Genomic DNA, 57,671 nt, shown 5'->3' on the forward strand with positions numbered 1-57,671 from the left:
TGGTTAATCCCGTTCCCATTTCACTGGCAAAAGCGATGGGCGCTGACTTTGTCATTGCAGTTGATTTGGGGCGAGAGCATCAAATGGCCAAAATTGACATGCTTTCGGCATATCCCATAGAGCTGACTCAAACAGAAGATGAGAGCTGGCAGGCAAAATTACGGCATAAAATTGAGAAAATATTGCCGCAAAAACGCAACAATAACGTGCCGTCGGCGTTGGATGTGATGACATCATCTATGCAAATACTGGAGAGCCGCCTGAAAAAAAGCCGGATGGCGGGTGATCCGCCTGATGTGCTTATTCAGCCTAATGTGATCCAGATCTCAACACTCGATTTTCACCATGCGGCGGCGGCGATAGATGCCGGTTATCGTGCGGTAGAAAGAGTAGCTGAACAATTAGAACCCATTGTCGCCTTTTTGCAATTACGCGATGAAAAATAGGATCTCTTTACAAAAATAACGTCAAACAGGCCATGATTTCGCGCATTAATTGGCTTTTTGGCACACACTTTACTCGTAGGGCATGCGGAGGTGTGAATATGGAAGCGGAGAATCAGCGTCAGGGAAAAGTAAATTTTAGCGGATACCACTTCATGCTGGTTGATGATGACCCGATCTTTCGGCAGCAACTTATTCATTTTATTGAGCGGTTCGGCGGCACGGTCATTGAAGCTCAGAACGGGCAGTATGCACTTGATAAACTCGCCCACTATAAACCTGATGTTATTTTGTGCGATCTAAGCATGGAAGTGATGGGCGGCATTGAGCTGGTCAAGATCTTACGGGCGCATGGGAATAAAACACCGGTTATTGTGATCTCAGGTTCAGAGAAGTTTTCTGATGTTGCAGATGCTCTGCGTGCGGGTGCTTCAGATTATCTGACTAAACCATTGGACGATTTATATATTTTACACTCCACCATTATGGATGTGCTGCAAACCCGAAAAAATCATGATCTGGAGTTGGAGGAACTCAATGAGTATTTCCAGCAGTTACATGAGAATCCAGCTGGTTCTGTGCAGCTGATTCGCCAGTTAATGCCACCAGTACAGTCGAGCATCAGCCACTCATCAGTGCGTTACCGACAGATAAATCAGGCTGATCAAATGGGGTTGGTGTTTGATTTAGCACCGTTAAGCGCAGATAAGTTTGGTTTTTATGTTTTTGATATGTCAGCCGCCGGCCGTGATGGCCCGGTAGCCGCACTGTTACTGCGCACTCTTTTCAATGGTTTTTTGAGCCACCCTGATACTCTCAATTTTGTGCTAACCCATGAAGATATTTTGCGTAAAATCTACCAGACGTTTCGTCAGGCGGGGCTGACAATAAACCCTCGGTTATTAATTGGCTCTTATCAGTCTGATAACGGAAGTCTGCAACTCTCTGTGGCCGGTATTAGTGTTGATATCACTACGGCAGAAGATGAAGAGTACCGCTTATCCTCTGTTCAGCCATTGGGTCTTAAAGGCAGCTTACAGGCCGAAACGGTTAAATTGCAGACAGTGCAGTGGCGTGCCAGCGTTTCATCACTTCACCACGGGTACTTAGATTTGCATGTGCGAAGCGAAAAAAAAGCAGGCCAAAATGCTCGACCTGCTGTTAAACACATTGATGATTTGAGTAAAAATGATATTTGTGGCCATGATATTCGCGCTAATGATACTTGTGATAGCGCTGATGTTATTTTGTTTACTCGGCAGTAGCACACGTAGTATCTGATTAGGTGTATCTTACCTATTTATGTGCCACCGCCAAATAATCGCAGCATAAGAAGCCTGCGATTAAAGATTCTTACGGTTGTTCAACAGTATTGATATCTACTTTTTGCAGTGAAGGTCGGCGGCCTTCAGCACCGTGCATCCATGAAATTAGCTTTCCAGATGCCATCAGAAGGATCAGGCCGGCAATGGTTGCTGCAATCGCGATGCCACCAAAAATTGCCAGTGGGCCTGATTCGCCAACAAACGAGCCGATAATCCCTGCGGTGTAGTTCGCCAATGCGTTAAAGCCAAACCATGCACCCATCATTAAAGAGGCTAAGCGCAGTGGTGCAAGCTTTGTGACCATTGAAAGACCGATAGGGGATAAACACAACTCACCAAGAGTGTGGAAGAAATAAGCACCAACCAGCCAAATCATACTGGCTTTGCCTGATACTTTGGCATCAAACACCGCACCAATCATGCAGAGGAAGCCTAGTGCCAGCATAAACATCGCCATGGCAAATTTGATCGGTGAACTTGGTTCACGCTGACCTAGCTTAACCCAAATAGCCGCAATCAGCGGGGCAAGAGTGATGATAAAGAAGGGGTTCAGTGACTGGAACCACGCAGTCGGGACTTCAAAGTTACCGATCATCCGATTGGTATATTCAGCGGCATAGATATTCATCAAGCCACCGGCCTGCTCAAAGCCTGCCCAGAAAACGATGGTAAACAGACCAAGAACCAGAATCACTTTTAGACGATCAACTTCTTGTTTGGTCAGAGGGCCTTTGCGATCAGCATTGAGTGCTTTATCACGCTTTGCTGCCGGAACAACACCAATATTACCCAGTAACTTACGGGCAAACATAAGCTGCACGGCAAGTGCAATCAGCATGCCGATACCGGCACAAAAAAAGCCTGACTTCCAACCCATTGCTGTTGATACAGAACCTGCAACTAAGCCGGCAATTAATGCACCTAAATTAATCCCCATATAGAAGATAGTAAATGCACCATCACGACGGTTGTCACCGTCTTGGTATAGATCACCAACCATAGTGGAAATATTCGGTTTAAACAGACCGTTACCACAGATTAGCAAGCCTAAACCAGCATAAAATGCAGTGATATCAGCACCATTTAAAACACCGTGTGGCAATGCCAGCGTAAATTGACCCAGCGCCATCAAGGTGCCGCCAATCAAAATCGACTTACGTTGACCCAGCACATTATCTGCTAACCAGCCGCCAATAAGTGGAGTAATGTAAACCAAACCGGTATAAATACCGTAAAGCTTGAGTGCTTCTTCTGTTGACCAGCCTAATCCGCCATTCACTGTTTTATCAGTGAGATAGAGAACCAAAATTGCCCGCATTGCGTAATAAGAGAATCTTTCCCACAATTCGGTACTAAATAGTAAAAATAGACCCTTTGGGTGGCCTAAAAAGTTGGAATGTTGTGTGTTGTTCATCACTTTCCTTTTTTGTTTTTTTAAAACTCTATTTTTATATACACCGTAGAGGTTTAATCTGCAATCTAAAACATTTTTGAAACAAATCATTGTTTCGGTAACTCTTTGTATGTTTTGGGAACAGAGTATAGGGAAGATGTGAGCTTCTCGCTTTCCTGAGTGGTTTTACTGGTATAAAGTATCGAATTACTCACATTTAATGGTTTAAATACCTAATTCACTTTGTATAGTAGGTGTATTGTGCCCTATATTGGATTGTGAATGCATTTAACATTGATAACAAAAAAGAAACCGTTGTGATTATCCAGATTCGCCATATGCGTGAAGCTGAATCGGTTAATCGCACAATTAGTTGATATACTCACGGTATAATCAGCCATACTGTTATGAGTTTGTTCAAAACATGATGAGTGTGCGGTAAAAGAGCCGGTTATGACAGATGATATGCAGAGTAGTATTTTCTCTTTATCTTTATCTTTATCTTTATCTTTATCTTTATCTTTATGTAGTTTGCCTTTTTTATATAGAGAGATAGAGATAGAGAGATAGACATGGTGTCTTCACGATATGAGTGATATCCCATGAGTGTGCATTTTCTTTTTCTGCATACCCTGTTAAGTGTACATTTTACCGATTACGTTTAAAAATTTGTTTTATTGCGAGGATGGCAAATGTCTAATTATCAGGTTCACAAGGCTGTAATTCCTGTGGCAGGTCTGGGTACACGTATGTTACCGGCGACCAAGGCAATTCCAAAAGAGATGTTGCCTATTGTGGATAAACCTTTGATTCAATATGTTGTCAGCGAGTGCATCGCAGCAGGGATCACAGAGATTGTTCTGGTTACACATTCGTCAAAAAACTCGATTGAAAACCATTTTGATACCAGTTTTGAGTTAGAAGCCACACTTGAAAAGCGTGTTAAACGCCAGCTTCTAGAAGATATTCAGGCGATTTGCCCGAAACATGTCACCATCATGCATGTTCGTCAGGGGCATGCCAAAGGTTTAGGGCATGCCGTATTGTGTGCCAAACCGTTAATTGGTGATGAGCCTTTTGCCGTAGTATTGCCAGATGTCATTATTGATGACTTTGATGCTAACCCGAAGACAGACAATCTGGCCGAAATGTTAACGCGTTTTGCTGATACCGGTATCAGTCAGGTTATGGTTGAACCTGTTCCGGAAGATGATGTATCAAACTACGGTGTTGCCGATTGTGGCGGTGCAAAATTGCAACCGGGTGAATCACATATCATGACTGCTGTGGTTGAAAAGCCGGCACAAGATGAAGCGCCATCAAACTTAGCGGTGGTTGGGCGTTATGTCTTACCACAAGAGATCTGGTCTTTACTTGAAAAAACCCCGATGGGCGCAGGCGATGAAATTCAGCTTACTGATGCGATTGCTATGTTGATGGAGACTCAGCAGGTTGAGGCTTATCACATTCGTGGTCGTAGCCATGATTGCGGCAGTAAATTAGGGTACATGAAAGCATTTGTTGAATACGGAATGCGCCATAATGAGTTCGGCGAAGAGTTTTCCGATTATCTGTTACAACTGGCGGCTAAACAGCCTCTGAATTCCCAAAAATAAGGATTTTTATGGCTATTTTAGTCACCGGTGGCACTGGATATATTGGTAGCCACACTGTACTTGAGCTGCTGAACAGCGGTGAAGAAGTGGTTATTATTGATAACCTGTGTAACTCCAGCCGTGAATCACTCCGTCGTGTTGAAAAACTGACCGGTAAAACAGCGCAGTTTTATCAGGCCGATATTAGTGATCGCAGTGCACTGCGAGCTATTTTTGCTACACATAATATTGAGTCTGTTATTCATTTTGCCGGATTAAAAGCTGTCGGAGAATCTTCACAGATCCCACTGGCATACTATCAAAATAATATCTCCGGTACGTTGGTGTTATGTGATGAAATGGCGCAAGCTGGGGTATTTCGCTTAGTGTTCAGTTCATCTGCAACTGTGTACGGTGATCCTCATACAGTGCCGATTCAAGAGCATTTTCCGACTAGCGCAACCAACCCATATGGCCGCTCAAAATTGATGGTTGAAGAGATGCTGCGTGATATCGTTGCGGCAGACCCACGCTGGTCAGTGGTGTTATTACGCTATTTTAATCCGGTAGGTGCACATATCAGCGGTGAGATTGGTGAAGATCCAAACGGTATTCCCAATAATTTATTGCCGTATATTTCACAAGTAGCGGTAGGGCGTTTACAACAATTATCTGTTTTTGGCGATGATTACTCAACTGCCGATGGCACAGGTGTACGTGATTATATTCACGTGGTGGATTTAGCTTTAGGCCATTTAAAAGCCCTAAATTACATTGCTGATCGCGATGGTATTTTTACCTTTAATCTGGGTACCGGTCAGGGGTATTCAGTTCTGGATATGGTGCGTGCTTTTGAGCAGGTATCGGGTAAACCCGTGCCATACCGAGTGGTGGCTCGTCGTGCTGGTGATATTGCTGTTTGTTATGCAGAACCGGCATTGGCCGATCAGGAGTTGGGTTGGCATGCACAGCGCGGGCTTTCTGAGATGATGGAAGATACCTGGCGCTGGCAAAGCCGGAATCCTAATGGATATACAACGTCAGAATAACCTCAATATTGCTGTTATATCAAAATATAAAAATCGAGTGATGTAACAGCAATTTATGGGATGGTGTGAGATATGTTAAATTATAAATAATATGTAATAAAAGTGACAGCAGAGCACCGTCAATTTTAAAAATGCCAATAGTAATACCATTACTGGCTAACGGCAAAACAACAAAAAGCCCACATCTATTGTGGGCTTTTTGTTGTTTATTAACTCACTCATGTATCATGAGTTAAATAGATTATGCCGTGATAGCAAAACTCTCTAAATCTTGCCCTGCTTCAAGTGCTTGCTTGATAATTGCAGGTGTACGGCCTTGGCCAGTCCAGGTTTTGAGCTCGCCATTTTCATCTGTATATTCATACTTAGCAGGGCGGGAACTGCGTTTTGCTTTTTTCGGTGCAGCAGTTTTGCTGTTTGCTAGCATATCGAACAGTTCATTAGGATCAATGCCATCATTAATCAGCATTTCACGGTATTGTTGAAGTTTACGCTGACGCTCTTCGTTTTCAGCTTGGTTTAACTCAGCCTCTTCTCGGCGCTCTTCAACTACAGTAGTCAGTTTACTCAGCATGTCTTCAAGTTGTTCGAATTGTACTTCACGTGCAAAAACGCGCAGGCTTCGGATGTTACTTAATACTTTAATTACTTCGCTCATCATCGTTATCTCAAAAAATGAATTAATTATTATCTTTTTAATGCTAACAGCAAAAATATTCAAGCTGTAGTATAAAAATAATTAAATTAACTGAAAAAGTATAGAAGCAATTGTCTGAAAACAGTCTTCGTTACAAAGATAAATACATTTTAGTATAGAGTTTAATCATACCCAACAGTTCGCTCTGTGTAGTGTATCAATTAATGGATAAATCACTGTGTAGCGTTGAGGCTGTATCAATAAATGACAGTTGTTAACCTATCCTTATACTGTGTGTCACTTTTCTTTTTTATTGCTGTGGTCAAGCGCATTTTGATGCATAATCTTATTTGTATGATATAGAGTGAAATAATTCTTATAAAAAGTGATATTTATGCATTGCATCACTGAAATCAATTGTTACAATGGATTCAACAACCTGATTTAAGATGAGTTTCATTTTTCAGTTTTAATCACTTAGTCAGTTTTAACTACCGAGCGTTAACAACATTGTTATTCCTTTATTTACTGTGTTGTGGTTATGTAAAAAAGTAAGTGATTTACTGTTTATTGGGTTGTTTATTGGGTTGTTTATTGGGTTTTGAAGTAGAGGTGCGCTGTTTATCAGTAATTGTCAGTAGGGTGATTCTGTTGATCGACAATGAAAGGAACCAGCGCCGAAGTTAGAGTGGCTATCACGCCCTCTGGCTGGTGGAGTTCTCAAATAGGGGCTGCACTGCCATAGTCATAAGATTGTTAATACACTATGGAGCGCTACTGGTTGGTTTTGGTTCACAGATTCGTTGTTCCGTACCTTTAGTCATTTGACTGTCAGTAGATCTTCGCCGAACTTTTAAGGTAAAGATCATGAATATTGTTGATTATTCAAACTCATTTCTTGCGGTACTTCCCCCGCTTACTGCATTAGTGCTCGCTGTATTGACTCGCCGTGTCCTATTTTCATTGGGTATGGGCATTTTGGTCGGTGCTTTATTATTAAACAGCTTCTCTCCTCTGGGCTCTTTAGGATATTTACAGCAAAAGATCACCGCGTTGGCGTGGGATGATGGAGCCTTGAATCTGTGGAATATCTATATTCTGCTGTTCTTATTCTTACTCGGTGGAATGACAGCCATGCTGACGCTTTCAGGTGGTAGCCGAGCGTTTGCACTCTGGGCACGTCAGCGAGTGAAAACCCCACGCGGAGCAAAGTTACTGACCGTATTTTTGGGGGCGTTCATCTTTATTGATGACTATTTCAATAGTCTGGCTGTTGGCTCGATTGCCCGCCCAGTGACTGATCGTGCAAATATCTCGCGTGCAAAATTAGCCTATATTCTTGATTCAACTGCAGCTCCGGTATGTGTGATGATGCCAGCCTCTAGCTGGGGTGCTTATATCATTACGATTATTGGTGGTATTTTAGCCACGCACAGTGTGACAGAGTACACGCCACTGGGTGCGTTTGTTGCAATGATTCCGATGAACCTGTATGCGATTTTTGCACTGCTGATGGTGCTGGCGGTGTCATGGTTCTCTATCAATATCGGCCCGATGCGTCGTCATGAGCGTATGGCGCAAGAGGGCATTTCATTGACCGGCCGCCCGATGGATGAGCAAGATAACGGGCACTCTGGTTTCTCTGTGCGTGAGCTGGAATCTGGCCGTGTTGCTGATCTGCTGATTCCGATTATTGCGCTGGTTATTGTCACTGTTTCTGCCATGGTCTTTACCGGTTATCAGGTTCTGGCAGCCGAAGGAAGTGCATTCTCGATTATTGGTGCATTTGAAAATACCGATGTTGGTATCTCTCTGGTCAGTGGTGGTGTTGTCGGTTTAGCTCTGTCTATTATCAGCACTCTGCGTCAGCGCGTTGCAATGGGCGAAATGGTACAAGCGTTACTCAGCGGTATGCGTTCTATGCTGCCGGCGGTTTACATTTTAGTCTTTGCATGGACAATCGGTGCGGTGATCAAAGATATGTCGACTGGCAAGTATCTCTCATCACTGGTACAGGGCAATATGCCAATCAGCATGCTGCCGGTTCTGCTGTTTATGGTTGCAGGTATTATGGCGTTTTCAACCGGTACAAGCTGGGGTACATTCGGTATTATGCTGCCGATTGCCGCAGATATGGCCGCTGCCGCTGATATGGCTATGCTGTTACCATCAATGGCTGCAGTTATGGCGGGTGCGGTGTTTGGTGATCACTGCTCACCAATTTCCGATACCACTATTTTGTCGTCTACCGGCGCACACTGTAATCACCTTGATCATGTAACAACCCAACTGCCGTATACACTGATTGTTGCGGGTATTTCTGCCGCCGGTTTTGTTGCTCTTGGTGTTACACAATCGCCAATGACTGCGCTGGCAGTTTCTGCACTGTTGTTTAGTTTTGTTATCGGTCTGTTTTATTTTTTACAGCCACGACCTGTTGCAATAAAAGCAGTGTCATAACACAGAATACAGTATGATTAAGAGGGCGGATTTCCGCCCTTTTTTACGCTTAAAATAGGAGCATTCACGCGCATGGCGCAGTTATATTTTTATTATTCGGCTATGAATGCAGGTAAATCGACCTCATTATTACAATCCTCTTATAATTATCAAGAACGCGGATTGCGCACGTTGGTCTTTACGGCTGAAATTGATAACCGTTTTGGTGTTGGGAAAGTCAGCTCACGGATTGGGCTATCTTCTGATGCTCTGCTCTTTTCACCTGAAACAGATTTACATGTCTGTATTAAAAATGAGCATCAAAAACAAAAAATTGATTGTGTACTGATTGATGAGTGTCAGTTTTTGAGCCGCAGCCAAGTTGAGCAGCTCTCTGATGTGGTTGATGGTCTTGATATTCCGGTGCTGTGTTATGGTTTACGCACTGATTTTCAAGGCGAACTGTTTGTTGGAAGCCTGTATCTACTGGCATGGGCCGATAAACTGGTCGAGCTGAAAACCATTTGTCACTGTGGCCGGAAAGCCAATATGGTGTTGCGCTTGAATGCCGATGGCGTTGCTATCCGTGATGGTGAGCAGGTACAAATTGGCGGTAATGAGCGTTATGAGTCAGTGTGCCGGAAACACTATAAAGCGGCGTTTACCCATCACTAAATTCAGTCTGAATATGGCAAAAAATTCCCCCGCAAAATGACGGGGGAAATGATTAATTATTCACTACGATAGTAGATCGGCTGACTGATTAAATCCAATTGAACTATCGCGATTTTTATCCAGCCACCTCTATTTTTGGTAACTCTATTTTTGGTAACAATGCAGCGAGTGAGTGGGCCTTCAACAGTGCATTTTGTGGCGCAGACAGCACGGTTAAATGTACGTTTTCTTGTGTAGCAACTTCCGGCTGGCTAAGCGCCCAACGGCGAGCATCAATATAAGCAAAGTCATCAGGAAAAGGCCACTCACTGTCGGTTCTGGCACAATCTGCACTCAGCAATACGGCATCACCTTTTCCCCAGCTGATCCAACCTTGAGCCTGTTGGCCATTAACCCATGTAGTTAATTCACTGATTACATATGGAAAGGGCTGGGCTGCATCAATTTGTTGTTGTGTTATGCCTGTCTCCTGCTGGCAAAATTCGGTCAGTTCTGGTTCAAAACAGGGTTTGACTATGGCATGAAACTGGCTGGTGATTGTGCCATTTGGCTCTACCGCTACGGCACCAATTTCGATAATTTCATTTTCTATTTCACAAGAGAGATCATCTTGCTGACAAGAAACCTGCAAACTAATGGCGATGTAGGAAGTGAGCGCTGAGGTCATTTTTTTATATCCGACGTTTTTGTGTAAATCTAAAGTTGTGTAGCATGTATAACGCGACATGCAGAGCAAGTGATTAGGCTATCACGAATTGGGTATAAATCGGGTAGATTAGCCGCAGAATGTCTACATTTTTCAAATGGTAATGAAAGTTATTATCATTTGATTGGGCGTTACTGTAATATTCACTGTTTTAGATACTCATTTGCCGTTTTGGGCATTCACTTATTGTTTTAGACACTATGCTAAGTAACATATTGTGCTAAGTAATACATTGATTTTTGATACGAAAATAATCGGGGTTTTCTGTGGGATTATTTAGGCAGCTGAGCTGGTTTTTCCGTCAGCAATGGAAACGCTATATCGGTGCTATTGGATTACTGATTACTATCGCGTTTTTAGAACTTTTGCCGCCGATGCTAGTTGGGCATGTGGTTGATGGCATTGATCGGCAACAAATGAGTAAGCAGAGCCTGTTTGGGTTTATTGCCATTTTATTGAGCTGTGCACTGGCTGTATATCTGCTGCGGGTTGTGTGGCGGGTATTGCTGTTTGGTGCATCGTATCGCCTTGCCGTGATATTACGGCAAGATATTTACCGGCAACTCAGCCGTCAGCATGGGCGATTTTACCTCAAACATCGAACTGGCGATCTGATGGCTCGCGCAACCAATGATATTGATCGGGTGGTATTTGCTGCCGGTGAAGGTGTACTGACGCTGGTTGACTCCATGGTTATGGGGCTGGCCGTTCTGTTTATTATGAGTACTCAGCTGAGCTGGCAATTGACGTTACTTGCATTGTTGCCGATGCCGATTATGGCAGCGGTGATCAAGCGTTACGGTGATCAGCTGCATCACCGTTTTCGGGCTGCACAGGCCGCATTTTCATCATTAAACAATAATGTGCAAGAGACGCTGACCAGTATTCGGATGATTAAGGCATTTGGGCTGGAAACTCGCCAGATGCAGCATTTCACGCAGACTGCGCAGCAGGCCAGTGAGCGGAATATGCATGTGGCACGCGTTGATGCAAAGTTTAACCCGACCATTTATGTGGCGATAGCCTCTGCGAACTTACTGGCCGTGGGCGGTGGCAGTTGGATGGTGGTTAATGGCCTGCTAACTCTGGGGCAACTGACCAGTTTTGTGATGTATCTAGGCTTGATGATCTGGCCAATGTTGGCGTTGGCATGGATGTTTAATATTGTCGAGCGCGGCAGTGCTGCGTACCTTCGTGTGCAATCTTTGTTGGAAGAAGATGTTGATATTGAGGCCGGCCATTTGCCGATACCGGCTGAGCGTGGTGTTTTATCCCTCAATATTAAGCAGTTTTTGTACCCTGAAAACCCGCATCCAGTGCTGCAACAGATTGGTATTCAGGTAACTCCGGGCATGGTGTTAGGTTTATGCGGTGCAACTGGCTCAGGCAAAAGTACTTTGCTGGCTTTGGTGCAGCGGCAATTTGATGTGGCACATAATGAGATCACCTTTCATGCTCTGCCGTTGACCGAAATAGCACTGGATGCATGGCGTGCGCGGTTGGCAGTGGTAAGCCAAACGCCATTTTTGTTTTCAGCAACGATTGCTGAAAATATTGCGTTTGGTCGCCCTGAAGCGACATCCGAACAGATTCAGCGTGTCGCAGAGCTTGCCTGTGTTGCCGACGATATTAGCCATTTACCGCAAGGCTATGCAACGCAGGTTGGGGAGCGCGGTGTGATGCTGTCGGGCGGGCAAAAACAGCGTATCGCCATTGCACGTGCTCTGCTGTTGGATGCGGAGATTTTAATTCTGGATGATGCTCTTTCTGCAGTAGATGGGCAGACTGAGCACCGTATCTTGCATAATCTGAAACAGTGGCGACAAGGCCGCACCATGTTGGTGGCGGCGCACCGGTTATCCGCGCTGGCAGAGGCTGATGAAATTGTGGTGCTGCAACAGGGTCGTATTATTCAGCGCGGCAAACATGATGCGCTTCGCCACCAATCGGGGTGGTATCAGGATATGTATCAGTATCAACAGCTAGAACAAGCATTAGAGCAGGATGATGGAGTGAACAATGCTGAACCTGCGTGAACAGTGGCCAACGTTGAAGCGTTTATTGCGCTACGGTAAGGCACATAAGAAAGATATTATGGTTGCCACCTTAATGTTGTGGTTAGCTTCGGTAGCCGAAGTCGGTGGCCCATTGTTGGTTAGCTTTTTTATCGACCATTTTCTCTCTCAGCGCTATCTTCCGCTATGGCCTGTTGTCGGGCTGGTGGCTGGATTTTTGTGTTTACAATTTGGTGCCGGAACACTGCACTATTTTCAGGCGCTGCGTTTCAACCATGTTGCGTTGAATGTGGTTCAACAGGTGCGCTGTGAGGTATTTCAGGCGGCCATTCGCCAGCCGTTAAGTGCTTTTGATACTCAGCCGGTAGGGCAGTTGATCTCAAAAGTCACCAACGATACCGAGGTTGTGAAAGACCTGTATGTGACAGTGTTAGTGACGGCGTTGCGTAATATCGCCTTAATCAGCACCATGCTGGTGGCGATGTTTGCTTTGAACTGGAAGATGACACTGGTGGCGATGGTCATGTTTCCTGCTGTGTTAACAGTGATGAGCCTGTATCAAAAACGCAGCATTCCGATAGTACGTCAAGTGCGCAGTTTGCTGGCTGGAATTAATGATGGTTTTAATGAAACGATCAGCGGTATCAGTGTGATCCAGCAAATGCGGCAAGAGGCGCGGATGGGCGAAAAACTCTCGGCAGAGAGTCAGGCGCACTACCGTGCTAGGATGCAGGCTTTGCGGCTAGATGCTTTTTTACTGCGGCCATTACTGAGCCTGATTTCAGCTTCAGTATTGAGCGGATTGCTGCTGGTGTTTGGTTTTTCAGCCACCGGGAGTATTGGTGTCGGCGTGTTGTACGCGTTTATCAGCTATCTTGGCCGCTTAAATGAGCCACTGATCGAGCTGACTTCACAGCAATCTATGTTGCAACAAGCCATTGTTGCCGGAGAGCGTATTTTTACGCTGATGGATGCGCCGGCGCAGCATTATGGTGACAGCACACAACCACTGGCAGATGGCCGTGTGGAAGTGCGTAATCTCAGTTTTGCTTATCACTTTGCTGAGCCGGTTTTGCAGCAGATTTCGCTGAATGTGCCTGACCGGGGTTTTCTGGCATTAGTCGGCCATACCGGTAGTGGAAAGAGTACGTTAGCCAGCCTGTTGATGGGCTACTATCCTGTACAAGAGGGGCAAATTTTACTGGGTGGGCAACCTTTATCAACGCTATCGCATGATGTTTTGCGCCATGATATTGCGATGGTGCAGCAAGACCCCGTAGTACTGGCGGCGACCGTGTATGACAACATTGCGCTGGGGCGTGAAGTGAGTGAAGAGGCTGTTTGGGCAGTCTTAAAGCAAGTTGAACTGGCTGAACTGGTCAGTGCGCTGCCTCAGGGGTTACATACCCTGTTTGGTGAGCAGGGCAATAACTTGTCTGTTGGCCAAAAACAGCTGCTTGCACTTGCTCGGGTACTAGTACAGCAGCCAAAAGTGCTAATTTTAGATGAAGCTACCGCAAACATCGACTCTGGTACAGAGAAATCAATTCAAACGGCGCTGGCACGGGTACGCCGCTCTACAACACTGATTGTGATTGCGCATCGTTTATCTACTATTGTGGATGCCGATCAAATTGTGGTGCTGCACCGAGGTAATATTGCCGAACAGGGTAAGCACTCTGCATTGTTACAGCAGCAGGGGCGATATTCACAGATGTGGCAACTTCAGCAAGTCACCGATCAGCTATTGCAGCAAAAAGTAGGTTAGTGTTTTATACCGATACTTTACCCATTTTATAGAGTTTTCACCTCTGGGTAGAGTATCGGTAAATATTCAGTATTACCTACATGAGTGACAACTCAAAAGGCTAAAAAATATCGATTATCCTTTGTTGATATTATGCTTTTAAGCTATTTGCAGCTTTGTCACCCAGCCATAACCCGATGACCAACGCGGCAAAAAACAGTATTGCGGGTAACGTAGGAGCGGCAAGTAAGGTAATGGCCGGTCCTGGGCAGATCCCCGCTAACCCCCAACCAACACCAAAAATAGCGGCACCGCTGACCAAACGGAGTGTAATCGTTTTACTGGGTGTAGTAGGAAGTGGATCACCGCATACTGCGGTTGAGCAAGGCTTTACCCAGCGAAAATAGCCGATGGAAAAGACAGCAAGTGCACCAAACATGACAAATGCCAGTGTTGGATCCCAGTTGCCGGTAATATCCAAAAAACCTTGTACTTTGGCCGGATTATTCATCCCCGAAACGGTTAATCCACTGCCAAACAACACGCCACATATCAGGCTAAACAGATAACGCATTCTCTCTCTCCCTGTGTTTTGCTGGGAATTTTAGTACATATAACTCACTGATTTGCGATGGAACTTTATCGGATATTTATTCGGTGTTCATTGGGCTGTTAGCCCGCGAAGAGATGCCGCAGCAAATAAACAGTGATAAATCCGGTGGTCATAAACGTGCAAGTTGCAATAATAGAACGCACTGATAAACGGCCCATCCCACAAATACCGTGCCCGCTAGTACAGCCATTTCCCAGTTTCGCACCAAACCCGACCAACAACCCCGCGACTACAATCAGGGGGAATGGCGCGTTAACCGTTGAGCCTAATGTGATATTCATCAGGTTAGCGGTATACAGCGCGCCTACCACCATACCCAGTACAAAAAGCACACGCCAAAACCACTCTTTATTGGGATGAAGCAATCCGGTGAGAATACCGCTAATACCCGCAATACGGCCTGTACCTTTGAGCAGTAACAGAGCCGATAACCCGATCATTGCGCCTCCGGCTAAACCCAATAGCGCACTGCTGAGTGAAAACATGTTGTTCCCTCCTTTAATACTGGCGTATTGCCGCTGCATACTGAATATACCCACCACTGAGGTTTGCGCAGCGGAAACCATAGTGTTGTAATAATCGGCACGCTACAGTTCCGCGTAACCCACTTTGGCAAATAACTAAAATCTCTTTCTCTTTGGGGAGTGTAGAGAGATTTTCGCGTAAGTTATCAACCGGAATATTCAGGGCATTCGGTATTTTACCGATGTTTTCCAGCTCGGCAGGGTTACGGATATCAAGCAAAAACTGATCATCTCGGGGTTGTTGTACATCAGCAACATGGCAGACTGGAACATCTCCTTTTAGCTGGTTCGTCGCAACAAAAGCGGCTTGGTTAACGGCATCTTTTGCTGATCCAAAAGGTGGGGCGTAGGTGAGCTCAAGGTGTTGCAAATCAACTACACTCATCCTTGCACGTAGCGCAACGGCTAAAACATCAATCCGTTTATCAATACCATCACGCCCTACCGCTTGAGCGCCAAGTAAGCGGCCAGTGGGCACTTCATAGACCAGTTTTAAGCTGACCGGATGTGCTCCCGGATAATAACCTGCATGGCTACCGGTATGAACATGAATGCATTGTGCGTTAAACCCTGCCTGTTGCGCTGTTCGCATATTTAACCCTGTGCTGGCAGCGGCCAAGGTGAAGACTTTGCAGATGGCAGTGCCTTGGGTGTGGCGGTAGTGTTCGGTATTGCCCAGCATATTGTCAGCAGCCATACGGCCTTGACGATTTGCAGGCCCTGCTAATGGAATAACACCTGTGTTTCCGGTGACAAGATGTGTGGTTTCGATAGCATCGCCGACGGCATAAATATCGGGGTCAGAAGTCTGTAATTGTGGATTAACCTTAATCCCACCACGTGTACCAATCTCTAAGCCGGCACTGCGAGCAAGCTGGGTATCGGGCGTAACGCCAATTGCTGCAATGACTAAGCCGGTTTCCAATTGTGTGGTATCGGAAAGTTGCAATAGCAGATTATCCTGCTGAGCTTCAACTGCGGTGAGACCGGTTTTTAAACGCAGGTCTACTGCCTGACAGACTAATTCCTGATGTAAAAAAGCAGCCATATCTGCATCAAGGCTGGTCATCACCTGCGGGGCGAGTTCGAGTAATGTCACCGGAATTTGGCGTTCACGCAGCGCTTCGACAACCTCTAGGCCGATAAAACCGCCACCGACCACAGTTACATGCTGTTTAGATAAGTTGCTGAGTGCGGCAATAATCTGATCCATATCGGGGATATTGCGCAAAGTCAGCACTTTTGGGTGATCAAAGCCGGGAATTGGTGGGCGGATGGGGGATGCGCCAGGGCTGAGCAGCAGCTTGTCATAGCTTTCAACATACTGCTCACCGGTCAGTTTATTGTGTACTGTGATTTGCTTGGTATCTCGGTTAATACTCAGCACATTATGCTGCACTCTGACATCAACATTAAATCGTCGCTTAAAGCTTTCTGGTGTTTGTAAAAGCAGTGATTGGCGTTCGGGAATATTGCCTCCAATATGATAAGGCAAGCCACAGTTGGCAAATGAGATGTATGCACCGCGTTCAAAAACGATAATTTCAGCGTGCTCATTAACGCGCCGAGCCCGTGCTGCAGCAGATGCACCGCCAGCTACACCGCCAACAATCAGGATCTTAGGTCTGTTTTGTGTATCCATGGTAGACATAAAACGCCTCTTAGTTAAGATTTATTTAATTTAGTATTATCTAAAATAATAAGGTAAGCAAGCGAACAGCACTGAGCGTACCGATTTAATCAATGTTCATCAGCATACGGTGTGGATTATAAAAAAACCGGATACAAGATCCGGTTTTGCGGTTTTGATGTGCAGTGATTGAACAGTGGTAAAATAAAAAATCACTTACGCTGGCGGATTAACCCCTCTTGCACGGTTGTTGCAACCAATAGCCCATCACGCGTAAACACGCTGCCGCGTACAAGACCACGTGCACCTGATGCCGATGGGCTTTCAACAGCATATAAAAGCCAGTCATCCATACGGAAAGGGCGGTGAAACCACATGGAGTGATCAATGGTTGCAACTTGCATATCGGCTTCCAAAAAGCCTTTACCGTGCGGTTGTAACGCGGTCGGCAGGAAATTAAAGTCAGACGCGTAGGCCAGCAAATATTGGTGTACCCGCTGGTCGTCAGGCATGCTGCCGTTTGCTTTAAACCAGACATAGCGCGTTGGTAGATCAACTTCCCCTTTTAGCGGGTTGCTGAACTTAACCGGGCGCATCTCAATCGGGCGTTCGCATAAAAATTTCTCTTTTACCGATGGTGGCAGAAGGTGTGCCATTTTGCGTGCAATGTCTAATTCAGACTCTAGCGTTTCAGGCTGTGGAACAACCGGCATAGTATCTTGATGTTCAAACCCCTCTTCATGAAGCTGGAAAGAGGCGGTGAGATAAAAAATAGGGCGGCCATTTTGAATCGCGCTGACACGGCGGGTACTGAAACTGCGGCCTTCACGCAAGATTTCAACATCATACACAATCGGCTTATGGCTATCGCCGGGTAGTAAAAAGTAGCTATGAAAAGAGTGTACCGCCCGCTCAGGAGAGATAGTCTGCTTGGCCGCATGCAGTGCTTGACCAATCACTTGCCCGCCAAAGACTTGGCGAAGGCCTAAATCTTGGCTTTGACCACGAAAAATACCCTCTTCAATTTTTTCCAAATGCAGGAGTTGCAGTAATCCTGCCAATACATCGCTCATTAATAACCTCGGAATACATTATTCGATGCTCTGTGGCATCGATTAATTGCGTTTCTGTTTTGTGTGATACACAGTGGAATATCAGAAGCATAGCATTAACTGTGCGTTGGGCTAAAACCTCAGTATGAATCTGTCATCGTGTTATGACGGTGGTGTGATCAGGTTTAACCTTGAAGGAACATCTGATTGCACCACCGAGACAATAAATCTTGTCTATAAATTGACATAAATAAGGGAATTGGCAGGGCAGGGCGAGTGTAGGGGGAATTTTTATAGCAGTGATTTATCTGTGGTTGAAACTCGGTGTTACTCCCGAGTTTGATCTTATCAGTAGCAGAACCGCCTATACTAAAAGTAGTGTTTTGCAGGGCGGTGTTTTGATGTAGTGATAACTGGCAAAGCACAGATATATAACATGCCCATATCAAAATAATAGAGATGTAAAAAGTATCTATACACAACAGATGCAACGCAGATAACACATACAACACATACAATAAGGAGGTGTGTATGAGAGAGGGAATTTTCACATTGGCCGCAGTGCTGTTTACACTACTGGCTACGGTGGCAATGGCACACTCCGTAACAGATCTGAATCTAGTATTGTCACTGCTGCTTGTGGTGTGGCTGCTTCCACAATCAGGGGGGCGCGGTGCTGTTCTGGTGGCTGTGATTATGCTGTTTATGGCAATATTACCGTTGCAACCGCTCTGTCTGAGTATGGCTACCTTAATGGCATATCCGATGCTGTCTATTTTATTTTCCCCATCAGCTTCCAGTAATCTGAGATTTGCTCTGTTTATTCCGTGGATTGCGATGCCTAGTGCGGTCATGGTGCTGCAAAGTGAAGGTGCTATTGACGGATCGGCATGGTTAACTTTTTGTCAGTTTCTTGCCGTGAGTGTTATAGCCCTGTTGTGCCAAGGCTGGAAAGGCTTGCAAGGGAATACCACTGCGCTGTTGGCCGTGGCTATTCCTCTGAGTGTGTGGTTGCCGATACAAACACTGGCCGTGATGTCGGTTATTGCGGTTATTTCAGCGATTCAGATGCTGCAACAGCAGCAGAATAGGCAGATGTTATACCGTTTAACCTGGTTACTGCCGACATTACCGTTTGCGGCACTGACGCTGTATCAAGTAGAGCATGTTTCAATGCCAATTTTAATGATGTGGTTAATTTTGCTACTCATTGAATTGATGGGGGAATCTTTATTGGCCGATTCTGAGCAAGAAAACATCACCTGAACCGTTTGGCTATTGCATTCTATGGCGGTATCCCTGATAATTGCTGCGCTTTCACGGGATTACAGGTGAAAGTTTGTCAATGGAGGCTCTATTGGTCCTCCCGCATTGATACTATGTCGACCTGGTCAGATCCGGAAGGAAGCAGCCAAGGCGTAGGACTCGAGTGCCGGGATGTGGCTGGTAGGGCCTCCACCCGTTTCTGGGGGTTGGTGTTTTATCCCTTTATTATTCGTTTTCTTTATCTTCTGCTCCTTGCTTTGTTTTAGCTTATATCCCACATCCAACAAAATGTATTGAGTCTGCCGGCTGTATTACCCATGAGTCATAACGTTATAAAAAAGGGCACAGACTTCGCTGTACCCCGATAATGTACTATTCAATAAGATCAACGAGCATTTCAATAAGATCAACGAGCATTTCAATAAGATCAACACACATTAATAGATACTGTGTATACAGCTATTCTGGTTATTCATCAAAACCATTTTTTGCGGCAACCTCGGCGTACCAGTAGGCTGATTTTTTCTTGTAACGCTGCTGCGTTTTTCGATCAATATACAAAAAACCATAACGCTTTTTAAAGCCGTTGATCCATGAAAAGTTATCCATTAACGACCACATATAGTAACCGCGCACATTGATGCCATCACTTACTGCCTGATGGATAACCTTGAGGTGCTCGCGGACAAAATCAATACGGCCATCATCATCAACCGAACCGTCAGCATTGAGCTGATCTTGCATACCGATACCGTTTTCGGTGACATAAACTGGAATGCCGGGTGCATATTCGTGTGCTCGTTGCAGTAAGTCATACATTGCTTGCGGGGCAATTTCCCAGCCCCAGTCAGTGTATTTTCCGTTTGGATTTTTGACAAAACGAACCACTCCGGCAATAGAAAACTTGCAGTCATCACTGTTATTGCCTGAGTTGTTAATGTGAAACTCTGTATCGGTTGCATCGGCAGTAGCATAGTGCGGGTAGTAGTAATTAACGCCGATAAAATCAATTTTTGTTTCGGCAATATCACGTAACTGCTGTTCATCCCACTGTGGTAGCAGATTATGCTGTTGATAAAACTCCACTACATCTTGCGGGTAGCATCCCAGCAGGGCCGGATCAATAAACCAACGGTTTAACATGCCGTCAGCCAAATGCGCCGCAGCGATATCTTCTGGTTTGTCGGTTGCTGGATACACGGTTGACATATTCAGTACTAAACCAATTTCACCACCGGTATTGAGCGAGCGAAACAATTTTACTGCACGCGCATGGGCTAGCACAAAATGGTGGGCAACCTGAATAGCGGCACGATAGTCGTGTTTGCAAGGCGGATGCAGTGCGGTGACATAGCCATTGAGTGTGGTCCAAGCTGGTTCATTAAAGGTTGCCCAGCGTTTAACGCGATCACCAAACAGGGTAAAGCAGGTTTTGGCAAAATGCAGGTAGGCATCAAGTGTTTTAGGGTTTTCCCAGCCACCGTTATCGGCCAACCATACCGGAAGATCCCAGTGGTAGAGGGTAACATTCGGCTCGATACCCTCTGCCAGCAAAGCATCAAACAGGTTGTTATAAAATTCAACGCCCTGTGGGTTAATCTGCCCATCTTCTGCCGGGATCAGGCGCGGCCAGCTGATGGATAAACGGTAACCATTGTGGCCAATCTCTTTCATCAGGCGTACATCATCGCGGTAGCGGTGATAGTGATCACAAGCAACATCAGGGTTGGCTTGCTGATAGATACGTTCAGGGTGCTCGTGGCAGAAAACATCCCACTGTGATAATCCGCGCCCCTCTTCACGGGCTGCGCCTTCAATTTGTAGCGCAGCGGTTGCCGAGCCCCAGATAAAGCCTTCAGGAAAGGTATAGGTTGTCATAGCGTTGTCCGGTTATCCGTTAAATTCGGTAAGGAAGCCATCATTTCAGCAGTGATATTTCGATAGCATGTGCAGAAGGTATTTCTGCGATGTTTACCCGCATTATTTTGCGAAATACTACTGAAGATTATTAGCTATCTCTTGCCTTTTTTCCTTTCATTATGATCGGTATCACATCCTGAACGGGAAGATTTTTTTGCGGTGTGAAGAAAAGAGAATGTGATTATTTATCAGACAAAAACAATAGCGCAATATGTTGTGAAACTAGTGATTGCAAGTTTTTACCGGCTGTTTATTATACGCTGAAAATCGGCCGCTCATTAATGTTTACCTGCTCAGAACTTAGGGAAACCCTACGTCTGGGTGATGTATACCCATTGCTGCGCTGACGTAGTGTTGATCATTGTAAGTGACTTAAATAAGAGTGGATCATGCGCCAGTTGTTTGTAGTACCAAAATCATGGTTGTTGGTATGTAGTATTGCGTTTTCAGGGGCTTTTTTTGCACCGTTTGCTTCGGCCAGTTTTGTGCAAGAGCCGCTCAAAGCGGATTTAGTGGTGGTGAAAAAATCACAGTACCGTTTGTCTCTTTTACGTAATGGGAAGGAGATAAAAAGTTTTTGGATTGCACTGGGGGCAAATCCAGTTGGGCATAAAGTGATGCGCGGCGATAACCGTACGCCCGAAGGGCGGTATTTGCTCGATTATAAAAAAGATGATTCCCAGTACTACAAGGCGATTCATATCTCTTATCCCAATATCAATGATATTGAGCGTGCGCAAGCAAGCGGGGTGAATCCGGGTAATATGTTGATGATCCACGGTCAGCCGAATGCAGTACAGAGCAGCAGTGTGCAGCGATCTAACTGGACTAACGGCTGTATTGCGCTGCTTAACCATGACATGGATGAGATCTGGCGCTCAATTGAGCCGGGTACGCCGATTGAGATTTATCCATAACAACATGTTTTTTTCTGCTATCGATAGCAACTTTTGTTGGTTTTGAAACGCGGTAATTCCGATTAAAACAGTGTCAACAGCCATTCTGACTGACATTGGCATTAATCGATTACAGGAGTTACCGCATGACATTACGTGCATATTCATGGATTACCACCGCAGCGGCAGCAACATTACTGACGCTGAGTGTGCAGGCGGCAGAAATTACACTGCTGAATGCCTCGTATGACCCTACCCGTGAACTGTTTGCCGAATATAACACGCTCTTTTCTGCGCACTGGAAAAAGCTGCACGGTGATGATGTGGTGGTAAAGCAGTCTCACGGGGGGTCGGGCAAGCAAGCACGCGCGGTGATTGATGGGCTTGAAGCTGATGTGGTTACACTGGCTTTGGCATATGATATTGATACTATTGCGAAAAAGGGCCGTGTTAATCCGACATGGGCAGAGGCTTATGCACACCATGCAACACCGTTTAACTCAACGATTGTATTTCTTGTGCGAAAAGGCAACCCAAAACAGATAAAAGACTGGAATGATCTTATTCGTCAAGATGTTGAGGTTATCACGCCAAACCCGAAAACCTCAGGTGGCGCACGCTGGAACTATCTGGCGGCATGGGGCTATGCGTTAAAACAAAATCAGAATTCGGCGGCGGCTGCGCAAGAGTTTGTCGGCAAGTTGTACCGTAATGTGAAGGTGCTCGATTCTGGTGCGCGTGGGGCAACCACTACATTTGTTGAGCGTGATATCGGTGATGTGCTGATTACATGGGAAAATGAAGCTCATTTGGTGCTTAAAGAGCTGGGTGCAGATAAGTTTGATATTGTTACACCTTCAGTCTCTATTTTGGCAGAGCCACCGGTGGCGGTGGTTGATAAAGTGGCCAATAAACGCGGTACGCAGGCAGTAGCTAAAGAGTATCTGGCCTACTTGTATTCACCGGAGGCACAAACTATTGCAGCAAAAAACTTCTATCGTCCGACAGATCCTGTTGTTGCGGCGCAATATGCTAATCAGTTTGACCAGTTAACCCTGTTTACTGTTCGAGATCTATTTGGTGATTGGGCGCAGGCACAGCAAACACATTTTGCACAAGGTGGGGTGTTTGACCAGATTTATCAGCCGGGGCAATAACGTCTGATTTACTTTACCGTGCTCTGTATGGGGCACGGTGTTAAAACTTACCGGTTGTGCAAGAGGGTTATTGCAAGCACAGTTGTAAGTAGTCTGACGGTAGCATGGGTTTATAAAAATGATAACCTTGTGCAACAGGGCACTGCATCTCTTGTAAGGCAAGATGCTGGCTGTTCGACTCAACGCCTTCAGCAACCACTGAAATATTGAGTTTTTGGCATAAATCAACAGTATGTTTGACGATGTGGTAACAGACCGGGCTTTCAGTAATATTGGCAATAAAGGCTTTATCTAATTTTAATTCAGTAAACGGGATCTCAGAGAGCATTTTAAGTGATGAGATGCCGATACCGTAATCATCGAGTGAAATACCAAACCCTTCATTATGCAGTAAGTTCATGGCTGCAATCAGCTCAATTTTACTGCTAATCCGGCTGTTTTCGGTTAGCTCTATCGTCAGTAATTTTGCCGGTAGTTTTGCATCAAACCAACGCTGCGAGATCTCTTTAACCAATTCGATTGATGCAACCGTTTTTGCTGAGACATTAATCGAGATCGGGTTGCCGATTCCTTTTTTGACCAGTGAACGTTGCAGCGCAATAACCTTATCGAGCATGGTCATAAATAGCAGATTATCAAGATTGTGTGCCTCTATATCAGCAAGAATAGCAATATGATCATAAGTGAGTGGATTGGTGCTCTCAGTAAAGCGAGCGAGTGCTTCTGCGCCGATAATGTGTTGTGTATTTAGTGCAATTTTGGGTTGTAATACCAGATTAACACTGCGGATCATCAGTAATAAACGGTGGATACCTTTACTGGAGATCGGCTTTGTGTAGGTGGTATTGTTCTTAGGTGTATTGTGAGACAAGGTTTTTTGCTGCTGGGTGATTGCACGGATAATACTTTGATAGTGCTGGGCTTGCAGCGGTTTACTGATAGCAAGCGGGCAGTGAAAGCCTGATTCAATGGCAAGACGCTGGTGGGAGTATAATACACGGTCACTTGTTGAACTAAACCAAATAATAGTAGGGCGGAGCAACGCTGGTTTATCAGCATATAATGCGTTAAGACTCAGTAAAAATTCTGCTCCGGCCTGATCTGGCATATGAATATCGCAAAGGATTGCGTCAACTGAGTAATCGGGCAGTTCATACAAGGCACTGTCTATATCTGAAAATGAAATGACATTCACATCATACAGTGACTGTAACTTTTTCTGCACAACTTCACACTCAATAATATTGTCATCAACGACCGCAATCGTAGGTTTATTCATAAATATAGGCTTATCCGTATTCGTATATCTATATGTACCACAATGATCGTTAGGATAACTAAGGACATGAAGTATTGATATCAGAGTGGTCTTAAAAGATAGAGCTGTTGTGATTTTTGGAACATTGCGGGTATTTTTTATTGGATATTATGAGTCTATTATTAGCCGATGTACTGTTCCTTTTTTTGTCTGATTTTTTAAGAATGGTCTCATATAATTGATCGGATTTGATGGCTATAGTGAATTCCGTCACTTGCGTAAAGACTTGCAATTACGCAAAGCCTAAATAATTCAGAAAAGGAACTTGAGTATGAAAAAGCACCTGATCGCTGGCGCTATGATGAGCGTTATTCTGTCTGGTAATGTAATGGCCGCTGATGCTGGTACAGCACAAGACAGTGCGACTTGGGTTGTGACTGCAGAAAAAAACAGCCATGCTCGTCTGATTGTTAGCCCTGTAGGTTCTATCAACTTTAAATATCTGCCAAGTAGCAAAACCTTTGCACCAACTGAAGCCCCATTTATTATTAACATCCAGAATGATAGTAAAGCAGGCCCTGATGCTACAGATTTTAAACTTGAAGCAATTCAAAGCGAAGGTTATGCCGCGCATATTGCTCAGGCCGATCAAAAATTTAAGGTTGTATTAAGTGTAGGTGATACGCCTTTATCTGAAGATGAAGGGCAACCAACTATGCTTAATAAGAGTGGTAGTCTGAACTCCTTCTTGTCATCATTAGATGGTTTGGCTGCCGAGTCTGAATCTGCTGACCGTTTTGTTGCAACAGCAGTAGCACCTGCGGGGAAAACATTTGAGTCATTAACTGATGGTATGTATGAAGGCCAAGCGCAAGTGACTTTCCTTGCAACTTGGAGCTAATTGCACAAGCAGAGCTGCACCTGAATTGCTGAGGCAGTCAAGAGGCTGCCTTATTCGTTATTTGTTAGAGATATTCTATGAAGCATCGTTATTTTTATGCACTACTTCCACTATTAATTAGCAGTTATTCGTATGCTTTTTATATGGATGATGTGACAGTTGAAATACCCTCTAAATCTGAACGAACAACACAAAAAATAAGCAATATTGATGAGCATGCTGCACACCTTATGGCCGTTAAGGTTGAGCCAATTAAGAGCCCGTTTACGATGGAACCGTTAATATCGGGCAATTCAAGCATGAGTGATATTACCTTTAGTCCTGCTCGGGCAATTGTTGCGCCGAAAAAAGATGTTGTTGTGAAGTTTTTTTATCACGGGCCAAAAGATAATCAAGAGCGTTATTACCGTATTATCTGGAATGATGAAGTATTAGTGCCGGGTGAGCACCATTCAGCAGGAATGGAGGCACAAGTTGCAACCAGCACTATTTTGTCTACGATATTGGTGGTAAATCCGCGTCAGGAAATATTAGATTACTCTTTAGGCAATAATGTCATGGTTAATAAAGGTAATACTGCTTTTCGCTATGTCGCATTTGGTGCCTGCCAAAAAGGGATTGTTCCCCCTAAAGATGGAGTGTGTCGTGAAGATCGTCGTATTATGCCACATACAGAAAGACCTCTGAAATCGGTTGATATCAGTGCACCAAGTAGCCATGTAGGAATATGGCATGCAGGTACATACGACTCGGCAAAATAATATCATTGTGCAAGAGGCATGAGATGTTTTTCCCCTTTACCGCGACAAGAAATATTTTTTTTATTGTAGGTATTAGTGTTGGTGTAACCCTCTATTTAGCTCCTCTGTACGTATTTGGGCAGACGACTGATTCTGATCTCAGTAATGAAAAATTGCTGATATCAGACAGTATTAAAACCATTCTCGAGGCTGGGATCGCCTTACCAATTACGATCATAAATAAAGATACAGCCACGGATGATGAAAATGAAATCGTTATTGGTTATGTTGATACTCGCTTACAAAATGATCGGTTGATCATTGATCATTTTTCAAAAAATGAAGAATTATCCTCTTTTCAATTATCCGATGCCGTTATGGCTGGGCTGTATGCGCTGAAATCTGCTGAATTTACACAATCAGGCACACTAACTGTTGCTGATCAGGCAACCTTAACATTTGATTTATTGCGCATGAGTGTGGCTATCACCCTTGATAAGCATGGATTTGCTGTTGATCATATTGCTAAATCTTCCGTATTGCCTACCGCGAGCAGCCATGATATTTCGGGGTTAGTTAATTACACATTAAATACTACACACTCGAGCGGCGATGGAAGATCCAGTAACTACGGCTATTTGGGGCTGAATTCAACGCAAGCCTGGGAAGAAAATCATCTGTTTGTTGATGGGTCAAGTACCTATAACGATGATAGTGGCGGGGATTTTAGCCTTGATCGGGCGGTGTTTGAGCGTGACATTGGCGGCCATTATGCTTCATTTGGGATGATGAATGGCTGGCAATCACAAGATTTAGGCTTAGTATCTACACTCAATAGTGATCGCATGTATGCCTTTGCCTATGGCAATAATGGCCGTTCACAGCAGCGCGATACCTCACAATCTCTCTCTCCAATTACTCTTTATTTTCCCTCTGCAGGTGAAGCTCGTATTTACCGTGATGATCGCCTGCTAAAAGTTGTGCAGATGCCGATGGGTATCCATGAAGTGGATACTGCTGCACTGCCTTCCGGCCTATATCAGGTAAAAATTGAGGTAGTGGTCGCCGGTAAAATTATCAGTACAACCAGCCAACAAGTTGAGAAAACTCAGTCTGCATTTGCAGATGGGAGTAAACCAATATGGCAACTCTGGGGCGGTATCAGCCAGCGTGATGAACGTACATCATTCAACGAAAATGGTTTTTTAGTCTCACCTGATACACCGTTAATCGAAGGTGGCAATAAACCGGTTGGGGGTGTTTCGTTATCGGGGCGCGCTTTTGGCAGTAATTTAGCAGCTTCAGTTTATCTGAACCGTGATACCTGGGTTGAAGAGGCCTCTGTCAGCAAACAATTTTTGGGCGGATTTGACGTTAATATCGGCAACATGAAAGCCTCTGACGGCAGTCATAATGTGACCGCTACTGTGGGTGCACCTTTGCCATTTGGGTTAGGTTCAATCCGGTTGGCTAAGGAGAAGGGCCATCAGGGGGAAAGGCTCGATTACTGGTTTGATAATCGTACATCAGTGAATACCTATATCAATATGGGAAAATTGATTGACGGAGCCGGTCAGTTGAATGTGACTTACAGCAAATCGGGTGATTATCAAGATGAAGAGCAGCAACTGTCGTGGGATTACTCACAGCACTTATACAGCGGCCATTACGGTGCAGCGTGGCTGAATGTCGGTTTGAATAAACAGACTTCACACTCTTATGGTGTGAGCGGTCATCAAAAAGACAGTTTTATTAGCCTCTCTTTCTCTATGCCACTGGTTGCTGATATCCAAATGGGGTATTCGCGCAACTCTGATGCCGATAGCCTCGACCTTTCCGTTGGTAAAAGCCTGGAAAACAGCTCGATTACTTATGTCGGCGGTACATTCAATCACAGCATGAGTGATTCAGGAAACAGTAACTATTACAACGCTTATGCCAACTTCAATGCTCGCTATGCTACCGGTACGGTGAGTGCCTCCGGTGGGCAGGGCAACATGAATACCAGTGTCAGCTTAAATGGTTCAGCAGGGTGGGATTTAGGTAAGGGCATGGCATTTGGCCATAACTCCGGGGAAGCGGGGGTTTTAATTGATCTGCCCAAAGGTAGTGGCCATGCGCTGAGCGCAGTGGTTAACCAGCAACAATATCCGCTGGTTGAGGGGCACAATTTCCTCTCGCTACCGGCTTATCAGGAGTACACCGTTGAAGTGAGTGATAACGAAAGCGGTGAGGTGACATTTGATACTGCCGAAGCGACCAAACAGGTGATCTTGTATCCCGGAAATGTCACCTATTTTAAACCGCATTTTAAGCAATTGATTACCGTATTTGGCCGCCTGAGCAATGCCAATGGTGAGCCTATGGCTGGCATCAATTTACGTAATCACATTGGTACGGCACGCACTAATGCAGATGGCAGTTTTTCAATTGATATCGATGTTGCGCATCCGGAAATACTGGCTGACAACGGTAAACAAGATTTTGAAATTGATATCAAGCTGCAAAATCCTAAAGCCACACTGCTGCTCGGTGATGTTCGCTGGAAAGGTGAATCACACATTATTTTGTCGCAGTAAAAGGGCTAGATTGTAGGAAAGATCTAGAACGCTGTCAGCACTATAACGTTCAATACTCACTATCGATAACAGGATAGCGGCAATGCAAAAACACCCTCTTGTTGGGCATGATTTATCATGCCAACATACTCTGTCAGTACCACATCGCAGTAATAAAAAACCGCCATGTGGTAAATCGTCGCTATTTGGTATCACACTGTTAGTGAGCAGCCTGTTTGCACTCCTCTCCCCGTGGCAAACCGCAAATGCATACCAAACGCCTGTTACACTCCCGGCAAAAATTCAGCCGCCAACGGGGCATTTTGAACATCCTGTCACCTTGCCGGGTGAGATTCAGCATCCGGTTACCTTACCGGGGCGTTTACCGGGGGGATTACCGCATCTTCCGGCTAAAATAACTGATTTGCATAGCCAACTAGAGCTGATCCTGATTGAGGATAAAGTCGCCAATAGCCAGTATTTATCTACCTTGGTCAGTAGTGGTGATACCCTGCAAGGGGCATTACCGCAGGCTATTTTTGGTGCACGTATACCGGGGTTGGGGGCTAAAAAACCGGCAATCTGGTATACCCATAACAGCAATAATATCAGTGATGTAAAAACCCTTTCAGCATTAACCCCTGTACAGGCTTTTCGCGGTATAGCTGATATACATGGCACTGCCGTGATGTGGGATGGTGGAACATTTACGCCACAAAACGGAAGGCAGGTCAATCCGGTACTCAGTGACACTGTGTTTAACCTGATATCGCAATCTTCACCGGGAACCTCCCGTACACTCGCTTTACAAGAAACGCTACAAAATGGGGATATTCGCCGTTTTGAAACTAATGTAACGAAAGCTGCGCATCTGACTCTGTTGCCGCCAACCGGAAAAGCGTGTCGTGATGAACGTGTCAATGGTATTGCCGGAAAACTCTGCACGCTGCGCACGATTAAGGGCAGTTCAGTCGCTCGCAGTGGTGGTGATCTGATGTTTACCATACGGGCACGGGTTGCACTGTCACAGGCACGTTTTCGTGTAGGTTCTCAATGGCATGCAATTGGCGATAGCGTACATATTGCTGAGTTTGCCAACAGCCACGCGATAGAGGTATTTTTTGTGCCTCCATCGGCCGCTGAGCGTGATCAGTGGCGGGCAGCACATCCGCAACAAAAGCTCTCTGAATTCGTCGAAAGCGGCTTTTATTCGGCATCCCGTCTGGCCAAAGGTGACAGATTTAACCTGCAACTGTTCGGATCTCAACTTAACACACGGCCTAGCGTTGTACTGTCGCGGCTTGGGTTATTGTCGATAGAAGATGCAGTGACACAACGCGGCTACGTTACCACCCTGAGCGGACGGGCTGAACAGGCCATTTATGGTGAAAGGCAACCGCAGGAGCGAAGCCGCCAGGCAGCATGGTATCTAGAGAGCGGTCATTTATCACCGCTGTTTCCACTCACCCGAATCACCAGCAGCCAACCGGTTAACCTGTTTTTTGGCATGATGGATACTCAGGGGCAGGTAAGTGCTGGCCGAGCAATGCCGCGTGATGGCCAAATAAATCCGGTATTTAGCCCGATAGCATTAACCGGGCTGGTTAAACAGCCATTGGGTACACAACAAGAGCTGGTTGCCAGTGGTCAGCGAACGGATGGTTCACGTGTCGAATACCGTACCAGTGCGGTTAAAGCGGCCGCCTTGCGTCTGGATAGGCCTTCGCGCGCTGAGTGCCGTGCGGATAAAGTGGATGGAGTCAACGGCCAGACATGTGTGCTGCGTACCATTAACGGTGAACATAAAGTCAGTAGTGGTGGCGATATTCGCTTTATGATCCGCAGTGGGTTTCCGCTTCCTTCGGCCCGTTTTCGTGTGGGTCATCAGTGGAATCATCTGGGAGACAGTGTCGGGCTTGCTGAATTTTCCCGAGCAAAAACAATTGATGTTTTTATCCCAAAACTCAGTGATCTGCATCAGCTTGCTCAGGCTCAGTGGCAGCAAATTATTACACAGGTAGAGATGCGTTTTTACTCCAGCGCCCGCCAAATTAAAGGTGATAGCTTCAGCCTTGCGATGCTGCCAAACAGTGTTAAGTTACCCGAAGAGCAGCGGCCAGATACGGGTACTTCGCTTAATACCACGTCAGTAAAAGTGTTGAGCGTGTCCGATGCTGTTGCCACTGAAGGCAAACCGCTAGAGAGTACCGTTACCTTCAGTGATGTTGTCACGGCCAAAATAATCTACCTTAAAACCACATTAGAGAACGCTTCACCTAATGATGTAAATCTTAAACGCGTTGAAATTCGTTTACGCAAAAACGGAAATGTGGTTTCAACCGTTGATTTAAGCAGTGGAAAACCGGTTGCTGTACAACTGCCGGCCAATGCAGAAAAAGAGCTGAATATCTCTATTCCTACCATGGCAGATATGGAAAGCCCTGAACCCGATGAAACCCTGATATTAGAGGCCAGTTTAGCTGCCGATATGCATGATGCAAAAAGCGGAACATTGGCGATTATTGATAAATCCTTACCGAAAGTGGCCTCGGTGAGTGACTCAAAAGCGATGGAGGGGGCGGCACTTAATAGTGAAATATTGTTAACCGATAAGGGGGCAGGGCATACTCTTTATCTTCAGACTGTATTGGGTAGTGCCAAAGAAAGTGATGTTGATTTAACGCACGTTACGGTTTCTTTCCAACATGCCCGAACTCAAATGACGGTGGATCTCAGTGGTAGCAAAATCACTGCAGTGGATTTACCCGCGGTGGTTGATCGTGAGGTTTATGTCAGTATTCCTACAATGAAAAATATAGTTCCAAATCCGGATAAAAATTTGGTATTGAAGGGCAGTTTTTCACCAAAAATGGAAAATGCACAAAGTGGTACACAAATCATTATTGATATGGCTCCGTGGAATATTGCTACGGTAACGGATGCTGAAATACCAGAAGGCACTACAGCAGTTTTACATGCAACTTTGAATTCAGAGGGGGCATTAGATGGGCAGGCACTGTATCTGCAAGCGGTATTGTCAACAGCAACATGGCAAGATGCTGATTTTTCTGATGTTGTGGTCAGCTACCCGAATACAAACGCGCCAGATGATCACGGTAGCTTAGTTGGTGGTGGTATTCATAAGGTTATTTTACCACCTAATGTGGGTAAGAAAGTTGATGTCTCTGTCTACATTAATAAAGATACTATTTCTGATGATGGCTACATGTTTCAGATAAAAATGGGTACAACTGTTGATATGGCTGGTGGCCATCAGGGAACAGTTATTATGCGTGACAGAGAAGGTGAATGGGAAGTGCGTTCAGTGTCTGATGCTACTGCAGAGGAAGGGGAAAATGCCATTTCTACCATTCGCCTGACACAAAAAGATTTAGCACATGAAAAAGTCTATCTGCGAACCAAATTTGGCACTGCCAGTGAAAGTGATGTTGATTTAAAACATGTAAAAATCAGTTACCCAGGCACATTACTTCCTGAGTCTGAAATTGATCTTTCGGGCGGGAAAATGGTGGCACACATACTGCCGGTTGGCATTATCGATCAGCTTGCTGTTAGCATCCCGGTTATTGTTGATAACGTATTGGAAAGCTCAGAGAAACTCTATTTAGAAGCCAGTAATAAGCCGGATATGCTTGTGCGTAAAAGCGGTACGATTATAATTACCGAAAGCACCGGCTGGGCTGTGACACAGGTAGAAAACGCGGAAGGTTATGAAGGTGAAGATGCCACTACCCACGTTCATTTTGTTGCGGCAGGTGGAACGGGAGGCGCGCTGCTCTACCTACAAGCCAAGCTGGGTACAGCTTCTGAAAATGATATCGATCTGGCTCATGTTTTGGTCTCTTTAGCTGGCGGGCGTAACAGCCAGCAAATTGATCTCTCTGCCAATAAAATTGCTAGTGTATTGCTACCTAATAAGACTGTTGAAGTCAGTATTCCGCTGTTGAAGGATGATATTGATGAATCTGATGAGCAGTTTACGCTGTTAGCTAGCCGTGACAGTAAAATGTCGGGCAGCAAGCAGGGTACGATAACCATTCATAACCGCGCTGCATGGAATGTTGTGTCGGTTGCTGATGTTACCGCCCGCGAGGGTGAAAATGCCGTCTCAACCGTCATGCTAACCGGTGATGGTGATTTAACCGGTAATCCGCTTTATCTTAAAGCGGTACTTGGCTCTGCATCTGCCGATGATGTGGCATTAGAGCATGTTATCGTACGTTTGCCAGGCAGCAATACCGGTACTCAGCTTGATTTATCTGGCGGTAAAACGGTGGTGTTTCCATTGCCTGCTGGCTTGAAAAAACAGCTAGAGATCGTGCTGCCGATCAATGAAGACCAACAAAATGAACCGGCTGAAACACTGACCTTAGTTGCCAGCCGAGAAATAGCAATGCAAGATCGTAAATCGGGTGTGATCACCATCATCAACAAAACCAGCTTACCCACCCTTGAGGGGATTAGCATCACACCACAAGCGAGCAATGTGGTTGAATCCCGGTTTGCTACTGATGAGCCTGACGTAGTAATCCCTTATTTGGTACGCGTTGAACTCAGTAATATGCCTGTCTCCTCAGCCACTCATTATTCAAAAAATGATGTTGCTACGTTACTGAAAAACCGTGCTGCGTCGGCTATTACCGTGGCAGCTAAAGTTGAGGGTGATCATCAAGAGGCAAATAAAAAATCTGTCTGTGCGTTTACCATTAACAGTGGTAATAAACATGCAGCAGTACCGGCTTATTTTGGTTATATCAGTGAAAGTGGTATGTGGGAATATACCCCTCAAAACTGTACTGGTGAGCCTATTTTACTAAAAGACTCACAACAGCTTGATGTCGGTGGTCACTGGGTAAAAGAGAAAGGTATTCGAACAGCCGGTATGGCCAGTTACACCTTAAAAACTCGGCTGGGTTTTAAAATGAGTGATCGGATTTCCGGCCGTGAAATCGAAACTCAGCGTGACTGGGTCGGCTCAGCAAAAGGCGAAGGTACTGTTACCGTTGAGCTTTCACTGGGTAATTAACAGAGACCAACAATGATATGTTTCGGGGTACGGTGTGAAAGCACCGACCCTGTTTTACATTTATAGGATAAAGCAGCATGTACCCGCGTATTGTTCCCCTGATCAGCTTGCTATCAGCACTGCTGACTTCCAGTGTTTTTGCCGTGCAAATGCAATCATTAAGTGAGCTAACCGGTAATAACAACACCCTGAATATCGATATTAAAAATAATGAAAAAGAAGAGATTATCTATACCTTATCGTTAAACGAAACCTCTTTCCCTGATGGTCATGAAACTCTTAAATCGACACATCCAACGCCTTTTTATGTATCACCCGCCCAGCTACGTTTAGCTGCTGGCCAGCAGGGCCACTTTACACTGCACTACAACCTAAAGCGTGATAACCAAGAGCGCTATTACCGCGCGTCAGTGCGTCAACTGGGTATTTTACCTCTTCAACCAGGGCAAGTGCCGACGGCTATTGTTACCCACTATCCAGTTAAAATTAAAAGCGTTGTTGTCGTACGTCCGATCACGCCGATAATGAAATATACATTCAAAAATGACCGTTTAACCAATAACAGCAATGGGTATATTTTGGTCATGCAAGATACACAGTGCGGTCAGCAGCAGGGCAGTACTCACTTCTTACCCGCCAATGCCAGCATGCAAACTCCTTTGCAGGATAAACAGCAAGTTATAACCATCGGTATGGTAAATAAACTCGCTACCGTGCTTGATAGCTGTAAAAAAACAGAGTAAATCGCTGGGGTTGGCAAATATAGTCAGTCGTATTGTGTTAATATCTGAAATCTCGAAGAGTTAAACTGCCAATATTGTTTTAACTATTAAAGTTTTACCTATTACACATAATGTGTTTTGAGGGATTATGTTCAGATTTCATCTACCCAAATTGCAGCAGATTGCACTATTTTTCACCTTAATATTTGGGTATAGCGTTGCCCCCGTATGGGCAACAGAGAGCCTGTTTACACCTGAGGAAACGTTATGGATAAAGAAAAATCGACAGCAAACAATCTATATTCCGGTCAATGTTTCGCATGAATTGTCCTATCACCGCTATCTTATTTCACTGTTAGAGAAAAAAACCGGCCTTAAGTTTTGGGTTAGCTCCTTGTATACAGGGCAACTTAGTACACAAAATATTGTGGAAGATAAAGATTTACCCGCAGTTATTTTTGGTGCTGACTATCGTTATTCACAGATATCTGTATTAACAAAAAAGTATCACTTTATCCACCCGTTTATGTATCTTCGGCATGAATTTGTTACGCTGGGAAAACATAAATTTGTCGGTACACTCGATCATTTGAAAACAGAGCGAGTGGCAGTGATAGAAAACTCCTATCTGTACCATAATCTTATTCAGCGAAACCAACCGCTAGCTGCGGTTTTGGTTCCTGCGCTCAATATCAATGATATCTTCGATAAATTACGTTCTGGTGAAGCAGATGTTGGTATTGTGGTAGGTGCTGAGTTTGATGCTGTGCAAGATGATAACAAAGATATGTATCTTGGCGGATATGTTAATTTGCCACCTAAGCCTTTTTCTGTAATGGTGTCTCAAAACACTACAGAGCTATATCAGATATTAAGTAAAGCGCTCAACAGTATTACCGCTAAAGAGATGGACCAGTCATTAATGACATGGAAAGAGTCAACAGAACAAACCAAACCTACACTGCACCAGCTGTGGGTGTCATATCGTTGGCAAATACTGGCTACTTTAATTATGATGTGCTCATTAAGCATTTCATTGCTGTGCTATATGTATGTTTATCGTGCTAAAAAACAGAGTGAAAGTATTAAAAGCCGTTTTTTAGCGATGATCAGTCATGAGGTGAAAACACCAATTGGTGTAATGCTGTCCGTTTTTGAACTACTGCGTGGTACGAAAGTAAACCATTCACAACGTGAAATGATTAATCAGGCTGATGATGCCGGGAAGTTGTTATTATCACTCTTGAACAATTTACTCGATATGTCGCGCCTTGGCGCGCGTAAACTTCATATTGATTTACGCTCGGTTAAACTGATTCCAATATTAGCTAAGCTTGAGCAACAATACGGAATTATTGCTGAACGTAAAAAAATAACATTAACCTTTTACGCACATAATATTGCTGATTATAACTACTTTAATATTGATGAATTGCGGGTCAAACAGATCTTACATAATTTAATCTCAAATGCTCTGAAATTTACCGCACAAGGTCAAGTGACTCTGTCGGCACGTTTTTGTAACCAGAAAGGGCAGGATAACGGTATATTGGAGTTTGATATCTCTGATACCGGTATCGGTATTGATGAGCAAGATAAAGTTAAACTGTTTTTACCCTTTTCACAAGTTGATAACTCAACTAGCCGTGTATTTGGCGGAACAGGGCTTGGGTTATCTATCTGTAAAGAGCTAGTGGAATTGATGGGTGGTTCTATCTTCGTGGAAAGTAAGAAAGGGCAAGGCTCACGCTTTATTGTCCGTATTCCAACTACCGCCAGTAAAGTAGAGGAGCCGCGCATTCAGAGCAGTAAACCGCTGGTGACTACACACGATGATCCGGTCATTTTATTGGTCGATGATCATGAGGCTAACCGGTTTGTTATTGGTCAACAGCTAAAACGGCTTGGTTATCGCTTTATCACTGCTAGTCACGGGCATGAAGCACTGGCTCTGCTTGATACAAAAACCGATATCTCACTGATTTTACTCGACTGCTATATGCCGGAGCTAGATGGTTTTGAGGTCGCTCAGCGAATTAGGCATAATGAAACCGAGCGCGGTCTGCCGATGACACCGATTATCGCCATTTCAGCCGATTCCGGCGAAGAGCACTACGCCCGTTGTCTTGATGCTGGGATGGATGGTATTTCAACCAAACCATTATCGCTCAAGCAGCTAAAAGCCCTGCTTGAATTGTGGATAGATACCGCCGAGCCTTTTGACAGCAGCCTGTCAATCGTTAGCTCAGAGAAGCCTGATGCCCCCGACAACGACCTTAGCGGTGAAGGTAAGCTGCTTGCCCGCTTTATTGAACTGAGTCAACAGGATATTGCTGATGGCCTTGTGCAGATAGATACCCAACACTATTCGGGGGCGGCGAACTCATTTCATCGAATTTTAGGTGGTGCAAATGTACTCGAACTTGATGCTGTTGCTGTGCTGGCAAAACAGCTAGAGCATGCGTTACGTGGCGAGCTGTACCTTAATGATCGCGAAGTGATCAAATTGAAAGGGGATATTGCCGAGCTGGCTTACCAGTTGGAAAAGTTAACTAGCTGAGTAGTTTATGCAAGCTATAAATAATACCAAGTATTACCTTTGTAAGCTTACCAGCAGAGTGGTTTTTATACGTATTTTCTACATTTCAATCTATTGTGGTATACTTCAGCAAATTTTCATATAAAAGATTGCACGCGTTAGCAACAAAGCTACAATATTTTCGCGTCTAAAATAATATAGGTCGGCCAGTAAAGATGCAAAAAAGTATCAGTGTGATGATTCTTGATGATCATGAAATCGTCAGAGAGGGAATGCTCTCTCTTCTTAAAAAAGAAGAGCGGATCTCTGTGATTGGAAGTTATTCCACTGTCGCAAGTCTAACCAAAGGAATTAAAGAGAATAAACCAGACTTGGTGATTGTTGACTATATTTTAGGCAAAGATGATGTTGATGGCTTAAATTTAATCAAACGTTTAACCACCCGAAACCCTGAATTGCTGATTTTAGTGGTCTCTTCAATTGATTCATCCACTGTAATATCTTTGCTGAAACGCACCAAAGTCAAAGGCTTTATCAGTAAAGGCTGTTCATTAAATACATTGGTTGATGGCATTAAAAAATTAACCCGTGGTGAAGAGTTTTGGCCTGAATCGAGCATTCTCCCGCTGACTGTATCAGCTAATACTACTGATAACAGTGGTGAAAATATGAATGATCTTTTAGATGCACTCACACCGAAAGAGCGTGAAGTATTACGCTGCTATATTAATGGGATGACTGTCTCTGAAATATCACTGAAATTTTCCCGCAGTGTAAAAACCATTAGCGCACAAAAGCAGTCAGCACGCCGCAAACTCAATATTGAGTCAGACAGAGATCTGTTTATGCTTAGTGATTATATTTAATACAAATAAAAAATAGAAATAATAGATAAACGAAAGATGCTCATTATATTGAAGTTAATGAGTTAATAAATAAGAAAAGTATCTTTTTATCTTTCCTGTTTTTATAATTTTTATTTTTATTTTTATTTTTATGCGTTATTAATCTTTTCCAATACTCAATACCTACTTCCTTCTCAGAATTCATGTGCGATTTTTGTACAGCTTGCAGTCAACCCTCTATATAACAATTCGCTATACTTAATGCTTTTTTGTTAAATCGACAAAAGTGACGAGTAAATATTGCTTTAGCAAAAAACAGGCATAAGAAAGCTCTTTTCCTTATTTCACCCCGCTCGGCGAACGCGCCATAGTATGCATTAGCAATCTATTTTAACGGTTTGGCAACAGCATTTGATGCCGTAGCAAAAAACGAGTCAGTGGGGGATACAATGGCAGTTCGCTCTTTTAGCGTAATCCCAGGGATGGGGCCTACACTTGGTTTTACCTTAGTTTATCTGGGCTTAGTGGTGTTGTTACCACTATCAGCACTGGTACTGTATAGTTTCACCCATTTATCATTAACTGATTTTTGGCACATCGTGACCCAGCCGCGGGTTATCGCATCCTATAAGTTGAGCTTTTTTGCCGCGCTAATTGCCGCTTTGATTAATACCGTATTTGGCGTGTTACTTGCGTGGATTTTAGTGCGTTATGAGTTTCCTGGGCGCCGTTGGGTTGATGCGCTAATTGACTTACCCTTTGCAATGCCCACCGCGGTGTCAGGTATTGCGTTGACTGCCGTTTTTGCCGGTAACGGAGTCATTGGCCACTGGTTAGCACCTTATGGTATCAAAATGGCGTTTAATCCAACTGGTATCGTCATAGCACTGATTTTTATCGGTCTACCTTTTGTGGTCCGGACATTGCAGCCTGTGCTCCGTGAGCATGAAAACATGCTGGAAGAAGCCGCCTCCTGTTTAGGTGCTGATCGTTGGCAGATATTCTCACGGGTGATTTTTCCCGTCTTATTACCCGCAATTATTACTGGTTTTACTTTGGCGTTTGCGCGTGCCATTGGTGAATACGGCTCGGTAATTTTTATTGCAGGCAATATCCCGATGGTGTCAGAAATTGCTCCGCTGATGATCATGAGCCATCTTGAGGAGTATGACTATGCCGGCGCAAGCGCGATAGCCGTAGTGATGCTGGGCGTATCATTCTTACTGCTGCTGCTGATTAATCAGCTACACGCATGGAGCCGTAAAGGAATTAAAGAGGACAGACTATGAGCCGGCAGCAAACAGAGCGTTCTTGGGTACGCTATAGCTTAATCGCACTGGGTTTAGGCTGGTTTACACTGATTTTAGTGATCCCCGTCATCGTTATCTTTCTTTCAGCATTCAGTAAAGGGCTGGATACTTACCTATCAGCTCTCAGTGATAGTGATGCACTCTCGGCACTCTGGTTAACGTTGACTGTCAGCCTACTGTCAGTGCCATTAAATATTGTTTTTGGCGTGTGTGCGGCATGGGCTATTGCACGGTTTAAGTTTCGTGGCCGTGAAGCATTGCTGACGTTGATTGACTTACCCTTTTCAGTATCACCGGTTGTTGCCGGATTAATGTTTGTGATGCTGTTTGGCAGCAACGGTTGGTTTGGTGAGTGGTTGGAAGCGTTTGACATCAAAATCATCTTCTCGACACCGGGTATTGTGCTGGCTACCACCTTTATTACCGTTCCGTTTGTAGCGCGCGAAGTGCTTCCGCTGCTGCAATCTCAGGGAGTAGAGGAAGAAGAAGCTTCTATTATGCTGGGTGCAAGCGGTTGGACAACCTTTTGGCGGGTCACGCTGCCGAGTATCCGGTTGAGTTTGCTGTACGGTGTGTTGCTCTGTACGGCACGCGCAGTTGGGGAGTTTGGCGCGGTTTCTGTGGTCTCTGGGCATATTCGTGGGCAAACCAACACTATGCCGCTGCACATTGAAATTTTGTACAACGAATACCAGTTTGCAGCGGCGTTTGCGGTTGCCAGCTTACTTGCCAGTTTTGGCCTGATTACCTTACTGGCCGAAACCCTGATTGATAAAATGCGTGAACGTCAGAAAAATCACATCTTGTCTCAAGGAGTTGAATCATGAGTGTTGAAGTCAAAAATATCCAAAAAGCATTTAACGGCTTTGCCACCTTGCATGATATCAACCTGACATTTCGCTCCGGTGAGCTGGCGGCGTTACTTGGGCCATCAGGCTGTGGTAAAACAACTTTGCTGCGTATTATTGCGGGATTAGAGCGCGAAGATCAGGGGCAAATCTTACTTAACGGGCAGGATGTATCGGCACTGTCAGCCCGTGATCGTAAAGTCGGTTTTGTTTTCCAGCACTATGCGCTGTTCCGGCATATGTCGGTATTTGAAAACGTTGCGTTTGGTTTGCGCGTAAAACCGCGTCATTTGCGCCCAAATGAAGCGACAATTCGGCAGAAAGTGTTAACGTTATTAGAATTAGTTCATCTTGGCCATCTGGCACAGCGTTATCCGAGTGAACTCTCTGGTGGCCAGCGTCAGCGTGTGGCGCTGGCACGTACACTGGCTGTTGAGCCGCAAGTTTTGCTGCTTGATGAGCCGTTTGGCGCATTAGATGCACAGGTTCGTAAAGAGCTGCGCCGCTGGTTGCGTGAACTGCATAATGAACTGCATGTCACCAGTCTATTTGTCACCCACGATCAGGAAGAAGCACTGGAAGTGGCTGATCGCATTGTGGTGATGAATAAAGGGCAGGTAGAGCAGATTGGCACACCAGATGATGTGTATGAGTCACCGGCTACCCCGTTTGTACACCAATTTCTGGGAACGGTGAACTTACTGCAAGGTCAGGTTAACGGTGATAGTATCCACTTTCACGGGCATATTTTACCGATATCTAACAGTGTTAGCGCATTATCAGGCAGCGATGCAACTGCCTATGTGCGTCCGCAAGATATTGAGGTCTTACCGGCTAATGTCAATGTCGGTACACCGGCCAAAGTGGTGCGCTTACTGCGTTTAGGCTCAGGGATTCGGGTTGAGTTTATTACCGAAAATACCGGGAAAAATGCCGTGGTAGAAGTGGATATGAACCGCGAACAGATTGCACAACTTGGTTTAACAGCAGGAAAACAGGTGCGTCTCTGCCCGCAGCGGGCGCATGTTTATCCATCAGTCATTACGGCTGAACAGACCAAACCCCATACAGCGAAACAAGGAGAACGCGCCGCATGAATTTCCAGCAACTCAGGATCATCCGTGAAGCTGCCAGACGTAATTACAACCTAACTGAAGTCGCAAACTCACTGTTTACGTCACAATCGGGTGTCAGTCGGCATATCAAAGATCTTGAGGAAGAGCTGGGCATTGAAATTTTCATTCGGCGCGGTAAAAGGCTGTTGGGGATGACAGATCCCGGCAAAGAGCTGTTGGTGATTGTCGAGCGAATGCTGACTGATGCCGGGAATATCCGGCGTCTGGCATCATCGTATTCGGCAACCGACAGTGGTTATCTGCGCGTTGCTACCACCCATACACAGGCGCGTTTCTCATTACCGGGCGTGATAAAAGAGTTCCGACCGCTATTTCCCAAAGTGCAGTTGGGGGTCAATCAAGCCAGCCCCGATGAGATAGTATCACTGTTGCTTAGTGGTGAAGTTGATGTCGGTATTGCCAGTGAACGGATTAATGAGCATCCGGATTTGGTCTGCTTTGAATATTACCACTGGCATCACTCAGTGGTAGTGCCTAAAAACCATCCGTTAGTACATACCCCTATTCTTACCCATGAGCTGCTCTCAGCGTATCCGCTCATTACCTATTATCCGGGGTTAACCGGCCGCTCTCGTATCGACAATGCGTTCCAAAAAGCCGGATTTACACCCGATGTGGTACTGAGCGCGCAAGATGCTGATGTGATAAAAACCTACGTAGAGCTGGATATGGGCGTGGGCATTATGGCCTCTATGGCCTTTGATGCACGCAAAGACACTGATTTGGTGCAACTCAATGCCAGCCATCTCTTTGCACCTAATACCGCATGGCTGGCGGTAAGAAGGGCGCAATATCAGCGCGCTTATGTGCTGAGTTTTTTACAAATTTGTAATCCAAGTTTAAGTATCAGCGATATCAAAGAAGCTATCTGGAAAGAGCCGCAAGAAGAGCATGTTTTACAGTTTGATATTTAATGCGCCAGATGTATAAGACATCCAGCGTGTAGAATTTAGAAGTATAAGACCTAGAAGTATAAGGCTTAGATGTGTAACAAGAGGTATTTGGCCGGTTACTGTTCGCTTTATACACCATACCACCGCGAACTTGAAAATTTGCCTGCTGTAATCGAAACAATGATTATCATCAGTGCCCGTTGCTAATACGGGCACTGATATTAGGTTAGACAGTTACAGGTTACTGATTATAAGCGTTCTCACCGTGTGTGGTGACATCCAGCCCGATACGCTCATCCTCTTCGGGAACACGTAGGCCAATAATCACATCAACCAGTTTGTAGCAGATAAGGGCAACAACCCCTGACCAGAGAATCGTGATCCCCACACCCAATGCCTGAATTTTTACCTGTTCCCACATTGAGTAGGCCGCCACACTGTTGGTGACATAATCCCATACGCCTGTTCCGCCTAGTGCAGGGTCAGCGAAAACACCGGTCAGAATTGCGCCTAGAATACCGCAAACACCGTGTACCCCGAAAACATCCAGAGCATCATCCGCACTGAGCCAGCGCTTAAGCATATGAACGCCCCAGTAGCCCGCCAGCCCTGCCAGCAGGCCAATCGCCAACCCACCACCGATACCGACAAAACCGCAAGCCGGTGTAATGGCAACCAGCCCGGAAACAGCGCCAGACACAGCACCTAGCAGCGAAGGCTTGCCTTTAATCAGCCACTCAGCAAACAGCCATGTTAGTGTGGCGGCAGACGCAGCACTCCAAGTATTAACGAATGCCAGAGCAGCCGTACCGTTGGCTTCAAGCGCTGATCCAGCATTAAAACCAAACCAACCAAACCAGAGTAGTGCAGCGCCAATCATGGTCATCGTCAGGCTGTGTGGTTTCATCGCCTCACGGCCAAATCCGACACGGCGCCCTACCATGTACGCCCCCACTAACCCCGCAACCGCGGCATTAATATGCACAACTGTACCGCCGGCAAAATCAAGTGCACCGTGGCGGAATAAGTAACCGGCTGTCTTGGTAGCAGCACTGGCGGCTTCTGCGCTGGTATAAGCATCAGGGCCGGCCCAATACCAGACCATGTGCGCCATCGGCAGATACGATAAGCTAAACCAAATAACACAAAACAGCAGCACTGCAGAAAACTTCATCCGCTCGGCAAACGCCCCGACAATCAATCCGCAGGTAATTGCTGCAAATGCGCCCTGAAATACCACATAAACGAGCTCATGCACCCCAACACCTTTTGAGAAGGTGGCGGCAATAGAATCAGGTGTCACGCCTTTAAGCAGCACTTTATCGAATGACCCGATAATGGCATTACCCTCGGTGAAGGCGATTGAATAGCCGTAGACTATCCATAAAACAGAGATCAGGGCAAAGACAGTGAACACCTGTGCAAGCACTGAGAGCATATTCTTTGAACGCACTAAGCCGCCGTAAAAGAGCGCTAACCCGGGAATTGACATCAGGATCACCAACGCACTACAGATCAGTAGCCATGTGTCATCCGCCTTATTGATTGCTGGTGCGGGTGCAACACCTTCGGCATAGGCTGATGATAGGGTAAACAGCAGGCCGAATAGGGCCGCAAAAACAACAGATAAAGAGCGTGTCATGGCAGGCCTCTCTTCAGCATAAGGGTTTTTTTTCACAATATAGCTCCTTGCATGATGTAGCTCCTTGAGCAGTGCAACTTCTGAAACGGTATAACGTTTAAATGATATAAGCGTCTTGCTGCATCATGATCATGGTGATCAGCCATGAGTCCTGTTGCCTTGTTACAGTGCCGAATCATCCGTTTCACCGGTTCTGATCCGAATAACCTGACTGAGCTCACAAACAAAAATTTTGCCGTCACCAATTTTTCCGGTGTAAGCCGCTTTTTGTATGGCATTGATGACCTCTTCAAGCTGATCATCAGAAATTGCGATCTCAATTTTTACTTTGGGCAGAAAATTAACCACATACTCAGTACCGCGATAAAGCTCGGTATGACCTTTTTGTCGGCCAAACCCTTTCACTTCTGTTAGGGTCAAACCTTGTACTCCTAGCAGTGAAAGTGCTTCCCGCACATCTTCGAGTTTGAAGGGTTTTATAATCACAGTAATGAGTTTCATAGTGTTCCTTTGATATGAACAGGATGACCTGATTACCTTAATATACGCATAATGTATGCCATAAATTAATGCCGTGTTAAAAATTCTTTAATTTATTTCTATTTTCTGGTTTATCGTGGTTTTGCCTGCGGTTATCCCTATCCCTAGAAAAAAGCTTTTTAAAAAAGGAAAGAGAACAGCGCATATTGGGTGAAAAATGCACTATTTCAGTGCATAAAAATACGCTGAGTGCACTGAAGAAGAGCAAAACTCAAAGAGAACAGAACATAAAGAGTATGAAAGATAGGGAGTAGAGCTAGAGAAGCGAATAGAACATAGCGATATAAACCGGAGTTAAACAAATCGGCATGGTGATGCAATAAAAAATGCCAGCAAACGGTATTTCCGGTTTACTGGCATCGGGTTTTATTTACGGCAGTTAAATGTGCCTACTTTTCAGATTGAGTGTAGTCTGATGCAGACTGTGCTTCAGGAAATTTCATATCTTCATAACGCACTAAACGGCTCTTAAATTTAATGCGATAACCCAACCACAGCAGAATAAACAGTGGGATACCAATATAGGTTGCCACCAGACTTTGCATATCAACATAGGTTGATGTAAATGCCTGATAATCTTGACCAAATGTTACGAAAAGGCACAGTGCCAGCGCAAATAACGGGCCAAATGGAAACCATTTTGCGCGGTAAGGTAGCTCATCAAGCGAACGGCCTTGTGCCAGAAACCCTTTACGGAAACGGTAATGACACAGCGAAATACCCAGCCATGCAATAAAACCACTCATGCCGGAAATATTTAGCAGCCACAGATAAACGGCCTGATCACCAAACAGCGAGCTTAAAAAGCACAGTGCGGCGATGACGGTTGTTGCATACAGCGCATTGCGTGGCACACCAGCTGGCGTGAGTTTGCCAAAAAACTTCGGTGCCATGCCGTTGAGTGCCATGTTATAGAGCATGCGTGTAGAGGCATACATACCCGAGTTACCAGCAGACAAAATAGCGGTTAAAATCACGGCATTCATCACGCTGGCGGCAAAGGCTAAACCGGCATTCTGGAAGACCAAGGTGAACGGGCTAACGCCGACATCCTGTACATTATTTTGCAGCAGGGCAGGGTTAGTGTAGGGGATCAGGCAGCCAATTAAGAAAATAGCCAGCACATAAAACAGTAAAATGCGCCAAAAAATCTGCTTGATAGCACGCGGAATATTCCGGCTCGGGTTATCTGATTCACCGGCAGCTACGCCGACCAGTTCAGTGCCTTGGAATGAGAATCCGGCAATCATTGCCACACCAATAATGGCAGGTATGCCGCCTGCAAACGGTGCATCACCCATGGTGAAGGTTGCCCAGCCTGCGTGGGTGTTGGCGGTGTCATTAATGATACCAAAAATCATCATCACCCCGACGATGATAAAGATAATAACGGTAATCACTTTGACCATTGAGAACCAGTATTCACCTTCCCCGAACCCTTTTACTGAAAAGAAGTTAAGGAAGAAAATAATGGCTAAAAAGATGCCACTCCAGACTGTTCCGGGTATTGCCGGAAACCAGTAAGCCATCACAATAGATGAAGCGGTTAATTCAACCGCAATAGTGACTGCCCAGTTGTACCAGTAGTTCCAACCCAGAGCAAAACCCATAGCCGGAGAGACAAATTCATCACCGTACGTCGAGAAAGAACCAGAGACCGGCATATAAGCGGCCATTTCACCTAAACTGGTCATTACAAAATAGACCATCAGGCCAATTACGGCATAAGCAACCAGCGCACCGCCGGGGCCAGCTTGGGCAACCGTAGCACCCGAGGCAACAAATAATCCGGTTCCGATAGCACCACCAATGGCTATCATCGTTAAGTGGCGTGCTTTTAATTCACGTTTTAGCCCTGGAGCCGGTTCTTCTTTGGTTTCATTGACGTCGTGCATGGCTTATGGGCACTCCTCTTAAACAGCGTTATTACAGTTGGAAAGACGCATATAAAACGGATTTGTGATGTTCAACACAAGTATTAATTATCGTAATTGATCTCAGCAGAACATGAAGCTGTTTTTTTGTATGATTTTCACTATTATCATTTTGATTTTTAACAGTATTTCTAAGATGGTAAAAACGTAACTGAATGTGTCTATGAATGGCGATTAGAGTGAATTAGCTACTTGACATATTGAATATTTATTTCATGTCTATTTCTTGGTTAAATAGCATTACTGGTTAAGTTTATATCTTATTTATGTGTTAAGTCTCTTTTCGTCCTCCTTTTTTCAACTCTTTTTTTGCTGATTTATTGACCAGAAGCCGGTGTGTTTTACTGTAGCAAAATGAGCAGTTCTGTTATTCTACTGGCCTATTAAACTGCCCTTTTTTTACTCGCTTTAGGACACTATGGCCCCGATATTGTGTGTATTTTCCCGCGTTAACAGAGCCTTGTGGCTCTCTTTACTGCTGGTTTTTTCTCTTTTCTGCGGTAGTACGGTTACTGCAGCACCTAACTTTAGCAGTGGTTCATTTGAATTACCGCAAACGGAAGAGCTGCAAACTCAGTTAGACGGGCTGGCGAAAAAAGATAAATTATCGCCGACTCAAGCCACACAAAAAACAGAGCTTGAACAAACTATTGGTTTTCTCGATTCAATTGATAAAGAGAAAAGCAAGATCCGTGAAATTCAGCAGCAATATGATAAAGCGCCTGCCCAGTTGCGCCAGCTGCAAGAGCAGCTAAGTAAATTACGAGATGGGCTAGATGAAACGCGCTTGCATAAAGAGTTTGAACGCTTGAGTTTGGCTGAATTAGAAAAAAGACTCAGCAGCACACTCACTGATACACAAAAAGCACAAGAGCAGTTATCGGCGGTGAATAGCCAGTTAATCTCAATGCAGACACTGCCTGAGCGTGCGCAAGCTGCAATGAGTAAAGCCTATGTGCGTATTCAGGATATTCGTAATATTCTCAACGGTGTATCCGCTGATCAAGATGGTTTAACCGCAGGGCGTAAGCAGCTGTTAAATACTGAAGTCGCGCTGCTTAATGTACAAATTGAGCGTCGGCAAAAAGAGCTAGACAGCAACACCACGTTGCAAGATATTGCGCAAAAACAACGTGATATTTTTACTGAACAATTGAATCAGTATGAGCAATATTCACAGTTACTGCAGCAGCAAATTAACCAAAATAATCTGACCCAGTCAGAGAAAACGGTTGCTGATGTTAGTGGTTCAGAGCAGGCCTCGACAGAAGATCTGAACCCGCTGGTGGTTAAAGAGCTGGATAAAAATCAGCAAATAAGCCAAAACCTGATCAACGCAACGCAGCAAGTAAATACCATGGTACAAGAGAATACCAAGGTAAAAAACTGGCTCGACAGCGTGACACAAACTGAGCGCAATCTGAATGAGCAAATCTCGGTATTAAAGGGGAGTTTGCTGCTATCGCGTATTTTGTATCAACAGCGTCAAATGCTGCCCGATGCCGATTTAGCCCGTAATCTGGAAGAGCGTATTGCCGATCTGCGTTTAGAGCAGTTCGAGGTGAATCGCCAGCGCGATGAGCTGTATCAGCCCAACCAATATGTTGATCAGCTAGCTGCGCAAAATGGTAATACACCATTATCAGAGCCGGTGCGTAAAGCCTTAATTCAGGTGCTTGATGCACGTAAAGAGTTGTTAGATCAGTTTAATAAACAGCTGGGTAATCAGCTGAATATGTCGATTAACTTGCAGCTAAATCAGCAGCAATTACAGCGTGTTAGCAATAGTCTGCAAAATACACTGCAACAGCAGATTTTTTGGGTAACCAGTAACAAACCACTCGACTGGGCATGGGTCTGGGCTTTGCCTGCTGCCATGTTTTATCAGGCTCAAGAGATAGTGAACGATGTTCACCTTGCCAGCTGGGCAGGGCAAGAGCTAAAACTGCTGTTCATTATTGTTCCTTTACTTATTTTGGCCGGATTAATTATTTGGCGGCGTAAAGATCTGACTAAGCATTTGCAATCAATTGAGTCAGATATCGGGCAATTACGCCGAGATTCGCAGCTACATACCCTCAGAGCATTATTGCTGACGATGCTGCAAGTACTACCGGGCACACTTTTTGTGGTCAGTTTCGGTATGCTGTTTATTTTCAGTAATTTAAGTAGCCCCACAATTATCTGGCATCTGACACTGCGTTTTGCTTTGGCTTATCAGGCCTTTGGTATGCTGGCGCGCGTGTTACAGCCGGGCGGGATTGCTGAAACGCACTTCAACCGTAAAGAGTCTGAAATTAATCACCTGCGCCGATCATTGCACTATATTGCATTGGCGGTTGTACCGCTGATTTTAGTCTCTACGGTCGGGGAGCTTGAGCCTTCAAGTCTGGCGGATGATGCTATTGGGCAAGTGATTACCATCTCGATGCTGATTGTGATGGTGTTCTTGATTTACCCAATCTCCCGTTCCCGTATTGATGAGAACGGAAACAGCCTGCTTCGCTTGTTTGTGATGTTTGCCATCATGCTTGCGCCGGTAGCCCTGATTGCCTTAGTGGTGCTGGGTTATTACTACACCTCATTGAAACTCACCGCTAAGCTGATCGATAGCTTCTATCTGGTGATGCTCTGGTGGGTGGTACATGAAACAGCTTTACGTGGTTTGGCTGTAGCCGCCCGCCGTTTAGCATACCGCCGTGCCATGGCGCGCCGTCAGCAAAAAGCACATGAAAATGCTGAGGGTGGTGAGATTATTGATGAACAACCTATGGCACTGGAACAAATTAACCAGCAGTCATTACGTTTATCTAACATGGTGCTATTCCTGATCTTCTTGGGCGCGTTTTATTGGCTCTGGTCTGATCTGGTCACCGTTATTTCATACCTTGATAGTGTGACTTTGTGGATCAACACCAATGTCACCGATGGCATTACACATGCGGTAACCCTGCGTGATCTTCTGATGGCGATTGTGTTTGCGGTGGTGGCGTATGTACTCACCCGCAACTTACCCGGCTTACTTGAAGTACTGGTGTTATCGAAGTTGCAGTTGGGGCAGGGGGCATCGTACGCGATCACAACTATGCTCTCGTATGTGATTACCGCACTGGGGATCATGTTGTCACTGTCGGCTGTGGGTATGTCATGGGATAAACTGCAGTGGATAGCTACGGGTTTATCGGTTGGTCTGGGTTTTGGTTTGCAAGAGATCTTTGCGAACTTTGTGGCCGGTCTGATTTTGCTGTTTGAGCGCCCGATCCGTATTGGCGATACTATCACCATTGGTAACTTTACGGGTACGGTGAGTAAAATTCGTATTCGTGCTACTACGGTGACTGATTTTGACCGGAAAGAGGTCATCATCCCAAATAAAAACTTTGTGGTTGAGCGATTACAAAACTGGTCATTAACCGATACTGTCACCCGTGTACTCATTCGGGTGGGTGTTGCGTATGGCTCTGATCTAGAGTTAACACGTAAACTGCTGCTGCAAGCTGCACATGAAAATGCGCGGGTAATGAAAGATCCTGAGCCGTTAGTCTTTTTCTTAACCTTTGGTCCTAGCACGCTGGATCATGAACTGCGTGTTTATGTGCGTGAGCTGCGTGATCGCAGCTTCACCGTTGATGAGCTTAACCGCCGGATTGCTCAGTTGTTCCATGAGAACAACATTGAGATTGCATTCAACCAGATGGATATTTACGTTAAAAACCTAAATACGCCAACCGAAGACGAAGTGAAAGTGCATTCAACCACGCAGGTATTACCACCTAAACTGGCTGAATAGCTGTTGAGGTAAAAAATGGGGCAAAACTGGCATTGTGCGCAGACAGGTGAGTTATCTGTGACAGTGCAATATCGGTTTTGCCCCGTTGTTATGAGTATTTATCATGCCCATCTTTCGTTATCGCTAAATCATCATTTCTGTTCTGTTATTTACTCTACTGGTATCACCGTGTCTTTTTGCATGGCGCATTTACGCTGTATATCCTGTTTTACAATATCAAGTGCTTTCAGTACCACTTCAGGTGCAATATCGTTGGTTTCCAACAGATAGATAAGGTCAACGGCCAGTTTTATTTCCGGTGGTGCTTGTTCAAGGCTCATGGTGTTTCCTGTTACGGGGTGAGTCTGCATCATACTGGCGCAGTACGTTACCGTTCAACCATTGATCACTGGCGGTTTAGCTTTTGATTTTTCGATAGATAAAAAGAACAATAAGAGAGCCGATTATCGAAAAAATAAGGCTTTTAATGTTAAAACCGGTCACAGTGGCAATGCCCATTAACTGGCTGACATAGCCGCCAATTACCGCACCCACAATACCCAAGATAACTGTGATGATAAAACCACCTTCATCTTTTCCGGGCATAATCCATTTTGCCAAAATACCGACAATCAAGCCCAGAATGACCCAAGAGAAAATGCCCATATTACTGCCTCATAAAAGAAAGAATGACCTTGCTAAGTATAGTGTGTCTGTATTGATAGCAAGTGCAATTGTGATAATAATCTTGGCGACTATTTTAGGTAGGTCATGGTTTTAACTCGCATGGCGTGAAGGCGGCTTTATCCCATTAGTGGCTGCCTTACACAACTATCACATGTTCAATTTGTTGTACAAGTTATGTTGGCATTGTATACTTGTACTGTAAATTGTACATATTGGAGGTTCTATGAGAATCGTATCCTTTACTGAAGCTCGTAACAGCTTGAAATCAGTACTTGATTCAGTTGTAAACGATGCAGATACAACCATCATTACTCGTCGTGATGCGGATGATGCAGTTGTAATGTCCCTCGATTATTATAATAGCCTGATGGAGACAGTGCACTTGTTGCGGTCTCCCGCGAACGCAGAGCATTTGAACCGTTCTATAGCTCAATTTAAAGCTGGTCGAGTCACGCCGCGAGAGTTGAAGGATGAGTGAAAGGTTATTGTGTTCGACGGATGAGTCTTGGGATGACTATGTTTATTGGCAATCTCAGGATAAGAAAACGCTAAAAAGAATCAATAAGTTAATTACTGATGTTAAACGCACTCCGTTTGAAGGCATTGGTAAGCCGGAGGCCTTGAGAGAAAATCTGTCAGGATTTTGGTCTCGCCGTATAGATGATACAAACCGTTTGGTCTATGCAGTTGATGATCTATCAATTACTATTATTTCTTGTCGTTATCACTACCAAGCGTAAACCAAAATGAGGGGTGATACCCATACAAGTATTGATAAGGTATGTGCATTCATTACGTGAATTTTATGCCCATTTCAAACCGCTACGTACGTAAGCGCGTACGGTATGTCTGGTAGCTAAATGTGCAGAAGCCAAATCTTTTGGATTTAGCGGGGAAGGCGATCATCTCGCCGCTCAATACGGTTTTCTATCTTTTGCAGCGCAGACTTACAGCGTTGTAACCGCCCTTCATACGCTGCAATTTCCTGCTGTAAGGCCTTTTGTTGAACCAGTGTTTCACAGCGGTTTAAGTTTGACTCTTTAACGCGGATCATATCGGCTAAACGGCGCTCATACTCTTGATGCTTGGCCAGTTCCGCATATACGTCAGCATAGTTTTTATGGCTGAATGCGGGTTTGGAACGTACATTTTCCTGCCGGCGCAAAGTTTGGGTAGAGAGTTCGCGCTGTAGCGCGGTAAATTGGGCGGTAATGGTATCGGCCAAAAAGGTGGCTTGTGCTGTTGTTTTGGCATGATCAAGCTGATCAAGATTAGCCGCCAGCTCTTTTACACAATCGGTTAAACGCGGGCTATAGCATTTAAACAGCGTTTGGGCAAAGCGCGGGGCATTGGGCAGCTTTTTATCGGCGGCAGTGGCTGACTCTTCAAGTTGTGCCAGTGCCTGCCTAAAACGTGCGGTAATTGACATATTTCACCCGATTAATATTCTACATGGCGGTGAAAAGGGGGCAGCGCATCAAGCAGCGCTTTTCCATAACGGCGGGTAATCACCCGTCTATCAAGCAGTACAACCCGCCCCTGATCATCTTCAGTACGGATTAACCTCCCGACAGACTGTATCAGTTTACGGCTTGCCTCCGGTACAGCAATTTGCAAAAACGGGTTACCACCTTTGTGCGTAATATATTCGGCATACGCCTGTTCTAACGGCGAAGTTGGCACGGCAAACGGTAATTTGGTAATGATTAAATTGGTTAGATAATCACCCGGTAAATCAAGCCCTTCAGAAAAACTGCCTGTTCCCAGCAGAATACTCGGTTTTTTTCCATCGCACTGCATTTTATGCAGAGTCAGCAGAGCATCACGCGAAGCCTCACCCTGAACTAGCAGGCTAAAACCCTGTGCCCGCAAGCCTTCTGCAACCCGATTCATCTGCCAGTATGAGGCAAATAAAATCAAACTCGCTTGCTGATTGGCAAGATACGTAGGCAATTCGGTAATTAATGTGTCAGTGTACTGCTCATCGGCAGGGTCTATTTTCAGATCGGGGATTAACAGCACACTGTTGTTCTTATAATCAAACGGTGATTGCAAACTCAGGTGTGCCACATCATCGGCCTTGCCAAGGCCGGCTTGGCGGCAAAAATAGTCAAATTTTCCTAATGCGCGTAAGGTTGCCGAGCAGAGTATCGCGCCCGCACAGCGGCTCCAAAGCAGGGCATCTAATTTACCGCCGCTTTCAAGTGGGGATACTGCCACAATAATATCGTGTGATTCAGTATCCGTGGCTATCCAGCGGGCAAATGGCGCATCAGCAGGGTGATCCTCTTTGCTCATGGCTGCCCAGCAGCGGTCGAGCAGTGCGGTGCGCTCAAGATACGGTGAGAATTCAGCCAGTAAAGGCTCAACTCGGGCACTTAATGAGGCATCGTTGCGCACCAGTTCGGTGGCTTGATCAAGCAAAATACCGAGCGTTTGATTGGCTTTTTTGCACTGAATTTTTAAGTCACTGAATAAAGGTTGTAACCCTTCTGGCACTTCACCCAAGGGAAAACGCCAGATACCGTCGGCATTAAACTGGCTTTCTGCCTGTTCGATAACCTGCATTAGCTGGCGTAATGCGGGAATGATCTCTGTCAGGGCAGAGCGCAGGCGGTTAACTAACTCCTGCGCGCGTGCCGTGGTCAGAATAGTCAGTAATTTACCAGCATGCTGATTGAGCTTCTCAACCCATGTTCCGCTTTGGCGCAGGGGTAGCTGTACTGCAAAAAACTCACGAGCTACATCGGGAAGATGGTGCGCTTCGTCGATAACAAACAAGGTATTTTCAGTTTCGGGTAAAATTGCGCCGCCCCCGAGATCTAAATCAGCCATCAGTAAACTGTGGTTGGTGACAATCACATCGTGGGTGAGCAAATCGGAGCGGGCACGCTGAAACGGGCATTGGCGGTGCTGTGAGAGCGAAGCATTGCAGTGATGCCGTTCAGAAACCACCTGTTGCCAGATATAGTCTGGCACCGGTTCTGGCAAACTATCACGATCTCCACTCCACGAACCATCTTGTAGTGCTGTATTCATCCGGCTGATAATTGCCAAATCTTCAGCCTGTGGTGGTTTTTCCCACAAGGCCAATTGCCCTTCATCCGCCACACTTTGCGCCACTTTATGCGCGCAGCAATAACGTCCACGACCTTTTGCTAATGTGTAATGAAACGGTAACTTACTGTAGGTAGCATAAAAGGGTAAATCCTTATGAACTAACTGTTCTTGTAGGGCTACGGTTGCTGTGGAAATGACCAGCTTTTTATTATTGGCTTGTGCGTAGGGAATGGCTGAAACCAGATAAGCCAGAGATTTACCAATGCCAGTGGCTGCTTCTGCAACTAAAATACGCGGCTTTGGTGCATGTTCACCTGCCAGTGTTTTGGCAATTTCAGCAATCAGTTTAAGCTGCCCTTGGCGTGGTTTAAAACCGGGCAGCGCATCTGAAAGTGCGCGATACACATTACGAATAGTAGCTTTGGTTTCAGGATTTAGCATTAAGAGGCTCCATAATCAGTAGCCTGATTCTACCAAAAAGTGAGATATATCACGCTGCTTAAATCAGGTTGGCTGTTGCATACAGGTAAAATTTTGGGGATGGTTCTACTTTTGAATGAATATGTGAAGCACCTCACGATTGATTCAGTGTTGCTATTAATGGGCTATTTTATAGTTTAAAAAACGAATAAGTAGCATATTAAGTTGAGTTTTGCGGTATTTTTCAGGATATAAATCTAAAGTTATTTGTTTTTGTGTTTTTTTTAGTGAAAAATATTGCATTAAGCGTTTCTGATAAAGTTCAAAAAAAATGAAGTTTTTATGATAAGGCTCGGGCGTTTAATGCAGTGTTTTGGCTCTATCCAAATGAAATATAAACGAAAAATTTGATTTCAGGTGGGGGTTTGACAGGAAAAATCCTTTCTGTCAGCATTAGCCGCGAATCAAAATCAAGTTGCTTGCTTAGCCTTAAAGCGGGCGACAGGGAACCTCCGGTGACGGTAAAAATACCGCGCTGAGATATAAAAACTAACCAAAGAAAAGGCAGTGGATTAAATACTATGAAAAAGACAATTCTGGCACTAGCAGTACCAGCTCTGCTGGCAGCTGGCGTAACTAACGCAGCAACTGTATACAAAAATGATGACACTTCTATCGACCTGAAAGGCTCTATCCGCCTGCTGGCTGAAGAAGGTGCGCGTCGTGATGCTAACCTTGGTGATGACGGCTCTCGTATTGGCTTGGGTATCAAGCACAATCTGGGCAACGGTCTGACAGGTCTGGGTTACATCGAAATGGGTTACGATACCCAGAAGCAAGAAAGCACCAGCGATAGCCCGATTAAAAACCGTCAAGCTTATGCCGGTCTGTCTTTAGACGGCGTGGGTACACTGACTGCGGGCCGTATCACTGCTCCGTTTGATGATGTTGCGCTGTCTGACTACACCTGGACTTACGGTGGTGTAATGGATTTCGGCAAAATGGCTGACAGCAAAGATGCAGGTCCATTTGGCAACAAAAACACCTTCCTGGCACGTACTTCTAACTCTGTGAAAGTAGAGTCAGCGGAGATGAACGGCTTTAAAGCTGCCGGTTCTTACACCATGCAAACGGGTGAAGCGTACAACAACGTTGATAACGCATACACCTTGGCAGCATTCTACACCTCTGATTTCGGTCTGACTTTCAACGCGGGCTACGGCCACGGTAAGTCAAACGGTGGTTTCTCAGAGAAAGACAAAGACGGCAAGTGGGTACCAAGCAGTTATAAAAACTCTGCTGATGCAGATATTTGGGGCATCGGTACTCAGTACGAAATCGCTGATTTTGCTATCGCACTGGACTACGGTCAGGCGAAGCTGGATTACAACTCTACTGGTAAAGATACAGCTAAAGTTGACTTGCTGGGTGTGGGTGTGAAATACCAAGTGATCGAGCAGTCTAAAGTTTATGCGGGTTACTATGGCCGTGATTACACCGACTTTAAAAACTGGGATCGTCATGATCTGTATGTAGTGGGTGTGGATTACGCTTACACCAAGAATGTGGTAACTTTCTTAGAATATGCGCATGATGACTACAAATATGCTGATAGCGTGAAAGTTAATTCTTCTGACATGAAGAACGATGACCGTATCGGTCTGGGCTTCCGCGTATACTTCTAATTTGAAGTTATACCCAGTATGTAAAAAAACCGGTGCTTGCACCGGTTTTTTATTGCCTGCTGAACGCGGCTTTTGGGTAATATCCCCACTGTTTGTCGGTTGTTGTATTTTGATTTTTGGCGCTAGAATGAGCCGGTAAAACAGGCGTGATTTTAGCGCGCTATTTCAGTGATCATCAGCACAGGAGCCAGCATGGAAAGCGGTTTTAAAGATCCCCTCAATATTGGGTATGTCTTGTTGTTTTTACTGGTGTTTTGTATTCCTTTGTTGCCGGTATGGTTTGGCTGGTTAAAGGTGTTGGCGTTACACCCCTGAGCGTGAATAAAACGGTGCAGGGTGTAAAAAACAGGCAGGGGATTATGCGTTGGTTTTATCGGATCAGTGGTTGTCTGGCTGTGATACTTGGGGCAATTGGCGTGGTGCTACCTCTGCTGCCGACTACCCCTTTTTTACTGCTGGCTCTGGCCTGTTTTGCCCGATCATCCCCGCGTTGCCACGATTGGTTAATGTACCGCTCTCCGTTTGCCTCTTTGCTGCAACAGTGGCAACACAATAAAACTATTCCGAAAGCTGCCAAATTACGGGCGGTGTGTTTCATTCTGTGCAGCTTTACCGTATCAATAGTGTTTGTACCGCTGATTGCGGTAAAAGTGGCTCTCGCACTGCTATGCGGGGTTATTTTGTGCCTGTTTTGGCGCATTCCCGCGAGTGTATAATTTGATTAGCCTATAACCCTGTGTATAGTCGATCAAATAATCAATCAGGTGATCTGCATAAACATAAACATAAACAGATATAACCTAGATTAAAATAAAAGCATAAAAAAAGAGACGCTGACTGTGAAGGCCGCGTCTCTTTTTTAGTTGTTTTGGTTGTTGTAGCCTGTTGCGGTTTGCTTAAATTATGCCGAGTGCTCTTGTGTCATGCGGTGCAGCAGTGGTGCAGTGGCAATCATCAGCACAGCAATAACGGCGGTAGCAATACCAATTTGCAAAAAAACATGCCCATAAATATCGAGCGAAACCAGTGGGTTTTTCACATCACCCGGTGTTGCCGTTAAACTGGCTACATAGCCTGCAATAACAGACGCTCCGGCAGAGGTTAAGAACCATGCGCCCATGATAAAACCCATCAAACGTTGTGGTACAAGTTGAGCAACCATGGCAAGGCCTAACCCTGAAATCAGCAGTTCGCCGACACTTTGCAGGAAATAACTTAAAATAAGCCAGTTAGCTGAGACTAATCCGGCTGCATTGGCATAGCGGGTGCTGAGATACAAAATCAAAAATGCACCAGAGCAGAGCACCATGCCGATGGCAAATTTATGCGGCATCGGCAGTTTATCACCCATACGGTGATAAATAACGGCCAATACAGGGCTGGCAACCATGATCCAAAACGGGTTGAGTGATTGGAACTGCTCAGGTTCTACATTAATGCCAAACAGGCTGTGTACCGTGTTGTGAATGGCAAAGAAATTGAGCGATAACGGCATTTGGCTGTACAGCACAAAGAAAATAACCGCTTCGAGCATCAGTACAAAAGCCACAATCATTTTACGGCGTGCGGTATTTTTCAGTGCAAAAGTTTCACGGATAAAGATAAATACAATACCCATAGAGACCAGTGCCAACGCAATGTGGGCAATCAGAATATGTTCCAAAACCCAGCTTGATACCAGTGAAGCTACAACAGTGCCAATAATCACCAGCAGAAGGTTACGACGATCAACCGGTTTGAAATCGGGTTTTGAACCATACTCTTTCACCCAGCCTTTCATCATTAGAAAGTTAATGATGGTAATCAGCATACCTATCACACTGAGCGAAAAGGCGATATTCCAGCCATAACGGTTGGCTAAATACGGCGTAGCCAGCATAGAGATAAATGAACCGATATTGATGGACATATAATAGAGCGTAAATGCGCCATCAAGCCGGGGATCATCCTTGTCATAGCACTTGGAAAGTAGCGAAGAGGGGTTGGCTTTAAATAGCCCGTTACCGACAGCAATGGTTCCCATACCAAGGTAAATCCACGTGATGTGGGTGGTCG

General features: G+C 45.1%; 45 protein-coding genes, 1 other RNA gene, 1 pseudogene and 1 riboswitch (2 of these 48 only partly in view). Of the genes and pseudogenes, 30 read left to right on the top strand and 17 right to left on the bottom strand.

The annotated features are described in order from the left end of the window. Together rssA and AC1HDJ_RS07770 are read left to right on the top strand one after the other, a co-directional pair. On the top strand, positions 1 to 446 hold the end of the coding sequence (gene rssA / locus AC1HDJ_RS07765) for a patatin-like phospholipase RssA (protein WP_479534797.1). It extends 472 nt beyond the left edge of the window; the window shows 446 of its 918 coding nt (coding positions 473–918); its start codon lies off the left edge, out of view; it ends in the stop codon at positions 444 to 446. A gap of 98 nt (positions 447 to 544) precedes the next feature. Next, the gene (locus AC1HDJ_RS07770) at positions 545 to 1,708 is read left to right on the top strand and encodes a response regulator (RefSeq protein ID WP_479534799.1); all 1,164 of its coding nucleotides are present in this window, start codon (positions 545 to 547) and stop codon (positions 1,706 to 1,708) included. Positions 1,709 to 1,796: 88 nt separating this feature from the next. On the opposite strand, the gene AC1HDJ_RS07775 is transcribed toward AC1HDJ_RS07770, so the two are convergent. Continuing rightward, positions 1,797 to 3,182 carry a peptide MFS transporter gene (locus AC1HDJ_RS07775; RefSeq protein ID WP_479534801.1) on the bottom strand — a complete coding sequence of 462 codons (1,386 nt, stop codon included), beginning with the start codon at positions 3,180 to 3,182 and terminating at the stop codon, positions 1,797 to 1,799. A gap of 671 nt (positions 3,183 to 3,853) precedes the next feature. Between AC1HDJ_RS07775 and galU the strand changes: the two genes are divergently transcribed. Together galU and galE are read left to right on the top strand one after the other, a co-directional pair. After that, positions 3,854 to 4,777 (top strand): UTP--glucose-1-phosphate uridylyltransferase GalU, encoded by a 924-nt coding sequence (gene galU, locus AC1HDJ_RS07780; protein WP_479534803.1) that lies wholly within the window; start codon positions 3,854 to 3,856, stop codon positions 4,775 to 4,777. Positions 4,778 to 4,785: 8 nt separating this feature from the next. Continuing rightward, complete coding sequence (gene galE / locus AC1HDJ_RS07785; protein WP_479534805.1) at positions 4,786 to 5,805, top strand: UDP-glucose 4-epimerase GalE; 1,020 nt, start codon at positions 4,786 to 4,788, stop codon at positions 5,803 to 5,805. Positions 5,806 to 6,046: 241 nt separating this feature from the next. Here the strand turns inward: galE and AC1HDJ_RS07790 are convergent, their stop codons facing one another. Continuing rightward, the gene (locus AC1HDJ_RS07790; protein WP_479537046.1) at positions 6,047 to 6,463 is read right to left on the bottom strand and encodes an H-NS family histone-like protein; all 417 of its coding nucleotides are present in this window, start codon (positions 6,461 to 6,463) and stop codon (positions 6,047 to 6,049) included. A gap of 578 nt (positions 6,464 to 7,041) precedes the next feature. Further along, positions 7,042 to 7,227: riboswitch (Lysine riboswitch) on the top strand. An 82-nt stretch (positions 7,228 to 7,309) separates the two neighbouring features. Between AC1HDJ_RS07790 and AC1HDJ_RS07795 the strand changes: the two genes are divergently transcribed. Further along, positions 7,310 to 8,902, top strand: a complete 1,593-nt coding sequence (locus tag AC1HDJ_RS07795) for a Na+/H+ antiporter NhaC family protein (RefSeq protein ID WP_479534807.1) — start codon at positions 7,310 to 7,312, stop codon at positions 8,900 to 8,902. Positions 8,903 to 8,974: 72 nt separating this feature from the next. Further along, positions 8,975 to 9,556: a thymidine kinase gene (locus AC1HDJ_RS07800; RefSeq protein ID WP_479534809.1), complete on the top strand. Its 582-nt coding sequence runs from the start codon at positions 8,975 to 8,977 to the stop codon at positions 9,554 to 9,556. A gap of 115 nt (positions 9,557 to 9,671) precedes the next feature. Here AC1HDJ_RS07800 and AC1HDJ_RS07805 read toward each other — a convergent pair whose 3' ends face one another. Further along, positions 9,672 to 10,223, bottom strand: a complete 552-nt coding sequence (locus AC1HDJ_RS07805) for an exonuclease domain-containing protein (protein ID WP_479534811.1) — start codon at positions 10,221 to 10,223, stop codon at positions 9,672 to 9,674. 305 nt (positions 10,224 to 10,528) lie between these two features. On the opposite strand from AC1HDJ_RS07805, the gene AC1HDJ_RS07810 reads away from it, so the two are divergent. Together AC1HDJ_RS07810 and AC1HDJ_RS07815 are read left to right on the top strand one after the other, a co-directional pair. Then, positions 10,529 to 12,298 carry a SmdA family multidrug ABC transporter permease/ATP-binding protein gene (locus AC1HDJ_RS07810; protein ID WP_479534813.1) on the top strand — a complete coding sequence of 590 codons (1,770 nt, stop codon included), beginning with the start codon at positions 10,529 to 10,531 and terminating at the stop codon, positions 12,296 to 12,298. Continuing rightward, a complete protein-coding gene (locus tag AC1HDJ_RS07815; protein WP_479534815.1) occupies positions 12,282 to 14,045 on the top strand; it encodes a SmdB family multidrug efflux ABC transporter permease/ATP-binding protein in 1,764 nt (587 codons plus the stop codon). The genes AC1HDJ_RS07810 and AC1HDJ_RS07815 overlap by 17 nt, the downstream gene beginning before the upstream one ends. A 130-nt stretch (positions 14,046 to 14,175) precedes the next feature. Here AC1HDJ_RS07815 and AC1HDJ_RS07820 read toward each other — a convergent pair whose 3' ends face one another. The 4 genes from AC1HDJ_RS07820 to tesB form a co-directional block, all read right to left on the bottom strand. Then, complete coding sequence (locus tag AC1HDJ_RS07820; protein ID WP_479534817.1) at positions 14,176 to 14,598, bottom strand: DUF6691 family protein; 423 nt, start codon at positions 14,596 to 14,598, stop codon at positions 14,176 to 14,178. 98 nt (positions 14,599 to 14,696) lie between these two features. After that, on the bottom strand, positions 14,697 to 15,122 hold the full coding sequence (locus AC1HDJ_RS07825) for a YeeE/YedE family protein (RefSeq protein ID WP_479534819.1): 426 nt from the start codon (positions 15,120 to 15,122) through the stop codon (positions 14,697 to 14,699). A 13-nt stretch (positions 15,123 to 15,135) separates the two neighbouring features. Further along, a complete protein-coding gene (locus tag AC1HDJ_RS07830; RefSeq protein WP_479534821.1) occupies positions 15,136 to 16,812 on the bottom strand; it encodes an FAD-dependent oxidoreductase in 1,677 nt (558 codons plus the stop codon). Between the two features lie 191 nt (positions 16,813 to 17,003). Continuing rightward, on the bottom strand, positions 17,004 to 17,864 hold the full coding sequence (gene tesB, locus AC1HDJ_RS07835) for an acyl-CoA thioesterase II (protein ID WP_479534823.1): 861 nt from the start codon (positions 17,862 to 17,864) through the stop codon (positions 17,004 to 17,006). Between the two features lie 510 nt (positions 17,865 to 18,374). On the opposite strand from tesB, the gene AC1HDJ_RS07840 reads away from it, so the two are divergent. Both AC1HDJ_RS07840 and ffs read left to right on the top strand, forming a co-directional pair. Beyond that, positions 18,375 to 19,109 carry a VP0952 family biofilm-associated protein gene (locus AC1HDJ_RS07840; RefSeq protein WP_479534825.1) on the top strand — a complete coding sequence of 245 codons (735 nt, stop codon included), beginning with the start codon at positions 18,375 to 18,377 and terminating at the stop codon, positions 19,107 to 19,109. An 89-nt stretch (positions 19,110 to 19,198) separates the two neighbouring features. Beyond that, positions 19,199 to 19,295, top strand: an RNA gene (gene ffs, locus AC1HDJ_RS07845) — signal recognition particle sRNA small type. A gap of 282 nt (positions 19,296 to 19,577) precedes the next feature. Here the strand turns inward: ffs and AC1HDJ_RS07850 are convergent. Further along, positions 19,578 to 20,987 (bottom strand): GH1 family beta-glucosidase, encoded by a 1,410-nt coding sequence (locus AC1HDJ_RS07850; protein ID WP_479534827.1) that lies wholly within the window; start codon positions 20,985 to 20,987, stop codon positions 19,578 to 19,580. Between the two features lie 431 nt (positions 20,988 to 21,418). Between AC1HDJ_RS07850 and AC1HDJ_RS07855 the strand changes: the two genes are divergently transcribed. Together AC1HDJ_RS07855 and AC1HDJ_RS07860 are read left to right on the top strand one after the other, a co-directional pair. Beyond that, positions 21,419 to 21,946 (top strand): L,D-transpeptidase family protein, encoded by a 528-nt coding sequence (locus AC1HDJ_RS07855; protein ID WP_479534829.1) that lies wholly within the window; start codon positions 21,419 to 21,421, stop codon positions 21,944 to 21,946. A gap of 125 nt (positions 21,947 to 22,071) precedes the next feature. Next, on the top strand, positions 22,072 to 23,082 hold the full coding sequence (locus AC1HDJ_RS07860) for a sulfate ABC transporter substrate-binding protein (RefSeq protein ID WP_479534831.1): 1,011 nt from the start codon (positions 22,072 to 22,074) through the stop codon (positions 23,080 to 23,082). A 67-nt stretch (positions 23,083 to 23,149) separates the two neighbouring features. On the opposite strand, the gene AC1HDJ_RS07865 is transcribed toward AC1HDJ_RS07860, so the two are convergent. Beyond that, positions 23,150 to 24,361 (bottom strand): EAL domain-containing response regulator, encoded by a 1,212-nt coding sequence (locus AC1HDJ_RS07865; RefSeq protein WP_479534833.1) that lies wholly within the window; start codon positions 24,359 to 24,361, stop codon positions 23,150 to 23,152. 310 nt (positions 24,362 to 24,671) lie between these two features. On the opposite strand from AC1HDJ_RS07865, the gene AC1HDJ_RS07870 reads away from it, so the two are divergent. The 12 genes and pseudogenes from AC1HDJ_RS07870 (at position 24,672) to AC1HDJ_RS07925 (ending at position 41,900) form a co-directional block, all read left to right on the top strand. Further along, on the top strand, positions 24,672 to 25,241 hold the full coding sequence (locus AC1HDJ_RS07870) for a common pilus major fimbrillin subunit EcpA (protein ID WP_479534835.1): 570 nt from the start codon (positions 24,672 to 24,674) through the stop codon (positions 25,239 to 25,241). Positions 25,242 to 25,318: 77 nt separating this feature from the next. Beyond that, positions 25,319 to 26,002 carry an EcpB family pilus assembly chaperone gene (locus AC1HDJ_RS07875; protein WP_479534837.1) on the top strand — a complete coding sequence of 228 codons (684 nt, stop codon included), beginning with the start codon at positions 25,319 to 25,321 and terminating at the stop codon, positions 26,000 to 26,002. Between the two features lie 23 nt (positions 26,003 to 26,025). Further along, positions 26,026 to 28,560, top strand: a complete 2,535-nt coding sequence (locus AC1HDJ_RS07880) for a TcfC E-set like domain-containing protein (protein WP_479534839.1) — start codon at positions 26,026 to 26,028, stop codon at positions 28,558 to 28,560. A gap of 82 nt (positions 28,561 to 28,642) precedes the next feature. Further along, complete coding sequence (locus AC1HDJ_RS07885; RefSeq protein WP_479534841.1) at positions 28,643 to 33,586, top strand: hypothetical protein; 4,944 nt, start codon at positions 28,643 to 28,645, stop codon at positions 33,584 to 33,586. A 77-nt stretch (positions 33,587 to 33,663) separates the two neighbouring features. Next, positions 33,664 to 34,329 (top strand): hypothetical protein, encoded by a 666-nt coding sequence (locus AC1HDJ_RS07890; RefSeq protein ID WP_479534843.1) that lies wholly within the window; start codon positions 33,664 to 33,666, stop codon positions 34,327 to 34,329. A 127-nt stretch (positions 34,330 to 34,456) separates the two neighbouring features. Further along, a complete protein-coding gene (locus tag AC1HDJ_RS07895; RefSeq protein WP_479534845.1) occupies positions 34,457 to 36,868 on the top strand; it encodes an ATP-binding protein in 2,412 nt (803 codons plus the stop codon). A gap of 194 nt (positions 36,869 to 37,062) precedes the next feature. Further along, positions 37,063 to 37,713 carry a response regulator gene (locus tag AC1HDJ_RS07900; protein ID WP_479534847.1) on the top strand — a complete coding sequence of 217 codons (651 nt, stop codon included), beginning with the start codon at positions 37,063 to 37,065 and terminating at the stop codon, positions 37,711 to 37,713. Between the two features lie 428 nt (positions 37,714 to 38,141). Continuing rightward, positions 38,142 to 38,981: a sulfate ABC transporter permease subunit CysT gene (cysT, locus tag AC1HDJ_RS07905; RefSeq protein WP_479534849.1), complete on the top strand. Its 840-nt coding sequence runs from the start codon at positions 38,142 to 38,144 to the stop codon at positions 38,979 to 38,981. Further along, positions 38,978 to 39,829: a sulfate ABC transporter permease subunit CysW gene (gene cysW, locus AC1HDJ_RS07910; RefSeq protein WP_438636135.1), complete on the top strand. Its 852-nt coding sequence runs from the start codon at positions 38,978 to 38,980 to the stop codon at positions 39,827 to 39,829. Before cysT ends, cysW begins: the two co-directional genes overlap by 4 nt. Next, a pseudogene (locus AC1HDJ_RS07915) lies at positions 39,826 to 40,671 on the top strand (sulfate/molybdate ABC transporter ATP-binding protein); the annotation flags it as partial. The gene cysW and the pseudogene AC1HDJ_RS07915, both read left to right, overlap by 4 nt. Further along, entirely contained in the window at positions 40,654 to 40,947 is a 294-nt protein-coding gene (locus AC1HDJ_RS07920; RefSeq protein WP_479537048.1) for a TOBE-like domain-containing protein, read from the top strand. The pseudogene AC1HDJ_RS07915 and the gene AC1HDJ_RS07920, both read left to right, overlap by 18 nt. Beyond that, positions 40,944 to 41,900: a CysB family HTH-type transcriptional regulator gene (locus tag AC1HDJ_RS07925; RefSeq protein WP_479534851.1), complete on the top strand. Its 957-nt coding sequence runs from the start codon at positions 40,944 to 40,946 to the stop codon at positions 41,898 to 41,900. Before AC1HDJ_RS07920 ends, AC1HDJ_RS07925 begins: the two co-directional genes overlap by 4 nt. Before the next feature lie 220 nt (positions 41,901 to 42,120). Here AC1HDJ_RS07925 and amt read toward each other — a convergent pair whose 3' ends face one another. The 3 genes from amt to AC1HDJ_RS07940 form a co-directional block, all read right to left on the bottom strand. Further along, a complete protein-coding gene (amt, locus tag AC1HDJ_RS07930; RefSeq protein ID WP_479537050.1) occupies positions 42,121 to 43,521 on the bottom strand; it encodes an ammonium transporter in 1,401 nt (466 codons plus the stop codon). Positions 43,522 to 43,683: 162 nt separating this feature from the next. Beyond that, on the bottom strand, positions 43,684 to 44,022 hold the full coding sequence (gene glnK / locus AC1HDJ_RS07935; protein WP_479534853.1) for a P-II family nitrogen regulator: 339 nt from the start codon (positions 44,020 to 44,022) through the stop codon (positions 43,684 to 43,686). 428 nt (positions 44,023 to 44,450) lie between these two features. After that, on the bottom strand, positions 44,451 to 45,956 hold the full coding sequence (locus AC1HDJ_RS07940) for an amino acid permease (protein ID WP_479534855.1): 1,506 nt from the start codon (positions 45,954 to 45,956) through the stop codon (positions 44,451 to 44,453). Between the two features lie 457 nt (positions 45,957 to 46,413). Here AC1HDJ_RS07940 and mscK point away from each other — a divergent pair, with 457 nt between their 5' ends. Next, complete coding sequence (gene mscK / locus AC1HDJ_RS07945; protein WP_479534857.1) at positions 46,414 to 49,785, top strand: mechanosensitive channel MscK; 3,372 nt, start codon at positions 46,414 to 46,416, stop codon at positions 49,783 to 49,785. A gap of 149 nt (positions 49,786 to 49,934) precedes the next feature. Here mscK and rsmS read toward each other — a convergent pair whose 3' ends face one another. Continuing rightward, positions 49,935 to 50,105, bottom strand: coding sequence for a pleiotropic regulatory protein RsmS (gene rsmS / locus AC1HDJ_RS07950; protein WP_479534859.1), 171 nt, complete (start codon positions 50,103 to 50,105; stop codon positions 49,935 to 49,937). A 76-nt stretch (positions 50,106 to 50,181) separates the two neighbouring features. Further along, entirely contained in the window at positions 50,182 to 50,430 is a 249-nt protein-coding gene (locus tag AC1HDJ_RS07955; RefSeq protein ID WP_479534861.1) for a GlsB/YeaQ/YmgE family stress response membrane protein, read from the bottom strand. Between the two features lie 244 nt (positions 50,431 to 50,674). Here AC1HDJ_RS07955 and AC1HDJ_RS07960 point away from each other — a divergent pair, with 244 nt between their 5' ends. Continuing rightward, complete coding sequence (locus AC1HDJ_RS07960) at positions 50,675 to 50,929, top strand: type II toxin-antitoxin system Phd/YefM family antitoxin (protein ID WP_479534863.1); 255 nt, start codon at positions 50,675 to 50,677, stop codon at positions 50,927 to 50,929. Next, on the top strand, positions 50,922 to 51,191 hold the full coding sequence (locus tag AC1HDJ_RS07965) for a Txe/YoeB family addiction module toxin (protein ID WP_479534864.1): 270 nt from the start codon (positions 50,922 to 50,924) through the stop codon (positions 51,189 to 51,191). The genes AC1HDJ_RS07960 and AC1HDJ_RS07965 overlap by 8 nt, the downstream gene beginning before the upstream one ends. 146 nt (positions 51,192 to 51,337) lie before the next feature. On the opposite strand, the gene priC is transcribed toward AC1HDJ_RS07965, so the two are convergent. Both priC and dinG read right to left on the bottom strand, forming a co-directional pair. Further along, entirely contained in the window at positions 51,338 to 51,880 is a 543-nt protein-coding gene (gene priC / locus AC1HDJ_RS07970) for a primosomal replication protein PriC (protein ID WP_479534866.1), read from the bottom strand. Between the two features lie 11 nt (positions 51,881 to 51,891). Further along, entirely contained in the window at positions 51,892 to 53,952 is a 2,061-nt protein-coding gene (gene dinG / locus AC1HDJ_RS07975) for an ATP-dependent DNA helicase DinG (protein ID WP_479534868.1), read from the bottom strand. Positions 53,953 to 54,512: 560 nt separating this feature from the next. Between dinG and AC1HDJ_RS07980 the strand changes: the two genes are divergently transcribed. The 3 genes from AC1HDJ_RS07980 to AC1HDJ_RS07990 all read left to right on the top strand — a co-directional run bounded on the left by AC1HDJ_RS07980 (position 54,513) and on the right by AC1HDJ_RS07990 (position 56,332). Then, positions 54,513 to 55,616, top strand: a complete 1,104-nt coding sequence (locus AC1HDJ_RS07980) for a porin (RefSeq protein ID WP_479534870.1) — start codon at positions 54,513 to 54,515, stop codon at positions 55,614 to 55,616. Between the two features lie 192 nt (positions 55,617 to 55,808). Continuing rightward, positions 55,809 to 55,931, top strand: coding sequence for a hypothetical protein (locus tag AC1HDJ_RS07985; protein ID WP_479534872.1), 123 nt, complete (start codon positions 55,809 to 55,811; stop codon positions 55,929 to 55,931). Between the two features lie 44 nt (positions 55,932 to 55,975). Beyond that, positions 55,976 to 56,332, top strand: a complete 357-nt coding sequence (locus tag AC1HDJ_RS07990) for a YbaN family protein (protein ID WP_479534874.1) — start codon at positions 55,976 to 55,978, stop codon at positions 56,330 to 56,332. A gap of 185 nt (positions 56,333 to 56,517) precedes the next feature. Here the strand turns inward: AC1HDJ_RS07990 and dtpA are convergent, their stop codons facing one another. Continuing rightward, a protein-coding gene (gene dtpA / locus AC1HDJ_RS07995) for a dipeptide/tripeptide permease DtpA (RefSeq protein ID WP_479537052.1) crosses the window boundary here: on the bottom strand, positions 56,518 to 57,671 show its 3' portion. Its footprint extends 328 nt past the window's final position; the window shows 1,154 of its 1,482 coding nt (coding positions 329–1,482); its start codon lies off the right edge, out of view; it ends in the stop codon at positions 56,518 to 56,520.

The organism is Plesiomonas sp. ISS29, assembly GCF_056522795.1.

What these genes read in the sequence shown, in the direction of transcription:
- AC1HDJ_RS07770 (WP_479534799.1), top strand. Translation starts at nt 545, where the DNA reads ATGGAAGCGGAGAATCAGCGTCAGGGAAAAGTAAATTTTAGCGGATAC.
- AC1HDJ_RS07775 (WP_479534801.1), bottom strand. Translation starts at nt 3,182, where the DNA reads ATGAACAACACACAACATTCCAACTTTTTAGGCCACCCAAAGGGTCTA.
- galU (WP_479534803.1), top strand. Translation starts at nt 3,854, where the DNA reads ATGTCTAATTATCAGGTTCACAAGGCTGTAATTCCTGTGGCAGGTCTG.
- galE (WP_479534805.1), top strand. Translation starts at nt 4,786, where the DNA reads ATGGCTATTTTAGTCACCGGTGGCACTGGATATATTGGTAGCCACACT.
- AC1HDJ_RS07790 (WP_479537046.1), bottom strand. Translation starts at nt 6,463, where the DNA reads ATGAGCGAAGTAATTAAAGTATTAAGTAACATCCGAAGCCTGCGCGTT.
- AC1HDJ_RS07795 (WP_479534807.1), top strand. Translation starts at nt 7,310, where the DNA reads ATGAATATTGTTGATTATTCAAACTCATTTCTTGCGGTACTTCCCCCG.
- AC1HDJ_RS07800 (WP_479534809.1), top strand. Translation starts at nt 8,975, where the DNA reads ATGGCGCAGTTATATTTTTATTATTCGGCTATGAATGCAGGTAAATCG.
- AC1HDJ_RS07805 (WP_479534811.1), bottom strand. Translation starts at nt 10,223, where the DNA reads ATGACCTCAGCGCTCACTTCCTACATCGCCATTAGTTTGCAGGTTTCT.
- AC1HDJ_RS07815 (WP_479534815.1), top strand. Translation starts at nt 12,282, where the DNA reads ATGCTGAACCTGCGTGAACAGTGGCCAACGTTGAAGCGTTTATTGCGC.
- AC1HDJ_RS07820 (WP_479534817.1), bottom strand. Translation starts at nt 14,598, where the DNA reads ATGCGTTATCTGTTTAGCCTGATATGTGGCGTGTTGTTTGGCAGTGGA.
- AC1HDJ_RS07825 (WP_479534819.1), bottom strand. Translation starts at nt 15,122, where the DNA reads ATGTTTTCACTCAGCAGTGCGCTATTGGGTTTAGCCGGAGGCGCAATG.
- AC1HDJ_RS07830 (WP_479534821.1), bottom strand. Translation starts at nt 16,812, where the DNA reads ATGTCTACCATGGATACACAAAACAGACCTAAGATCCTGATTGTTGGC.
- tesB (WP_479534823.1), bottom strand. Translation starts at nt 17,864, where the DNA reads ATGAGCGATGTATTGGCAGGATTACTGCAACTCCTGCATTTGGAAAAA.
- AC1HDJ_RS07840 (WP_479534825.1), top strand. Translation starts at nt 18,375, where the DNA reads ATGAGAGAGGGAATTTTCACATTGGCCGCAGTGCTGTTTACACTACTG.
- AC1HDJ_RS07850 (WP_479534827.1), bottom strand. Translation starts at nt 20,987, where the DNA reads ATGACAACCTATACCTTTCCTGAAGGCTTTATCTGGGGCTCGGCAACC.
- AC1HDJ_RS07855 (WP_479534829.1), top strand. Translation starts at nt 21,419, where the DNA reads ATGCGCCAGTTGTTTGTAGTACCAAAATCATGGTTGTTGGTATGTAGT.
- AC1HDJ_RS07860 (WP_479534831.1), top strand. Translation starts at nt 22,072, where the DNA reads ATGACATTACGTGCATATTCATGGATTACCACCGCAGCGGCAGCAACA.
- AC1HDJ_RS07865 (WP_479534833.1), bottom strand. Translation starts at nt 24,361, where the DNA reads ATGAATAAACCTACGATTGCGGTCGTTGATGACAATATTATTGAGTGT.
- AC1HDJ_RS07870 (WP_479534835.1), top strand. Translation starts at nt 24,672, where the DNA reads ATGAAAAAGCACCTGATCGCTGGCGCTATGATGAGCGTTATTCTGTCT.
- AC1HDJ_RS07875 (WP_479534837.1), top strand. Translation starts at nt 25,319, where the DNA reads ATGAAGCATCGTTATTTTTATGCACTACTTCCACTATTAATTAGCAGT.
- AC1HDJ_RS07880 (WP_479534839.1), top strand. Translation starts at nt 26,026, where the DNA reads ATGTTTTTCCCCTTTACCGCGACAAGAAATATTTTTTTTATTGTAGGT.
- AC1HDJ_RS07885 (WP_479534841.1), top strand. Translation starts at nt 28,643, where the DNA reads ATGCAAAAACACCCTCTTGTTGGGCATGATTTATCATGCCAACATACT.
- AC1HDJ_RS07890 (WP_479534843.1), top strand. Translation starts at nt 33,664, where the DNA reads ATGTACCCGCGTATTGTTCCCCTGATCAGCTTGCTATCAGCACTGCTG.
- AC1HDJ_RS07895 (WP_479534845.1), top strand. Translation starts at nt 34,457, where the DNA reads ATGTTCAGATTTCATCTACCCAAATTGCAGCAGATTGCACTATTTTTC.
- AC1HDJ_RS07900 (WP_479534847.1), top strand. Translation starts at nt 37,063, where the DNA reads ATGCAAAAAAGTATCAGTGTGATGATTCTTGATGATCATGAAATCGTC.
- cysT (WP_479534849.1), top strand. Translation starts at nt 38,142, where the DNA reads ATGGCAGTTCGCTCTTTTAGCGTAATCCCAGGGATGGGGCCTACACTT.
- cysW (WP_438636135.1), top strand. Translation starts at nt 38,978, where the DNA reads ATGAGCCGGCAGCAAACAGAGCGTTCTTGGGTACGCTATAGCTTAATC.
- AC1HDJ_RS07925 (WP_479534851.1), top strand. Translation starts at nt 40,944, where the DNA reads ATGAATTTCCAGCAACTCAGGATCATCCGTGAAGCTGCCAGACGTAAT.
- amt (WP_479537050.1), bottom strand. Translation starts at nt 43,521, where the DNA reads ATGACACGCTCTTTATCTGTTGTTTTTGCGGCCCTATTCGGCCTGCTG.
- glnK (WP_479534853.1), bottom strand. Translation starts at nt 44,022, where the DNA reads ATGAAACTCATTACTGTGATTATAAAACCCTTCAAACTCGAAGATGTG.
- AC1HDJ_RS07940 (WP_479534855.1), bottom strand. Translation starts at nt 45,956, where the DNA reads ATGCACGACGTCAATGAAACCAAAGAAGAACCGGCTCCAGGGCTAAAA.
- mscK (WP_479534857.1), top strand. Translation starts at nt 46,414, where the DNA reads ATGGCCCCGATATTGTGTGTATTTTCCCGCGTTAACAGAGCCTTGTGG.
- rsmS (WP_479534859.1), bottom strand. Translation starts at nt 50,105, where the DNA reads ATGAGCCTTGAACAAGCACCACCGGAAATAAAACTGGCCGTTGACCTT.
- AC1HDJ_RS07955 (WP_479534861.1), bottom strand. Translation starts at nt 50,430, where the DNA reads ATGGGCATTTTCTCTTGGGTCATTCTGGGCTTGATTGTCGGTATTTTG.
- AC1HDJ_RS07960 (WP_479534863.1), top strand. Translation starts at nt 50,675, where the DNA reads ATGAGAATCGTATCCTTTACTGAAGCTCGTAACAGCTTGAAATCAGTA.
- AC1HDJ_RS07965 (WP_479534864.1), top strand. Translation starts at nt 50,922, where the DNA reads ATGAGTGAAAGGTTATTGTGTTCGACGGATGAGTCTTGGGATGACTAT.
- priC (WP_479534866.1), bottom strand. Translation starts at nt 51,880, where the DNA reads ATGTCAATTACCGCACGTTTTAGGCAGGCACTGGCACAACTTGAAGAG.
- dinG (WP_479534868.1), bottom strand. Translation starts at nt 53,952, where the DNA reads ATGCTAAATCCTGAAACCAAAGCTACTATTCGTAATGTGTATCGCGCA.
- AC1HDJ_RS07980 (WP_479534870.1), top strand. Translation starts at nt 54,513, where the DNA reads ATGAAAAAGACAATTCTGGCACTAGCAGTACCAGCTCTGCTGGCAGCT.
- AC1HDJ_RS07985 (WP_479534872.1), top strand. Translation starts at nt 55,809, where the DNA reads ATGGAAAGCGGTTTTAAAGATCCCCTCAATATTGGGTATGTCTTGTTG.
- AC1HDJ_RS07990 (WP_479534874.1), top strand. Translation starts at nt 55,976, where the DNA reads ATGCGTTGGTTTTATCGGATCAGTGGTTGTCTGGCTGTGATACTTGGG.